The organism is Streptomyces sp. NPDC015220 (assembly GCF_043079345.1).
Classification (GTDB): Bacteria; Actinomycetota; Actinomycetes; order Streptomycetales; family Streptomycetaceae; genus Streptomyces.
Window position 1 is genome coordinate 1 of sequence record NZ_JBIBUK010000035.1, and the last position, 56,721, is coordinate 56,721.

A 56,721-nucleotide genomic window follows, 5' to 3' on the forward strand; every position below is an offset into this window, starting at 1 on the left:
CGCCGTCATGTCAGTGCACCTCGCTGCGCTGTCCGGAGCGCCAGCGCGGATCGTAGCCGCTGGTCAGCTCGTCCCGGTTGTGCCGCCACTTGGGTTCCTTGTTGACGGCCATGCTGGTGATGCCGCGCATCCGCCGGATGAAGGCGCCGTACGGCCGGATGATGACCGAGGAGAGGCTGCCTCCGGTGGGCTCGTCCATGAACGGCATGAAGGTGTCCGGGAAGCCGGGCATGGTGCAGCCGATGCAGATGCCGCCCACGTTCGGGCAGCCGCCGATGCCGGCCATCCAGCCGCGCTTGGGCACGTTGCAGTTGACCACCGGTCCCCAACAGCCCACCTTGACCTGGCACTTCGGCGAGTTGTAGTCCCTGGCGAAGTCGCCCTGCTCGTAGTACGCGGCCCGGTCGCAGCCCTCGTGCACCGTCTTCCCGAACAGCCACTGCGGGCGGAGCATGTGGTCCAGCGGCGGGGGCGGCGCCGAGCCCGCGGCGTGGTAGAGCACCCAGATCAGGGTCTCCATGAAGTTCTCGGGCTGGATCGGGCAACCGGGCACGTTGACGATGGGCAGGGCGCCCTGCGACTTGAAGTCCCAGCCCAGGTAGTCCGCGAGGCCCATTGAACCGGTCGGGTTGCCGGCCATCGCGTGGATGCCGCCGTACGTCGCGCAGGTGCCGACCGCGACGACCGCCCACGCCTTGGGCGCGAGCTGGTCGATCCACCAGTTGAGGGTGAGCGGCTCGCCGGTCTCCGGGTCGTTGCCGAACGAGGTCCAGTAGCCGTCGCCCTCGATGATGTTCTGATTGGGGACCGACCCCTCGATGACCAGGATGAACGGGGTCATCTCACCGCGGGCCGCCGCGCGGAACGGCGCGAGGTAGTCCTCTCCGCCCAGGCTCGGCGAGAGCACCTTGTTGTACAGGTTCACCTTCGGCAGCCCGGGGATGAGCCCGAGCACGACGTCCTCGATCGCCGGCTGGCCCGCAGCGGTCATCGAGACGGTGTCGCCGTCGCAGCTCATGCCCTCGGAGATCCAGAGGATGGAGATCTCGTCGAAGCCGTTGCTCTCCGGGGCCGGTTCGGGCATCCGGCTGACGCGAGTGGTACCGCTGTCGGTGGTCATGTGCTCGGCCTCCCCTGGAGACGGTCGCGGAATCGGTCGTAGGCGGCGGCCACCGGGCCGATCACCGTGAGCGCCGGCGGCTGGTCCGGCGCGTTCGGGTGCGGTCTGGTCGGGGCGCTGCGCTTGGCCTCGTCGATCAGCCGGCCCAGCTCGTCCAGGTCCTGCTGGGACACGTGCTCGCGCAGTTCGGGCATCAGCTCGCCCTCCTCCTCGCGCACGTGCTCCTCGATCTCCCGCTTGAGCTGGGTCATGAGGTCGCCCTCGCGATCGTCGCCTGCGGGCAGCTTGTCGAGGGCGAGCAGCAGCTTCTTGACGGCCAGGTGCTCGCTCAGGTGCTCGTCGATCTTCCGCGCGCCGTCCGGGAGGACCTTCCTGGCCATCGGATAGAACATCATCTCCTCGAGCGCCGCGTGCTTGGACAGCTCGCGGACGGCCAGCTCGATCACCCCGCGCCGCTGGGTCTCGGAGGCCGCGGCATGGTAGTCGCGGAACAGTTGCTCCACCATGCGGTGGTCGTGCTTCAACAGTTCGATGGCGTCCATCGCACCTTTCCTCGTCCGGGGCAGCGGCCCGCGGCCGCGGCTCGTCGGGGCGGACGTGACGAAGAGCCGGCGGCCCCGCGGGGCGGTGCCATGGCGCCGGAGGGTCGTCGACGGGACCGGCGGCATGCGGGCGCCCGCGGCGGACGCCGCCCGGCGCCGGGGCGGGCCGTCCGTCCCTGGACCAGGCTCGCACCGGCCGTCCGGGGCCGCGCGTTCTGCTGGGGCAGCGGAGTGACGAGCGGGCGCCGGCGCCGAGCCCCCGCGGGCCGCACCGGGCGGCACCCGAACCGGGCGGATCGCGCGGACGGTGCCGGCGGGTGTTTTCCTGTTCGCCGCGGGTGGCACCCGGGCTCCGGCGAGTGCGCGCGGGCGGTGCGTGAAACGGACGCCGGCGGCGCTCCCCACCGGACGGCCGGGGGCCGGACGAGGACCGGAACGGCGACGAGAGCAGGAGGCGACGATGCGTACACCGCGCGAGGACGGATCGTCGAGCGCTGCCCGGGTGAGCGAGGCCGCCGCCCGGCTGGGCCAGGACGCCGCGGAGCTGGCGCGCCGCGAGGTCAGGGCGATGCAGGGCGACCTCATGGCCGGGCTGCGCAGGTTCGAGGAGGGCGGAGCGCTGTTCGCGGGCGCCGGAGTGTGCGGCATCCTGGCGCTGTGGACGGCCCACGAGACCGTGCTGCGGGCACTGGAGTCGGTCATGCCGCGCGGCAGGGCCGCGGCGGTCCTGACATGTGTCTACGGCTCCGGCGCCGCGGTCCTCGCCCTGGCCGCGCGCGACCGGGTGAGCTCCGCCGCCGAGGCGGCCGCCGACGCCCTCGACAGGGAGGCGGACGACCTCCGCTCCGGGCCGCCGACGCCGGGCCCCCAACCGCCCGAGCCCGGCGCCTGAGCCGCGCGCCCGCGTCCCGGACGCGTTTCACACCGCACGCTCACACCTCGAAGCGACTGTCACACCTCGATGCCTTCGTCGCCTCCCTGCCCGGGTCACACCTCCTTCTCGGGCCAGCCGAGGAGCCTGGCGCCGATCACCGCGGTCTGCAACGTGTAGCGGTGCACGGGGTCGGACGGATCGGCGCCGGTCAGTTTGTGGATGCGCTCCAGGCGGTAGGTGAAGGCGCGGACGCTGAGACTGAGGCGACGCGCCGCCTCGGCCGCCGTGCACCCGGCATCGAAGTACGCGCTGAGCGTGTCCACCAGCGGCTGGGCGCCGCCGCGGGCGGTCCGCAGCGGGCCGAGGGTGTCCCGCACCAGATCGGCCATGGCCTGCCGGTCGCGGGTCAGCACGGGGTAGACCAGAAGGTCCGCGGCGCGCAGCACGGGCTCCTGGAGGTCGAGGCGTTCGGCCAGTTCGAGGGAGTTGAGGGCTTCCTCGTAGGAGTAGACCACTCCCCCGGCGCCCGGGTGGGGGCGTCCGATGGCGACCCGGCCGCCGTCGGTGGCGGTGCGGGCGTGGTTCGCGAAGAAGGCGAGGACGTCGTCCTGGTCGCCCGGGGCGACGCAGACCAGCCGGCCGTCCTTGGTGGTGAGCAGGATGCGGCGGTCACCGAACCGGCCGAGCAGCGCGGTCTGGACGTGCCGGGTCGCCGGGTGGGTGTCGTCGACCGGCCGCGCCCCCTGGGCGACCGCCACCGCGTGGGCGCGGGAGAAGAGCAGTCCGTAGCGCTCCGCCCGTTCCGCCAGCCGGCCGAGGTCGCTGCGCCCGTAGAGCAGGTCGTCGATGAACTCCCGGCGGTCGGCCTCCTCCTGGCGCATGGCGAACCGCTGGGCGCGCTCGTGTCCCTCGGCGAAGGCGTCGAGGGCCTGTTCGACGACGGCGAGGACCCGGTCGACCCCGGCGGCGGCCAGGGCGGGCGCGAACGCCCGGGTCTCGGACAGGTGCCGCCCCACGAGCCTGCGCAGTCCGTGACCCGCCTCCGCCGCCCGCTCCCCCTGGGCCCGAAGGGACTCCACTTCGTCACGGGTGAGCCGGCGGCCGGTGCCGCACACGTCGGCCAGGATCCGGGTGTACTCCGTCAGATACTCCTCGGGCGCCTCTGTCCGTGCCACAGACCCTCCCCAAGTCCTGATCGGTCACTGGCGTTTTCTTAACCCACGCCGGAGGGCAGTGCCAAACCCCGGGCCGAAATGAGCCGTTCCGTGCCGGTCCGCCCCCACCCGGAGTGATGCGGCGCACGCGCAGGAAGGGGGGTGCTCCGACGGCGCCGGACGGTTCGGCGAGGGATCCCGCCGCGCGGGTCGGGCATCGCCCGCCCGCCCCCTTCCGGCGCCCTGGAGCGGCTCCGGGGGCACCGCTTGATCGATCAACATGCCATGGGGTTAGCATATGAGCGCCACCTAGCTCGAAAGAGAGTTCAGTGACTGTCAACGACGACTCGTTCACCAACTGGAAGAACCGCGAGGAGATCGCGGAGTCGATGATCCCGATGATCGGGAAGCTGCACCGGGAGCGGGACGTCACCGTCCTGCTGCACAGCCGCTCCCTGGTGAACAAGTCGGTGGTGAGCATCCTCAAGACCCACCGGTTCGCCCGGCAGATCGCCGGCGCGGAGCTCTCGGTCACCGAGACGCTGCCCTTCCTGCGGACCCTCACCACGCTCGACCTCGGCCCGTCCCAGATCGACATCGGCATGCTGGCCGCGACCTACCGGGCCGACGACCGCGGTCTGTCGGTCGAGGAGTTCACCGCCGAGGCCGTCGCCGGCGCCACCGGCGCGAACAAGATCGAGCGACGTCAGGGGCGCGACGTCGTCCTCTACGGCTTCGGCCGCATCGGCCGTCTCGTCGCCCGGCTGCTGATCGAGAAGTCCGGCTCGGGCAACGGTCTGCGGCTGCGCGCGATCGTCGTCCGCGGCGGCGGCGAGCAGGACATCGTCAAGCGCGCCTCGCTGCTGCGCCGCGACTCCATCCACGGCCAGTTCCAGGGCACGATCACCGTCGACGAGGCGAACAGCACCATCGTCGCCAACGGCAACGAGATCAAGGTGATCTACGCCGACGACCCGACGTCGGTGGACTACACGGCGTACGGCATCAAGGACGCCATCCTCGTCGACAACACCGGCAAGTGGCGCGACCGCGAGGGCCTGTCGAAGCACCTGCGCCCGGGCATCGACAAGGTCGTCCTGACCGCTCCCGGCAAGGGCGACGTCCCCAACATCGTGCACGGCGTCAACCACGACACGGTCAAGCCGGACGAGCGGATCCTGTCCTGCGCCTCCTGCACCACCAACGCGATCGTGCCGCCGCTGAAGGCGATGGACGACGAGTTCGGGGTGAAGCGCGGCCACGTGGAGACGGTCCACTCGTTCACCAACGACCAGAACCTGCTGGACAACTACCACAAGTCCGAGCGTCGCGGCCGCTCCGCGCCGCTCAACATGGTCATCACCGAGACCGGCGCCGCCTCCGCCGTCGCCAAGGCGCTGCCGGACCTCAAGGCCCGGATCACCGGCAGCTCCATCCGCGTTCCGGTGCCCGACGTCTCGATCGCGATCCTCAACCTCCAGCTCGCCCGCGAGACCACCCGCGAGGAGGTCCTCGACCACCTGCGCGAGGTCTCGCTGACCTCGCCGCTCAAGCGCCAGATCGACTTCATCAGCGCGCCCGACGCGGTCTCCAGCGACTTCATCGGCTCGCGCCACGCCTCGATCGTCGACGCCGGCGCCACCAAGGTCGAGGGCGACAACGCGATCCTCTACCTGTGGTACGACAACGAGTTCGGCTACTCCTGCCAGGTGATCCGCGTCGTCCAGCACGTCTCCGGGGTGGAGTACCCGACCTACCCGGCGCCGGCCGTCTGATCCCGGCGCCCGGCCCGCCCACCGGCCCGGTTCCCCCGCGAGGGGGTGCCGGGCCGGTCCCGCGCCGGGCCGGGCCGGAGCGGGGCCCCGCGGGCCGGGTGTGTGAGACTGCGCGCATGATCCGTAGCGCGACCCCCGCCGACGTCCCCGTCATCCACACCCTGATCCGCGAACTCGCCGAGTACGAGAAGGCGCTCGACGAGGCCAGGGCGACCGAGGAGCAGCTCGGCGAGGCACTGTTCGGCGAGCGCCCGGCCGCCTACGCGCATGTGGCCGAGGACGCCGGCGGCGAGGTCGTGGGCTTCGCGCTGTGGTTCCTCAACTTCTCCACCTGGCGGGGGGTGCACGGCATCCACCTGGAGGACCTCTACGTCCGCCCCGAGGCCCGCGGCGGCGGCCACGGCAAGGCCCTGCTCACGGAGCTGGCCCGCATCTGCGCCGCACGTGGCTACGAACGCCTGGAGTGGTCCGTCCTGGACTGGAACCGCCCGGCGATCGACTTCTACGACGCCCTGGGCGCGCGCCCGCAGGCGGGGTGGACGGTGTACCGGCTGACCGACGGGGCGCTGGCCGCGCTGGGCCGGCGCGGCTGAGACCCACGGCCCGCGGCGGGGCGGCCCGGGCCGCCCCGCCGCGGGCTGTCCCGCACATGCCCCCCGACACCGTGCCCACGCACCGCGCCGGGTCCCTTCCCGGGCGGCGGGGCAGGGCCCCCGATGCGAAGATGTGCCGTGGGGGGTCCTGCCCGTTGATGGGGATGAAGGCATGGGCGTCAGCGGCGCGCCGAGCGGCGCACAACCGGTTGATCCGTTCGACACCACCTCCCCGGCCGTGGCGGTCGTCGACGCCGACGGACTGATCGCCCACTGGAGCCGGGGAGCGCGGGACCTGCTCGGCCACCGGGCCCGCGACGTGCTGCGGCGTCCGGCCGGCTCCCTGCTGGCGGACGGTGACGACGACGCCGTACTGGCCCGGCTGCGCTCGATCGAGCGGGGCTGGGACGGAGTGGTCACCGTGCGCCACCGTGCGGGCCACGCCGTCCGGCTGGCCGTCCGGGTGTGCCCGCTGGTCGCCGCCGACGGGGAGCGGGACTGGCTCGTCGTCGGGTGCCACGCGGCGGACCGGCGTCGGCGCGAGGGATACGAGGCGGTCGCGCGCGCCCTGCTGGAGCAGTCGCCGATCGGTGTGGGAGTCCTGGACCGGAGGCTGCGGTACCGGTGGATGAACCGGGCGCTGGCCACCATGGAGGGGTGCTCCGCGGGGGGCGAGGGGGCCCCTGCGGACGGGAGTCCGGCCGCCGCGGGCGATCGCTGCGGGACGGGCCCGGTGTCCCCCGTGGTGACCCGGCAGGCCAGGCAGGTGCTGGCCTCCGGACGGTCGCAGGTCACCCTCGAGCACACCCCGCCCCGCCGCGGGACGCCCCGCCGGGGACGGGCCGGGCACTCGAGACTGCGTTCCTTCTTCCCGCTGCGGGACCGCGCGGGACGGACGCTGGGCATCTGCTACGCCGCCCTGGACCTGACCGGCAGGGACCCGGCACGCGAACGGCTGGCGCTGCTGAACGCCGCCGGTGAGCACATCGGGACCACGCTGGATCTCGGCCGGACCGTGCGGGAACTGGCCGAGGTCCTGGTGCCGCAGGTGGCCGACTTCGTGACCGTCGACCTGCTGGACGTCGTACGGACGGATGAGTTTCGCACGGGCGAGCCGGCGGACGGCACGGCGATGCTGCGCCGCGCGGTCCGCCTGTCGATCCAGGAGGGCCGGCCCGAGACGATCGTCGCGGTCGGGGAACCCGCCCACTACCCGGCGCGCTATCCCCAGTACCGCTGCCTGACCACCGGGAGACCACTGTGCGAGGCCATCGGGGCCGGCACGCCCTGGCTCGCCGACGACCCCCGGCGCCGGCAGCAGCTGATCCAGCTCGGCGTGCACGCGCATCTGGTCGTCCCGCTGCGGGCCCGGGGCATCACCATGGGCGTGGTGACCCTGCTGCGCTGGAGGAATCCCGATCCGTTCGACGAGGACGACCTGCTGCTGGTCGAGGAGCTGGTGGCGCGGGCCGCGGTGTGCGTGGACAACGCCCGGCGCTTCGACCGCGAGCACCAGGCGGCGCTGACCCTCCAGACCAGCCTGCTGCCGCCGGCCCTGCCCGGGCACACCGCCGTCGAGGTCGCCCACCGCTATCTGCCGGCCGACGCCGAGGCGGGAGTGGGCGGTGACTGGTTCGACGTCATCCCGCTCTCCGGGGCCAGGGTCGCGCTGGTGGTCGGCGACGTGGTGGGCCACGGCCTGCACGCCGCGGCCAGCATGGGCAGACTGCGGGCCGCCGTGCACACCCTGGCCGATCTGGACCTGCCGCCGGACGAGTTGCTGGCGCACGTCGACGACCTCGTCCTACGGCTGTCGGACGAGGCGGAGGCGGCCGACCGGGGCACGGTGATCGGCGCCACCTGCGTGTACGCCGTCTACGACCCGATCGCGCGAAAGATCGTCGTGTCGCGGGCCGGGCACCCCGCCCCCGTGATCGCCCGTCTGAGCGAGCCCGTGGAGTTCCCCGACATCCCCGCGGGGCCGCCGCTCGGGCTGGGCGGGCTGCCGTTCGAGTCGGCCGAGGTGACGGTGGAGGAGGGCAGCGTCATCGCCCTCTACACGGACGGGCTGATCGAGGCCTCCGACCGGGACGTCGACGTCGGCATGGAACGGCTGTGCTTCACACTGGCCCACCCCGACCGGCCGCTGGAGGAGATCTGCGACGTCATGGTCCGCACCCTGCTGCCGGTCCGGCCGCGCGACGACGTGGCCTTCCTCGTCGCCCGGACCCATGTCCTCGGCTCCGGCCTGGTGGCGTCCTGGGATGTGGCCACCGAACCGTCGGCCGTGCACGTGGCCCGGGAGAACGTCACCGAGCAGCTGTCCCGGTGGGGCATGGAGGAGTCCGCGTTCACCACGGAACTGATCGTCAGCGAGCTGCTGACCAACGCCATCCGGCACGCGTGCGGCCCGATCGGGCTGCGCCTCATCCATGAGCACGCCCTGATCTGCGAGGTCTCCGACGCGAGCAACACCTCCCCGCACCTGAGGCGGGCGGGCAGCACGGACGAGGGCGGACGGGGGCTGTTCCTGGTCGCCCAGATAGCCCAGCGCTGGGGCACCCGGTACACCGGTTCGGGCAAGGTGATCTGGGCGGAGCTCCAGCTGCCCGGGGCCTGAGGGCCCGTGCGCGGCGGCGCGGGCGGCCCGGCCCCGCGGTGCGGGGCGCGGGCCGCCCGGGCGCTCAGCCGTCCGTCAGCCCTGACGCGCCTTGAGACGGGGATTCTTCTTGTTGACGACGAAGACCGTGCCCCGGCGGCGCACCACCTGCGCGCCCGGCTTGGACTTCAGCGACCGCAGCGACTTGCGTACCTTCATGTTCAGCGCTCCTCACGGAACAGGACGTGCCGGCCCGCCGCCGGGTCGTACTTGCGCAGGACGAGGCGGTCGGGGTCGTTGAGACGGTTCTTGCGGGTCACGTAGGTGACGCCCGTTCCGGCCGTGGACCTCAGCCGGACGACGGGACGCACGGTGCTGCGTGCCATGGGGTCCTCCTTTCGGCCGCTCCCGGGTTTGACCCGAGCATGCCGACCACTGGGGTCAACAGCGGTGGCGGGGGGCGCATTCCCGGGGCGTCCGGCGACCGGGAAGGGGGATCAGGCGGACATACCGGTCGCCCGTCGGTCGAGCCCGGTGCTAGAACTGGGAACATGGTCGGACGTTCCCGCCGGTCCCGTTCCCGGGCGGCACCGCCGTCCAACGGCCGGCGGGCCGGTGACGCGTCGCGTCCTCCGGGGCCGCGGCGCTCCGCGGGGCGCCGTCTCACGCCGTCCTCCTGGAACCTCGGCACGGTGGCCGCGCAGGTGTTCCTGCTCCAGGTGGTCGTCGTCCTGGTGCTCGTCGCGGCGGCTGCCACCGCCCTGGTCCTCCAGGGGCGCTACGACGGCGAGAACAGCGCCCGGGTGCGGTCGCTGGCCGCGGCGGAGGCGTTCGCGCACGCGCCCGGGACGATGCGCGCGCTCCAGTCGCCGCACCCCACGCCACTGTTGCAGCCGGCGACGGTGGAGGCGCAGGTGGGTTCCGGGGTCGACTTCATCACGGTGCTGAACAAGGACGGCGTGCGGCTCAGCGACACTCAGCCGCGGCTGATCGGCACCAAGTCCCAGGGTGTCGAGCGGGCCGCCGCGGGCGAGACGTTCACCGAGCGGTTCCACGGCGCGCCGTCCGACGCCGTGCGCGCGGTGGTGCCGGTGCTGGATCCGAGCCGGCGCGTGATCGGCATCGTCTCCGCGGGGATCCAGGTCGAGAACCTGGGGCGCCTGGTGGACAAGCAGGTGCCCATGGTGCTGGGTTCGGCGGCGCTGGCCCTCACGCTCGCCACGGGGGGCACCGCGCTGGTCACCCGGCGGCTGCGCCGCCAGACCCACGGTCTCGGCCCGGCCGAGATGACCCGGATGTACGAACACCACGACGCGGTGCTGCACGCGGTGCGCGAGGGAGTCCTGATCCTGGACGGCGACGGCCGGCTGCTGCTCGCCAACGACGAGGCGCGCCGGCTGCTGAGCCTCCCCGAGGACGCCGACCGGCGACACGTCAACGAACTCGGACTGGCCCCGGGGCTGGCCCGGGTGCTGGAGTCGGGCGAGGCCACCTCCGACGAGGTGTTCCCGGCCGGGGACCGGCTGCTGGCGGTCAACACCCGGCGGACCGCGCCCTACGGCGGCACACCGGGCCTGGTGGCCAGCTTCCGGGACACCACGGAGCTGCGGGCCCTGTCCGGCCGGGCCGAGGTGGCGCGGGGGCGCCTGACGCTCCTGTACGAGGCGGGCGTGCGGATCGGCACGACCCTGGACGTACGGCGTACCGCGCAGGAGCTCGCCGACGTGGCGGTCCCCGAGCTCGCGGACGTGGTCACGGTGGAACTGCTGGACACCGTGCTGCACGGCGAGGAGCCCACCGGAGCGATGAACCGGATGCGCCGGATCGCGCTGCGCTCCTCGCAGGAGACGCATCCGCTCCAGCCGGTGGGGGACCTCATCCAGTTCGTCGTCGCCGACACTCCCATGGTGGCGGCGCTGCGCCGGGGCAAGGCCGTGCTGGTACCGGATCTGCACACCGCCGAGGACTGGCGGGCCCAGGATCCGGACGGGGCACGCCGGGTGCTGGATTCCGGTGTGCATTCGCTGATCACGGTGCCGCTCAGGGCGCGCGAAGTGGTGCTCGGCATGGTCAACTTCTGGCGGGTGGCCGGCACCCCGCGGTTCGAGGAGGAGGACGTCGCGGTCGCCGAGGAGCTGGGGGCCCGGGCGGCGGTGGCGATCGACAACGCGCGCCGCTACTCCCGGGAGCACGCGATGGCCGTGACGTTGCAGCGCAGTCTGCTGCCCCGGGACCTTCCGGACCAGGACGCGCTGGAGATGGCGTGGCGCTATCTGCCGGCGCAGTCGGGCGTGGGCGGCGACTGGTTCGACGTGATCCCGCTCCCCGGGTTCCGGGTGGCGCTGGTGGTCGGCGACGTCGTGGGTCACGGACTGCACGCGGCGGTGACCATGGGCCGGCTGCGGACGGCGGTGCTGAACTTCTCCTCGCTGGACCTGCCGCCGGACGAACTGCTCGGACACCTCGACGAGATGGTGACGCGGCTGGACACCCAGACGGAGGACTCGGACGGGGAGGGCTCCCTGGTCACCGGGGCCACCTGTCTGTACGCCATCTACGACCCGGTGAGCGGGCACTGCGCCCTCTCCCGCGCCGGGCACGGCGTGCCGGCCGTGGTCGATCCGCTGGGCCGGGTCACCTACCCCGACCTGCCCCTCTCCCCGCCCCTGGGCGTGGGCGGACATCCGTTCGAGTCGGGCGAGCTGGACCTGCCGGAGGGCAGCCGGCTGATCCTTTTCACCGACGGCCTGGTCGAGGACCGCAGGCGGGACATCGACGAGGGGCTGGAGCGGCTCGCGTCGGCCGTCGCGCACCCGGACCAGACCCCGGAGGAGACCTGCCGGGCGCTGATGGAGACGATGCTGCCGGAGCACCCGAGCGACGACGTCGCCCTGCTGGTCGCCCGGACCCGGCTGTTCGACCCGTCCTGCGTGGGGGCGTGGGACGTGCCGTTCGACGTCATGGCGGTCCCCCGGGTGCGCACGGAGGTGAGCCGGCAACTGCGGGAGTGGGGGCTGGAGGAGTCGTCGTTCGCCACGGAGCTGATCCTCAGCGAGCTGCTCACCAACGCGATCCGCTACGGCGCGCCGCCGGTCCGGGTCAGGGTCCTGCTGGGCCGCACCCTGGTGTGCGAGGTCTCCGACGGCAGCAACACCTCGCCCCGGCTGCGGCGCGCGGCCACCACCGACGAGGGTGGGCGCGGCCTGTTCCTGGTCTCGCAGTTCGCGGAGCGGTGGGGCACCCGCTACGTGGCCAACGGCAAGGTGATCTGGGCGGAGCAGTCCCTGGGCCGCGCCCCCGAGCCGGACCCGAGCCTGCTGCTGGACGAGATGGCCTGGTGAGGGGCGGGCGGGCGGTCCGGCTGACGGCCTGGTGAGGGGCGGGCGTGGGCGGGCGGTCCGGCTGACTCCCGGCGGTCCGCACCGGCCCGCGTCGGCTCGCCATCAGACGTCGAGTCATATTACCGAACCGTAACCCAACGCGGGCTACCGCCGGTAACTGACTGCCGGGTAACTTCATGGAAGCCCACCCCCGCACCGTAAGGAAGCCGGTGGCCGACCGCGCCGCTTCTTCTTGACATGCACCCGTCATCATGCGGACCCGGGCCGCCGTTCCGGAGCGATGCCGTCTCCCCTGCCCGCCGCAGTCCCAGGAGGTTCCCCATGCCCCCACGCAGTTACCTGCTCGCCGCGGCCGTCACCGCGGTCTCCTGCCTCGGTCTGACGGCCCTGCCGGCCGCCGCGGCCACGGACGCCGCTCCGGTGGTGTCCCGGGGCGTCACGATCCCCGCGTTCTACGACCCGCCCGCCGAACTGCCGGCGGCCAACGGCGCGCTGGTCCGCAGCGAGCCGCTCCCGCTCGCCCTCAGCCTGTCCGGCACCGACGGACCGCTGCCCGGCCGGGCCACCCGGGTGATGTACAAGTCCACGGACACGGGCGGCCTGCCGGTCGCGGTCACCGGCGCCTACATCGAGCCGACGGCGCGCTGGAAGGGCGCCGGAGCACGCCCCCTGGTCGTCGTCGCGCCGGGCACCATGGGCCAGGGCGACCAGTGCGCGGCCTCCCTGGGACTGGAGCACCCGATCATCCTCAACGGTCAGACGATGTCGGTCGGTTACGAGGACCTGTCGATCTACCGGCTGCTGGCCGCGGGCACCGCGGTCATGGTCACCGACTACGTCGGCCTGGGCGCCACGGACAGGCTGCACACCTACGTCAACCGGGTCGACGAGGCGCACGCCGTGCTCGACGCGGCCCGCGCCGCCCACGCCGTCGAGGGCGCGTCCGTCACCCCGGACTCGCGCATCGGCCTGTACGGCTACAGCCAGGGCGGCGGCGCCACCGCGGCCGCCGCCGAACTGCAGCCGAGCTACGCCCCCGACGTCGCCCTGGCCGGCACCTACGCCGGCGCGCCGCCCGCCGACCTGACCGAGGTCACCAAGGGCATCGACGGCAGCGAACTGGCCGGCGCCCTGGGCTGGTCCCTCAACGGCTTCCTGCAGACCGACCCGGCGCTCAGGCCGATCGCCGAGGCGCACCTCAACGCCGCCGGCAAGGCCGCCCTGGCCGACCTGTCGACCATGTGCGTGGGCGACGCGCTCCTGAGCTACGGCTACGCCAGGAGCACCAAGTGGACGACCGACGGGAAGTCCCTCGGCGACATCATCGCCGCCACCCCCGCCCTGCGGGACTTCCTCGCCACCCAGCGGATCGGCACGCTGAAGCCGGCCGGCCCGGTGCGCGTGGCCACCGGCACCAGCGACAACCTGGTCCCGCACGGCCAGGCGCGGCAGCTCGCCGTCGACTGGTGCCGCAAGGGCGCCGACGTCACCTACAAGCCGGTCGTGCTGCCGAACGTGATCAGCCCCCTGCTCAACCACTTCGGGCCGCTGCTCTCCGACCAGGGCGCGGCCGTCTCCTGGCTGACCGACCGCCTCGCCGGCGAGCCGGCGCAGTCCGAGTGCGCGACGCTGCCGCTGCGGCTCTGACCGCCGGCGGCCGGCACCGGCGCCCGGGGGCCGCCCCGTCACGCGACGGGGCGGCCCCCGGGTGTCCCGGGCCCGTCAGACCGCGTCGCGGCTCCTGCGGCGCAGGGTCAGGTACGTGCCCGTGACGCCCGCGGCCAGCAGGGCGCAGGCCACCACCGTGACCGGGACTTCCGGGAAGGAGGAGGCGTCGGTGGCCGCGGCCGTGTTCTCCAGGCCCGGACCGGGCGTGATGCCGGTGGCGACCGGTGCCACGTGCCGGATCGGTCCCACGGACCTCACCGAGCCGTCGGCGTTCAGCAGGACCTGCTTGCCGTTGGGGTGACGGAAGTCGAACATCCCGTCGAGCGAGCCCGCCCCGGCGTCGAAGGAGTGGTCGCCGATGCGCCCGGTGCGCCAGTTGTCCTCGATGAAGCGGATGATCGACGTCTGGTCGGTCGGCGTGTGGTCGACCTCGTTGACCTTGCTGTACGGGGAGACGACCAGCAGCGGCTGGCGGGGCCCGGGGCCGCAGCGGTCCTGGTAGCCGCCGGACGCCCGGGGGCCGGCCTGGCAGGCGGGGCTGTCGGTGGCCTTGCCGTTGGAGCCCGCGGCGGTGTCGGTGGAGCCGTTGCGCACCTCGGCGTAGGCGTGGTCGTACCAGCCGTCGGAGTCGTCGTAGGCGATGACGACGGCGGTCGACCGCCACTGGGGCGAGCTCTGGATCTCGTTGATCCGGTCGACGAGGAAGTGCTGCTCGTCCAGCGGGTCGGAGTATCCGGCGTGGCCGTCCTGGTAGGCGGCCGCCTTGACGAAGCTGACCGCCGGGAGCCGGCCCGCCCTCAGCGCTGCGGAGAAGTCGGTCAGGTCGTAGTTGTGGTTGGCCTGCCCGGCGTGGCCGATCTCGGCGACGTCCTCGGGCGGCAGGTGGTGCGGATTGGCCGTGGACCTGTAGTACGCGAACGGGTTGTGGTGCGGGCTGTAGTCGACGACCGCGGCGCCGCCCACGTTGGTGTGCGTGGTGTCGCACTCGGCGTACTCGCCCCGCTCGCCGGTCCACGCGGCGGACGGCCGGAAGCCGCCCTGGAACCAGCCCCAGCTGACGTTCCGGGCGTTGAGCAGGTCGCCGATGTTGCGGCCCTTCATCACCGCGAGCGCGGCGGAGCTGGTGTGGTCCTTGCCCGAGCAGTCGTCGAAGGCCGGGTCCGGGTCGTTGATCATCGTGCCGACGCCGTCGGCGTCGGGCGACTTGACGGTGTACGGGTCGGGTGTCGCGGTCTGCTCGGGGTCCTCGGTGCCGGAGGCCGGGTCGACTGAGACGATCCCGTGCGTCTGCCCCGAGACCAGGTTGATGGCGCCGGGGGTGGACGGGCCGTAGGTCGAGCTGAAGGAGCGGTCGCCGAGGGCGTAGTGCTGGGCGTAGTTCCACAGACCGGTGACGGTGTTGCCGTCGTAGTAGTCCATGACCAGGCCCGGCTCGCCGAACAGGCCGCCGCTGCACCTGCCGACCTCGGTGTTCTCCACGTACTTGTCGGCCCTGCCGCCGTCGGCGGCGTACTGCTCGGGCCCGTAGGAGTGGTTCTGGTCGCAGGTCATGGCCTGTGCCGGGGTGAGCCGCTTGGGCGCGTACTGGTTGGGGTTCCTCGTCAGCAGCCCGGCGTGCGCCAGGGTGTCGATGTCCTTCGGCGTCTTCTTCGACGCGGTGAACCTCGTGCCGTCGGTGTTGGCGGCCTCCGGGTAGGTGGCGAAGTAGTGGTCGAAGGAGATGTTCTCGTCGAAGAGGACGACCACGTGCTCGATGGGCGTGGCCGTGCGGGTGTGGCCGGGCCGGCCGGCGGGCGCGGCCGCCTGCCCGGGGGCCGCGCCGCCCAGGACGGTGAGCGCCGCGGCGCCGGCCAGGGCCACAAGGCCCCGTATCACTGCTCGTCTTCCCCTGCGGGCCATGCTGCCTCACCCTCCGGACGGGATCGTGTGTGCCGCGTACGGCCTGGGACGCTCCGCCGGGCGGGCGGCGCGGTGGCGGAGCCATGATGGCGCGGAAGTGAACACCGGGGCAGGGCGGTCGAGCCGAATATTGACCGTGAATTGACCGAATGGCGCAGTGAGCCGTCCGTCACCGACCGGGACGACCGGGTCAGGTGAGCAGTCCGCGACCGTACCAGTCCGTGTCGTCCCGGACGCCGGGCAGGACGAAGAAGTAGCCGCCGCCGAACGGCTTGACGTAGTCGGCCAGGGGCTCGCCCGCGAGGCGACGCTGGATCGTCTCGAACTGGCGGGCGAGGTCCTGCTGGTAACAGCAGAAGAGCAGGCCCATGTCGAGGTTGCCGTTGCCGTCCATGCCCCGGTCGTAGTTGTAGGCCCGCCGGAGGATCCGCTGGTCCGCGGTGGTGGCGGTACGCGGGTTGGCGCGCCGGATGTGGGCGTCCAGCGGGACGACGTCGCCCTTGGGGTCCTCGGCGTAGTCCGGGACGTCGTGCTCGGCGTCGCCGTCCAGGGGGGCTCCGGACTCCTTGACCCTGCCGACCATCCGTTCCTGCTCGCCGAGCGAGACCCGGTCCCAGAACTCCACCAGCATGCGGATCAGCCGGACGGCCTGATAGCTGCCGCCGACGGCCCAGCCGGGCTCGCCGCTCCCCCGGCCCACCCACACCAGCCGGTCCATCTCCCGGGCGTCGCCGGCGTCCGGGCCGGCCGTGCCGTCCTTGAAGCCCAGCAGGTTGCGCGGGGTGCCGGACGGGCGGGGCGGGCTGGTGAAGCCGTCCATGCGCCAGCGGACCTGGAGTCCGCCGCGGGTGTGCCGGGCGATGTCCCGCAGCGCGTGCAGGACCGTGTCCGGGTCGTCGGCGTGCAGGTGCAGGCCGAGGTCGCCGTGGCACCAGTCCGGCCGCAGGTCGTCGTCGGGGAACGGGGGCATCGTCGTCAGACGGCGGGGGCGCAGTCGGCTCAGTCCGAACCGGTCGTCGAAGAGCGCGGCACCCACTCCCACGGTCACCGCCAGCGCGCCGGAGGGCAGCCGTCCGCCCAGCAGACCGGAGTCGGCGGGCGGACCGGTGACGCCCACCGGATCGGGCGTGCCGCCGGAGGTGAGGAACCGGGCGCGGGCGGTGAGGGTGCGCAGCAGCTCGGTGAGTCCGGCCCGGTCGCCCGCGGTGACGTCGAAGGCGACGAAGGCGCTGGACCGGCGCGGGGCGCCGAGCACCGACAACTGGTGCGGGCCGTGGAACGGCGCGAGGGCGGGCCCGGCCGGGCCGCAGCCGCCGCCCGCGCCGCTCTCGTCGCCCGCCGCCGGGCCACCGCTCGCCGCCGCGCCCGCGAGTGAGGCGCCGGCCAGAGCGGCACCGCTCAGGAACCGGCGCCGTCCCACTCCCGCGGCCCGGCCCCCGCGCTCCGCTCGCCCGGCCCGCCGCGCCTCGCGCTCCCCACCGGCTCCGTCCGGCCCCTCGGCCGCGCTCACGCCGTCCTCCGCGGGTCGCACAGGGTGGCCACCGGGGCCAGCCGCTCCACCAGGTCGCCGAGCGCCGCGTCGGTCCGCTCCCGCTGGGCCCGGCTCAGGCTGTCCAGTGCGTCCCAGCGGTCCCCGTGACGGAAGCCGTCGAGGAGGGCCCCGGCACGCCGCAGGCCCCGGTCCAGGCCCGGCAGATCTGCGTGGCGGGTGGCCAGCAGGGGACGCAGCCGGGACAGCACGGCCCGGGTGCCGTCGAGGTTGGCGCGGGCGGTGGCCAGGTTGCTGCCGCTGCCGTAGTCGGTGCGCCCGGTCAGCTCGAACTGCACCGTGTTCTCCAGGATCTCGTGGGCCCGCAGGCCGAGCTGGGCGGGGTCCATCCGGGTCCGCGACCACTCGTCGCGCAGCGCGGTGACGGCCCCGGTCAGGGCGGCGGCCGGGGCGCGCAGCGAAGGGGCGGACGCACCGTGCCACAGCCCGTACTCGATCCGGTGGAAGCCCGCGAACGAGGGGTCGCGGGCCCCTGCGGGCAGGCCGGCGTCGGTGCCGTTGATCCGGGCGTCGACGGCGCCGAAGGCGTCGTAGGCCGCCCCGAGCCGTTCGTACCCGAGATGCGCCGGCAGCCAGGCCGCACGGGCCCCGGCGAGGTCGCCGCGGTCGACCGCGGCGCGCAGCCGCCCGGTCAGTCGCACCACTTCGTCCAGGCCCTGGGCGACCCACTTCTGGTAGGCGATCGCCGGCGGGATCAGGTCGTGCTCGGTGACGGCCGCCGCGGCCGGCCCGGCCCGGCCCCGGCCGATGCGGACCGTGGGCCCGGTGACCGCGTCGGCGTCCTCGGGCACGCACCGGAACGCGTACGCGCCCTTGCCGAGACGGACGGTCAGCGACCGGGTGGCGCCCGGACCGATGCCCTCGGCCTCCGCGTACACGGCGCGGCTGCCGGGGTCCTCCAGGTACACCTCGGCGGCCCCGCCGGAGGTGTTGTGCAGCTCGAAGACCTGCGTGCCGGGCACCGCCCGGTCCCAGCCGCGGCCGCAGCGGCCGGGCGACACCTCGACGGTGGTACGGGGCGGTCCGTCCGGCGCGGCGCCCGCCTCGTCGAAGGCGTGCACGAGGGCCGGCAGGCAGGCCAGGCCGACCGCCAGCGACAGAGCGGCCGCGGCCCACGTCCGCGGCGACCGCACGCCTGGGCCGGACACCCGCATCGCGGACCTCCCCGGGTCGGGCCGTTGGTGAACGCCTCATGCTAGGCAACCGAGCGCGCTCGAACGGGCGTCCTGAGGAAAACGGCGGCCGGGAGTTCGCCGTCAGCTCACCGCCCCGCACGGCCTCCTGGCGCCCTGCCGCCGCTTCCGGGCCCTCCGACTCGGTGGCACCGCCCGCGGCGGCGGGAAGGACACCGGGGGCCGCTCCGACGTACGCCACCCCGGGGCGCGGGGCACGCGCCGTATGCCGCCGCCTCCGTGATGCGCGGTGCGGTCACCGCGGTGCACTGTGGAATGCGTGGGTTCCTGGCAGGGACGCTCCGCCGATCGCGCGTGGCCGTGGCAGTCGGGCCATGTGCCGATGCTGATCGCGGTCGCGCTCATCGTCCTCATCACCGTCTTCGATGTCGTGACCCCGGCCGACATCGTCCTCGGCCCGCTGCTGGTGATCGCGCCCGCGATCACCGCGTGGTACGAGGGCCCCTGGACGACGGGCTGCGTGGGGGCCGTGGCGGTGGCGGCGCAGGCGTTCATCGGCTGGCACTCCGGCCTGCTGTCCTCCCGCAACGTGATCGTCCAGTTGATCGCCCTGGCGCTGCTGTCCCTGCTGATCGTGGCGCTGTGCCTGGTCCGCGACCGGCGCCGGCGGGAGCTGGCGCGGGTGCGGACGGTCGCCGAGGCCGCCCAGCGGGTGCTGCTGTGGCCGCTGCCGGACCGGCTGGGCCCGCTGCAACTGGCCTGCCTGTACCTGGCGGCCGAGGACGAGGCGTCGATCGGGGGCGATCTGTACGCCGCGGCCCGCACGGACAGCGGGGCGCGTGTGCTGATCGGGGACGTGCGGGGCAAGGGGCTGCCCGCCGTCGGAGAGGCCGCCCTGCTGCTCGGCGCGTTCCGCGAGGCCGCCCACCACCACACCGCGCTGCCGGCGCTCGCCGCCTCCCTGGAGCGCAGCGTCACCCGTTACCTCGCCGACTTCGAGCCGGCGGAGGAGGCGGGGGAACGCTTCGTCACCGCGCTGCTGCTGGAGATCCCGGACGACGATCCGGTCATCCGGATGACGAGCTGCGGTCATGTGGCGCCCCTGCTGCTCGGTCCGGACCACCGGGTGACGGTGCCGGACCTGAGCCCCGCCCCGCCCCTCGGGATCGGGCTGACGGACCCGCGGGGCTCCGCCGTGGACGTGCTGCCCTTCGCTTCCGGTCAGACGCTGCTCCTCTACACCGACGGCGTCGTCGAGGCCCGCGATCACCACGGCGTCTTCTACCCGTTCGCGGAGCGGACCGCGCGGTGGACCGGCTGTCCGCCGGGCGCCCTGCTCGACCACGTCCAGCGCGATCTGCTCGCGCACACCGGTGGCCGCCTCGGCGACGACGTCGCCCTGGTCGCGATCCGCCGGGCCCCGGCCGGGCACGACGGGCACCGGACCGCGCACCGCGGCGACGGCCCGCCCTAGCCGGTACCGCGACAGGCGACGCGACGCCCGGCACGCCTCACCCCGGCGCTTCGAGCGGGGCCCCGGCGCACGCACCGGACGCGCTCCTCGACGGGCGGACGTCACCCTCCGCGGCACCAGTGGGCCGCCGCCGCTCAGGAGGCACGGCGCACGGCGACCACTCCGGTGGCGGTGCCCTGCCAGAACGTGCCGTCGGCCGTCGTGGTGCCGGTCATCTGCAACGGGTTGTAGAGGAGTCCCAGGCCCAGGTACCGGGTGGTGAGCGTCTCGCCCGTGGCGGGGTCCAGGACGGCGTAGTGGTACGCGGCGAAGGTGTTCGTGCCGGCCGAGGTGTCGGTCGGGCCGGTGACGGTGACCGTGTAGATCCGGCCGTCGGCCACCGACAGGCGGGGCAGGGCGGCGCTCTTGGTCCCGTTGCTCCAGACGAGGTGGCAGCCCTTGCCGTCCGCGTCGACGTCGACACGGGACAGACCGCCGGCGAAGGGCGCGGACGCGGGCCGGGAGGTTCCGGCGTCGTCGGGCAGCGCCGGGTACGGGTAGCCGTAGGTGGAGGTGACGAAGACGCTCCGGCCACTGCCGATCACGGCGTCCTCGGTGCCGTCGACGACCGGCAGCGTGCACACCTCCGATCCGTCGCGCCGGCGGATGACCAGGTTCTCCCGGCCGTCGGCGTTGTCAGTGATCGCGATGTAGTCGGTGCCGTCGCCGGGGCCGAAGTAGACCGCAGTGGCCCCCGTCCCCCAGGAGAGCTGGCCCGGCTTGCGGGCGGTGCCCCGGTCGTAGGCGCGGCGCCACTGGATGCGCGGGGCGCCGTCCGCGTCGGTGTCCAGCGCGTACAGGGCGTGGCTGGTGGTCACCGCCGTCTGGCCGGGAACGGTGGACAGGGAGTTCGCGACCGTCTCACCGGACGGCAGGGCGAGGGTGCGCACGCCGCCCGACGGGGTGAGGACGCCGACCGTGCCGCCGGGCGTGGCGAACCAGACGTTCCCCCGCCAGTCCGGGGCCAGGCCCACGACTCCGCCCCGGGCGGCCGCCCCCAGCGCGGCGGTGGAGTCGGCGCGAAGTTCCCAGGTTCCGGAGGAGGTGCGGTGGTGGCCGATGCGCAGCAGGTTGCCGTCGGGGTCGACGGTGACGAGCCGGTCCTCGTGGTCGAGGTAGGCGTAGACGCCGCCGAAGAGGCTGCCCTGCGGCAGGTCGAACGTGGCCAGCCGCTCGCCGTCGGCGGGATCGAGGAGGTACACGACCGGGTTGCGGCCGAAGATGCGGGTGCACAGGGCCACGAGGAGTCCGTCGCCGCCGGCCGTGACGGTCGGGCACGCCGACTGCAGGGCGGTGCGTTCGGCGGTGACCGGTGCGGTGCCCGTGCCCGCGTACGGCGTGGTGTCGGAGTTGGCGGTGTCACCGTGCATGGTGGCGGTGCCGGTGCCGGCGGTGTACGGGTTCGCCGGCGGCAGCGGCCCGTAGTCTCCGGCTCGGGCGGATGGCACGGTCGCGGCGAGCGCCGTCAGCACGAGGGCGGCGAGGGTGGTCCGGCTACGCATCACAGCGCCTTCCGAGTCGGGGGTCGGGGGTCGAGGTTCGGGAATCGGGGGTTTGGGATTCGGGAACACTGTGACCGTAGTGATCGAGCGTTGCGGTGTTGTTGCGGCAACGTGGCGGGCGTACCGGGTGTCCTGCCCCGGGGCGGCGGGCGTACCGGGTGTCCTGCCCCGAGGTGACGGACGCGCGCGTGCCGGGGCCCGGCGTGAACGGACACGCGAATGCCCGGGCCCGGCGTGACCCGCACGGGTGCCCGATCGAGCAAGTGCCCGACGGTCCAGGAGAGCCGATGGCCGGCGGCCCGGAAGAGTCAGGGCCCCACGGCCCCGGTGGGCCCGTTCGCGGCCCCGTCCGGGAGCCCGCCGGCGGCGGCCGCGCACCGAAGTGACGGCCCTGGTCGGGGAATACCACCAGACCCTTTCCAATATGATCACCAAAACTCGTATAGTGACCGTCAGTTGAGCACCACGTGTCACCTGTCACCAGCCAGGCCCTGCCCAAGGACCAGACCGAGGGCCGCCCTCGACCGAGCGGCGGCCGCCCGAGGATCCGATTGATGACCGCGCCCACGCCTCGCGGCGAGCGACCCACCGTCCGCACTCTCGCGCCCCTTCCCGCGCTCACCGCCGTCGTGTCCGTCGCCGCGGTGGCGTCGGCGGTCTCCGCGGCGCCCGCCTCGGTACGCGCCCCGCTCGCCTGGGGCACGGGCCTGGCGGCCGTCGTCCTGGTGGCCGCCGTGTTCCTCGCCGTCCGTGCCGCACAGACCGCCCGGATCGCCCGGCGTGAACTGCAGACGGCGCGGCAGGACGCAGAACGTCTCCGTGCCGAGCGCGGCCGGGTGTTCGAGGAGGCGCAGCGCGAGCGACAGCACCTGATCGACGAACTGGCCCGGCAGCGGGCGGAGTTCGCGGAGTCCTTCGCCCGGGAGCAGGCCCGCCTGGAAGGCGCCGGCGCCGACGAGCTCCACCGCCTCACGCGGGAGAACGCCCGCCTCACCGGTGAGCTGGAGCGCGCGGCCAAGGCGCGTGACGCCGCGGTCTCGGCGACGTCGAACGCGGCCGGCCGGATGCAGGCGCTGACCACCGCCATGCTCGCCGACCTGCGCGCGATGGAGGAGCGGCACACCGACGAGGAGGTCCTCGCCGACCTGCTCCATCTGGACCACCGCACCGCGCAGGCAGGCCGGCTCGCCGACTCGGTCGCCGTCCTCACCGGCTCGCGTTCGGGCCGCCGTTGGGCGCGTCCCATCGCGATGGAGTCCATCCTGCGCGGCGCGATGGGCCGCATCAGCGCCTACCGCCGGGTCCGGGTGCACGCGGCCAGCGAGACCGCCGTCGCCGGGCACGCGGCCGAGGGCGTGATGCACGCGCTGGCCGAACTCCTCGACAACGCCGCCAACTTCTCGCCGCCCACCTCCGAGGTGCACGTCTACGTCGAGGAGGTGCCGGCCGGGATCATCGTGTCCGTGGAGGACAGCGGGCTGGTCATGGGAGAGGTCCAGCTGCGCCGGGCCGAGCAGGCCGTCTCCGGCGACATCTCCGAACTCGGCGGGCTCACCGGCACCCGGCTCGGGCTGGCCGTCGTCGGCCGCCTGGCCCGCAAGTACGGTCTGAAGGTGTCCTTCCGGCCGTCCGCGCGGGGCGGCACGGGTGTGCTGATGCTGGTCCCGCAGGAGATCCTCACCAGCCCGGCCGACTCCCCGGCGCAGCCCGCGTCCCCGCCCGCCGGGACCGGCGGCGGGAGCGGACGGCAGGAGCGGCCCGCCCGGGCGGTGGCCGCGCCGCCCGCCGCCGTCCCCGACGCCGGTCCGGCGCCCGTGCACGGGAGCGCGCCGGACGGCAAGGAGGGCGACACCGCCGAGCACCCGGCCGGCCTGCCCAAGCGGCGTCGCGGCCGCACCCTCGCCGAGGCCGAACGCGCCCGGGCCGCGGCCCGCACGTCCGCGCCGCGCGACGCGGCCGCGGGCACGGACGCCAAGACCCGCGCCGCCCGCTTCGGCAGCTTCCGCCAGGCCGTGCGCGCCGCCGGCCCCGACCCCGCGACCCCGCCCGACCCGACCACCCGGCAGCACCCGGCCGAAGGCGACGCCGCCTCCCCGGCCGCGCCGACCGACCCCCAGCCCCACCCGTACGCGCACCCGGAAGGCGACACCACTTCATGACCGGCCAGACCACCGCCGACGACAAGCTCACCTGGCTCCTGGAGGGCCTGTTGGAGCGGACCCCGGGCGCGCGGCACGCGCTCGTGCTGTCCCGGGACGGACTGAAGCTGTGCCGCACCCCGGAGCTGACCGTCGACCAGGCCGACCAGCTCGCCGCGATAGCCGCCGGCATCCAGTCGCTCTCGCACGGAGCGTCCGCCGAGTTCGGCGACGGCAGCGGCGGCGTGCGCTCGGCGATGGCGGAGTTCTACGGCGGTGTGCTGTTCATCGTCGAGGCCGGCGAGGGCGCGCACCTGGCCGTCGTCACCACCGAGGACGCGGACGCCGGGCTCGTCGGGCACAACATGAGCGAGCTCGTGGAGCAGCTCGGCGAATACCTGACCGCCCAGCCCCGTACGTCATGAGCCGGCCCGGCAGGGACGACGCCCCGGACCGTCTCTACACCATCACCGGCGGACGCACCGGCACCGGCCCCGACAACCCCTTCGACCTGGTCACCCTGGTCGTCGCGGAGTCGGAGCCGGCTACGGGGATGCAGTCGGAGCACGCCGCGATCCTCAAGCTGGCCGAGTTCCCCACGGCCGTGGTGGAGATCGCCGCCGAGCTGCGGCTGCCCGTCAGCATCACCAAGGTGCTGCTGTGCGACCTCCTGGCGGCGGGCCGGGTCAGTGCCCGCCACCCGCGCAAGGCAGCCGTTTTCGACCCCGACATCCTGGAGCAGGTGCTCGTTGGACTCCGCAACCTCTGACGCGCGCACCCCCTTGGGTGCCTCCGCCGACAACGGTCTGAAGATCGTGGTCGTGGGCGGCTTCGGCGTCGGCAAGACCACGCTGGTCCGTTCGGTCAGCGAGATACGTCCCCTCAACACCGAGGAGACCATGACCCAGGCGGGCGAGACCGTCGACGACCTGCGCGGCGTGCGCGGCAAGTCCGCCACGACCGTCGCCTTCGACTTCGGCCGGATCACGCTGGACGCGCACAACGTGCTGTACCTGTTCGGCGCCCCCGGCCAGGAGCGGTTCTGGTTCCTGTGGGACCGGCTGTTCTCCGGCACGCTCGGCGCGGTCGTCCTCGTCGACACCCGCCGCATCGGGGACTCCTGGTACGCCATCGACCGTCTCGAGCACCACGGCACGCCGTTCATCGTGGCCTGCAACGACTTCGGCGGGCCGGCCCACTCGCACGCCGAGATCCGCGACGCCCTGGACCTCGACCCGCGGGTGCCGCTGGTGGACTGCGACGCCCGCTCCCGGGAGTCCAGCAAGCAGGTCCTGATCACGCTCGTGCAGCACCTGCAGAACCAGTACGCCGGCCAGGCCGCCGAAGCGGCCGTGCCCCGACAGGAGTTCGTGTGACCACCGACGCGGTGCCGCTCAGCGGCCCCCGGTTCCAGACCGAACCCGCCGACCTGTACCGGGAGATGCGGCGTGAGCACGGGGCCGTCACCCCGGTGCTGCTCGACGGCGACGTACCGGCCTGGCTGGTGCTCGGCTACCGGGAGCTGCACCAGGTCACCGGCGATCCGGTGCTGTTCAGCCGCGACTCCGACCTGTGGAACCAGTGGGAGAACATCCCCGACGACTGGCCGCTGCTGCCCATGATCGGCCGCAAGCAGCCGTCCATCCTCTACACGGTCGGCGAACGGCACCGTGAGCGCGCCGCGATGCTCTCGGGCGCGCTGGAGGCGGTCGAGGCGTCGGAACTGCGCCGTCACTCCGAGCGGTTCGCCGACGAGCTGATCGACGCGGTCTGCGCCGAGGGCCGTGCCGACCTGATCGCCGACTACGCGATGCTGCTGCCGGTGCGGGTCCTGGCCCGGCTGTACGGGTTCGCCGACGAGGAGGGGCCGGCGCTGGTCACCGCCCTCAACGACATGATCGACGGCCGGGAGCGGGCGATCGCGGGCCAGACGCATCTGGCCGTCTCCATGGCGCAGTTGCTCGCCGACCGCGGCGCACGCCCCGCCGACGACGTGGCCTCCCGGATGCTGGCCGACCCCAGCGGGTTCAGCGACGAGGAGATCGCCCAGGACCTGATGGTGATGATGGCGGCCGGGCACCAGCCGACCGCCGACTGGATCGGCAACTCGCTGCGGCTGATGCTGACCGACGAGCGGTTCGCCGCGTCCCTGTTCGGCGGCCGCAACAGCGTCGCCGACGCCATGAACGAGGTGCTGTGGGAGGACACCCCCTCGCAGAACATCGCCGGGCGCTGGGCGTCCCGCGACACCCAGCTCGGCGGCCGCCGCATCCGGGCCGGCGATCTGGTGCTGCTCGGTCTGCAGGGGGCCAACTCCGACCCGCAGGTGCGCACCCACGGCTCCGCACTGACCGGCGGCAACAACGCGCACTTCTCCTTCGGTCACGGCGAGCACCGCTGCCCGTTCCCCGCGCAGGAGATCGCCGAGGTGATCGCGCGGACCGGCATCGAGGTGGTGCTCGACCGGCTTCCGGACATCGACCTGGAGGTGCCCGCGGCCTCCCTCACCCGGCGTCCCTCGCCCTGGCTGAGGGGACTGACCGCACTGCCCGTCCGGTTCACCCCGGTACCCGTGCTCTGACCCTTCGCCGCCCCGGCCGGCCAGTTCCGTGCCGGGGCCGGGGGTCGCTCCCCCGGACCGGCGCCGTACCCCCGACCCCAGCCCTGGGAGGCATGTCACGATGACGACCGGCACCGAAGAAACGACCGGCACCGGCAGCGCCCGTATCGCCCTCGATCCGTTCGTCACCGACCTGGACGGCGAGAGCGCCCTGCTGCGCGCGGCCGGGCCGCTGGCGGCCGTGGAGCTGCCCGGTGGCGTCCCGGTGTGGGCCGTCACCCGCCACGCCGAGGCCCGGGCCCTGCTCACCGACCCGCGGCTGGTCAAAGACATCGATGTCTGGGGGGCCTGGCAGCGCGGCGAGATCCCCGCCGACTGGCCGCTGATCGGCCTGGCCAACCCGGGCCGCTCGATGCTCACCGTGGACGGGACCGAGCACCGCCGGCTGCGCACGCTGGTCGCGCAGGCGCTCACGCCGCGCCGGGTGGAGCGGATGCGCGAGCGGATCGAGAAGCTCGCCCAGGACCTGCTCGACGCCCTGCCCACCGACGGCGTCGTCGACCTCAAGGCCGCCTTCGCCTATCCGCTGCCCATGTACGTGATCGCCGACCTCATGGGCCTGGACACCGCGCTGCTGCCCCGGCTGAAGGTGCTGTTCGAGAAGTTCTTCTCCACCCAGACGCCGCCCGACGAGGTCGTCGCCACGCTGACCGAGCTGGCGGGGATCATGGCCGAGACGGTGGCCGCCAAGCGTGCCGAGCCGGGCGACGACCTGACCAGCGCGCTGGTCCTGGCGTCCGAGGACGCCGATCACCTCACCGACCAGGAGATCGTCTCCACGCTGCAGCTGATGATCGCGGCCGGGCACGAGACGACGATCTCGCTGATCGTCAACGCGGTGGTCAACCTGTCCACGCACCCCGACCAGCTCGCCCTGGTGCTGTCCGGCGCCGCCGACTGGTCGGCGGTGGTCGAGGAGACCCTGCGCTTCTCCACCCCGACCTCGCACGTCCTGATCCGTTTCGCCACCGAGGACGTCCCGGTCGGCGACAAGGTGATCCCGGCGGGCGACGCGCTGATCGTCTCCTACGGCGCGATCGGACGGGACGAGGCGGCGCACGGGCCGACCGCGGGCGACTTCGACATCACACGTGAGTCGGGCAACCGGCACATCTCCTTCGGGCACGGCCCGCACGTGTGCCCGGGCGCGGCGCTTTCCCGGCTGGAGGCCGGGGTGGCGCTGCCGGCCCTGTACGCCCGCTTCCCCCGCCTGGATCTGGCGGTGCCGGCCGGCGAACTGCGCAACAAGCCGGTGGTGACCCAGAACGACCTCTTCGAGCTGCCGGTCCGGCTGGAGCCGTAGGAACCCGGGCCGATTCAGAAGCGACGCCGCTCAATGCGATGGGGAACGGCGGTTGGACTTCCGGATCACGCAGGAGCAAGGTGGGGGGCGTCCCGTCGAACCGGGCGGGACGCCCCCGCACCGCACCACCCGGAGAACACCCGATGACCTACGTCGCGGACCCCGAGCGCTATGACGGCGCCATGCGCTACCGGCGCACGGGACGCTCGGGACTCGACCTGCCCGTCCTGTCCCTGGGCTACTGGCACAACTTCGGCGACGACCGTCCGTTCGAGACCCAGCGCGAGATCGCGCTGCGCGCCTTCGACCTCGGCATCACCCACCACGACCTGGCGAACAACTACGGCCCGCCCTACGGCTCCGCGGAGACCAACTTCGGTCGCCTGATGCGGCAGGACCTCGCTCCGTACCGGGACGAGCTGGTGATCTCCACCAAGGCGGGCTGGGACATGTGGCCCGGCCCCTACGGCCAGGGCGGCGGCTCCCGCAAGTACCTGCTCGCCTCGCTCGACCAGTCGCTGAAGCGGATGGGGCTGGAGTACGTCGACATCTTCTACTCCCACCGGCTGGACGCGAGCACGCCGCTGGAGGAGACGATGGGCGCGCTGGACACGGCCGTCCGCCAGGGCAAGGCGCTGTACGTCGGCATCTCCTCCTACGACGCCGAGCGGAGTCGGCGGGCCGCCGCGATCCTGCGGGACCTCGGTACGCCGCTGCTGATCCACCAGCCGTCGTACAGCATGGTCAACCGCTGGATCGAGACCGAGGGCCTGCTGGACGCCGCCGGGCAGGAGGGGTTCGGCGTCATCGGCTTCACCGCCCTGGCCCAGGGGCTGCTGACCGGACGGTACCTCGACGGCATCCCGCGGGACTCGCGGGCCGCGCGGGGCACTTCCTTCGACGCCGGCTGGCTTTCGGAGGACATGCTGGAGAGGCTGCGCGCGCTCGACGGCATCGCCGCCCGCCGCGGGCAGACCCTCGCCCAGATGGCGCTCGCCTGGGCCCTGCGCGACGAGCGCGTCACCTCGCTCGTCGTCGGCGCCTCGCGCGTGGAGCAGCTCGAGCAGAACGTGGCCGCGCTGGAGAACATGGAGTTCAGCGGCGAGGAGCTGGCCGAGATCGACAAGTACGCCACCGACGGCGGCGTCGACCTGTGGCGCGGGGCCCGCACCGGAAACCTGGGCTGACCGGCAGCCGACGACGCGCAGGGCCCCCACTCGTTCTTCCGTGCGAGTGGGGGCCCTGCGCGTCATGAGCGTTGGGCAGGCCTTGCACCTGCATCTCCCCGCGGGAAGCGGGGTGTCTTTCCTTGGACCACCAACGCGGGGCCGCGGACCGGGAGTTCCGGGGCGTCCTGCTGCCGTTCCCACCGTAACCCGGGTGCGCCGACCGTGCCGCACGGAACGCGCGCGGCCTCATCCGAACGCCTCGGCGGCGCTGGTCAGGGGTGTCGCCGGGGCCTCGCACCGTTCAGCGCGAGCTCGACCAGCCGCTCCACATAGGTTCTGTCGAACGGGGCCTGGCTGAGCAGGACGCGGGTGAACAGCGGCCCGCTGACGGCCTCCACGAGCAGGCCCGGCTCGGCGCCCGCGGCCAGCTCGCCCCGCTCGACGCCCCGCCGGACCATGGCCGCGGCGCGCTCCAGGCGCTCGCTCCAGTAGGGGCCCCGGCGGTCGTCGAGCGTGTCGTCGCACTCCACGCTCAGCCGGAGCAGGGCCCGGCCCTGGGCGGTGCCGAGCAGTTCCGCCAGGCAGGCGAAGAAGCTCACCAGGTCCTCGCGCACGTCGCCGGTGTCCGGGATCGGCAGCGCGTCGTCCAGCTGCGCGGTCAGCGCGTCGAGGATCAGGTTCTCGCGGGTCCCCCAGCGCCGGTAGACCGAGGTCTCGTGCACGCCCGCCGCACGGGCGACGGCCGCGACGGTCGCGCCCGCCAGTCCTTCGGCGGACAGCAGGTCCACCGTGGCGTCGAGGACGGCCCGTCGCATGCGCTCGCCCCGGCGGCGCAGGGGCGCGGCGGCGGGGCCGCCCGGGGTCGCGCGGGAGGTCATGTCCTCATACTAACGCAGGTCGGGTTGCGTTGTGCGGGACACCGTCGTACGGTGCAAAGCAAGGTGGCTTGCGATAGGACGTCAGGGTCACCGCCGTACTCAGGAGGTCGCCATGGACCGGATGCTCGCCGCCCGTCTGCACGTGCCGAGCCGCACCCTGCGCCTGGAGGAGGTGCCGCGGCCCCAGCCCGGGCCCGGACAGGTGCTGGTCAAGGTGGCGGCGGCCGGGGTGTGCCTGTCCGACGTGCACCTGATCGACGGCACCCTCACGCCGCTGCTCCTCCAGGGCGACACGGTCACCCTCGGCCACGAGGTGTCGGGCACGATCGCGGAGGTCGGAGCGGGCGTCACCGCCTGGACGGTGGGCCGGCGGGTGGTGCTGTACGCGGGTGAGGTGCGCGACGGCGTCACGTACACCCGCGGGGTCGACTACGACGGCGGCTGGGCGGAGTACGCCCTGTCCTCGGCCGACGCGCTGACCGAGCTGCCGGACACCATTCCCTTCGAGCAGGGCGCGATCATCCCGGACGCCGTGTCGACGCCCTGGGGCGCCATCACCGCCACCGGGGCCGTCCGGCCCGCCGAGGCGGTCGGCGTGTGGGGCGCCGGCGGGCTGGGCGTGCACGCCGTGCAGTTGCTGCGTGCGGTGGGCGCCTGCCCGGTCGTGGCGGTCGACCCGAACCCGGTGGCCCGCGAACGCGCCCTGGCCGCCGGGGTCGACCTCGCCTTGGACCCGGCCGATCCCGAACTGCGCGCCCGGATCGGCGCGCTCACCGCGGGGGCCGGGCTGGCGGCGGCCTTCGACTTCGCGGGTGTGCCGGCCGTACGGGCGCAGGCCCTGTCGGTGCTGGCGCCCAAGGGGAGGCTCGTCCTGGTCGGGCTGACCGACCAGCCGCTCAGCGTCGCGGACGGCACCCGCTTCAGCTACCTCCAGCAGCGGATCCTCGGCCACTACGGGTCCGACATGCCGGTGGCGCTGCCGCAGTTGCTGCGGCTGATCCAGGGCGGACGCGTGGACTTCTCCGCCTCCGTCAGCGGGGTACTGCCACTGGCGGAGGCCGCGCTGGCGGTCGAGCGTCTGGAGAAGAAGGAAGGCGATCCGGTCCGCCTGATCCTCCGCCCCTGACCGCCCGCCGGGCGGCCTCACCGACGGGCGGTCCCTAGTCCTTGCCCGCGCGCTCCTTCCCCTCGGACTTGCCCTCGGACTTGCCTTCGCCCTTGCCCTCGGACTTGCCCTCGCCCTTCCCGTGCTCGCGGGAGTCGTCGCTCCCGAGGAAGGGGACCACCAGCTCGCGGACCACGCCCATGGCGATCGGCATGGGCCCGCTGTCGGCCAGTCCCCACGCGTCGTCCGCGACCGTGGCCGCTTGGGCCGCCGGCACCACCGGGCCGAGCAGAAGACCGCCCGCCAGCGCCAGAACCGCAACTGCCCGCCGCCCGCCGGGGCGTCCGATGCGACCGGACACAGCACCCACCTCCTTGTGCCGGCCGCACCGTGCGCCCGGCCCGGACAGATTGGCAGATACTGGGACATAAGTGGCGACATGCGCACTCCGGCTCCCACGGAAGGAGGACACCCGGGCGGGGGACGGACCCGGGCCCGGCATCCGCGGGTCGGCGCCTGCGGCCGCTCAACCGGACTGACAGAGGCGGCCGTTGAGGCTGAAGGTCAACCCGTCTGACAGCCGACGCCGTTGAGGCCGAAGGAGGTGGGCGCCGAGGTGTCGCCGGTGTGGGTGGCCTGGAACCCGAGGGTGGTGGAGGCGCCGGGCGCCAGGGTGCCGTTGTAGGCGGCGTTCCGCGCGGTGACGGTGCCGCCGGACGGCGAGAACGCGGCGTTCCAGCCGGAGGTGATGGTCTGTCCGGCGGGCAGGGTGAACGTCAGCGCCCACCCGTCGACCGGGGCGGCGCCGGTGTTGGTGACGGTGATCGACGCGGTCAGACCGGTGTTCCAGGCGCTGGTCGTGTACGCCACCCGGCAGGCGCCCACCGGTGTGGTGGGCGGATCGGTCGGCGGGTCGGTGGACGGTGGAGCGGTGGCGGAGTCCAGTCCGAAGAAGGCGATGGCGCGGGCGGCCATGCCCGAGGTCGGCAGGGTGTGTCCGGCGCCCTGGACGCTGACGGCCTCGACGGGCGCCCGGTCACCGGTGCCGCCGTACCGCGTACGGGTCCAGGTGGACTGGGGGTGATCGGTGAGCGCCGGCGTCGGGCTCACCCCCAGGACGTCCGTCCACTGCTTGACCTCCTCGGCGAGGTTCGGGTAGCGCAGCGTGGCGTCCTCGGTGCCGTGCCACACCTGCATCCGGGGCCGGGGCCCGCTGTACCCGGGGTACGCCGCGCGTGCCAGGTCCCCCCACTGCTGCGGCGTCCGGGTCACGGTGCCGTTGGCGCAGGCGCTGTTCCAGCTCGAGCCGTCGGTCGTGGCGAAGCACCCGAAGGGCACGCCCATGAAGGCGGCGCCGGCCTTGAAGACGTCGGGGTAGTCGCCGAGCAGGACGTTGGTCATCATCGCCCCGGAGGAGGCGCCGGTGACGAAGACCCGGTCGGGGTCGGCGCCGTAGTGCTGTTCCGCGTAGGCGACCATCGACATGATGCCCACCGGGTCGCTGCCACCGCCCCGCTTGAGCGCCTGCGGCGAGGAGACGTCGAAGCAGCCGCCGCTACGGGTGGCCGAGGGATAGACGACGATGAAGCCGTACCGGTCGGCGAGGGAGGCGAACTCGGTGCCCGAGTACAAGGCGGGACCGGAGCCGGTGCAGTAGTGGACGGCCACCAGGACCGCCGGCCGGGCCGGCGCGCTGTCGGGGCGGTACACGTACATGCGCAGGCCGCTCGGGTTGGCGCCGAATCCGGTCACCTCCGTCAGGGAGGCCGCCCGGGCGCCGGGCGCCGCCAGTGTCAGAGCCGCGAGGAGGGGTACGACGCCGGCGAGCAGAACGGTCAGCAGGGGCCGGAGTACCGGCTTTCTTCGGATCACGACACCACCCTGAGTTCGAAAGTTTCGGATGTATTTCGGGAAGGCGTCGGGTCACGGTAGGGGCACCGAACGGTCGCGTCAACCACCTGCCCGCACCTCAACTCCCGATTCATCAGACGGAAGTCGACCTTTCGGCCATCCACCCCGAGAGCATGCGCGGACCGTTGACCGCCGTCTCTTCTGTTCGTAATCTGCGCGTCGCATTCGATCGTTCAGCCGAAAGTTTCGAGACAAGGAATGACATGCTCACATCCAAAGCGACCGGACGGGCGGTGCGGGCGCTGACGTCCGCGCTGCTCGCCACGGCCACGGTCACGGCCCTGGCGCACAGCGCCTCGGCCGCCGACTCACTGGCCTCCGCCGCGGCCGCGAAGGGCCGCTACTTCGGTACGGCGGTGGCCGCGAACCACCTCGGGGAATCGGCCTACGCCGGCACGCTCGACCAGGAGTTCGGCGCGGTGACGCCGGAGAACGAGATGAAGTGGGACGCCACCGAGGGCACCCGCAACACCTTCACGTTCACCGCCGCCGACCAGATCGTCGGCCATGCGCAGGGCAAGGGGATGAAGATCCGCGGGCACACGCTGGTGTGGCACTCCCAGCTGCCCTCCTGGGTGTCCGGGCTGGGCGCCACCGACCTGCGCGCGGCGATGAACAACCACATCACCCAGCTCATGCAGCACTACAAGGGCAAGATCTACGCCTGGGACGTGGTCAACGAGGCGTTCCAGGACGGCTCCAGCGGCGCCCGGCGCAGCTCGCCCTTCCAGGACAAGCTCGGCGACGGCTACATCGAGGAGGCCTTCCGCACCGCCCGGTCCGTCGACCCGGCCGCCAAGCTCTGCTACAACGACTACAACACCGACGGCGTCAACGCGAAGAGCAACGCCGTCTACAACATGGTCAAGGACTTCAAGTCCCGTGGCGTGCCGATCGACTGCGTGGGCTTCCAGTCCCACTTCAACAGCGCCTCCCCGGTCCCCTCGGACTACCAGGCGAACCTCCAGCGCTTCGCCGACCTGGGCGTCGACGTGCAGATCACCGAGCTGGACATCGAGGGCTCCGGCACCGCCCAGGCGAACAACTACGCCAACGTCGTCAAGGCATGTCTGGGTGTCACCCGCTGCACCGGCATGACCGTCTGGGGCATCACCGACAAGTACTCCTGGCGCAGCAGCGGCACCCCGCTGCTGTTCGACTCCAACTACGCCAAGAAGCCCGCGTACGACGCCGTCCTCACCGCCCTCGGCGGCTCGGCGGGCGGCGGTGGCGGCGGTGACGACGGCGGTGGCGGCGGCACCGCGGCGACGTGCACCGTCTCCTTCACCAGGACCGCGGACTGGAACGACGGCTACAACGGTCAGGTCACCGTGACGGCGGGCTCCTCCCCCATCACCGGCTGGAGCGTGCCGGTCACCTTCGCCTCGCCGCAGAAGGTGACCGCCCTGTGGAACGGCAGCCCGAGCTGGGACGGCGGCGGTACCGTCGCGACGGTGCGGCCGACGTACAACGGGAACCTGGCGGCCGGCGCGTCGACCAGCTTCGGGTTCACCGTGGCGAAGAACGGCAGCTCCGCCGTCCCGACGCTCGGGGCCTGCACGGCCTCCTGACCGGCGCCTCGACCACGCCGGTCGGCGGCCCGCGCCGAGGCCCCCTGCCGCGGGCGCGGTCGGCGCCCGGGGGCCGTTGCGCGGCGGCGGGGATCGCCGGAACGGTCCCCGCCGCCGTGGGTGCGCACGGGTGTCAGGGCGCGCCCACCAGGGGTGGCCGCCCCCAGTCGGCGGTGAGTCCCAGGCGCAGGGACCGGACGTCCGCCGCGCCGATGCGCTCGGCGAGCACCGACTCGATGACCGCGATGGTGGCCTGGGCGCGCTCGTGGACGCGCCGTCCCTCGGCCGTCGTACGGATCAGCCGGCGGCGTGCGGAGCCCGGGTCGGGAACCTGTTCGAGCAGTTCCATGCCGATGAGTCCGTGCACCGCCTGATGGGCCGTCTGCCGGGTCACGCCCATGCGGCGGGCGAGTTCGGACACCGTCGTGCCGTCGGTGTCGAGCATCGCGAAGACGGACGCCTGCGCGGTCGTCACCGGTTGCTCGCCCGCCGCCTCCATGCTCGCGAACAGCGCGTCCTCGAACCAGCGTCTGGCCTCGGAGAACAGTTGGGGCAGGTTGGCGGCGGGGTGGCTCATGGGTTCAGCGTACGCACCCGGCGGCGAAGTCGAGCGTGGCGGTGAAACACCGTTCCACCTCGGCGTCCTCGACGCCCACCCACAGGTGGTCGCCGCCCGGCACGGGCCGGAAGTCCACCGGGGCGCCGGCCCGGCCCAGGGCGGCTGCCAGCCGCTCGCTCTGCGCGAAGGGCACGACGGAGTCCTCGGTGCCGTGCAGGACCAGGAACGGCGGCGCCTGCGCGGTCACATGGGCGACCGGGCTGGCGTCGCGGGCGCGGCCGGGCGCGTCCGCGGGCGCCGCGCCGAGCAGCAGCGCCTCGAAGGTGGTGGGGTCGGCCGGGTCGCCGCCTCCTCGCGGGTGGTCCGCGAAGATCCGGGTGAGGTCGGTGGGCGCGTACCAGACGGCGCAGCCGCGGACGGTCGCGGTGTCCGGCCGGCCGGCGGTCGCCGGCGCGGTCAGCGCGGCCAGCGCGGCGAGGTGACCGCCGGCGGACTCGCCCCACAGGACGGTGCGGCCGGTGTCCAGACCGAGTTCGGCGGCCCGCCCGTGCAGCCAGTCCAGAGCGCTGCGCAGGTCGTCCAGCTGTGCGGGGTGGGCGGCCTCCCCGCTGAGCCGGTAGTCGGGGCAGACCACGGCGAACCCGGCGCGCGCCAGCCGGGCGAACGGGCCGGGCGTCCAGTGCCGGAAGCGGGGCCCGAGGTCGTCGCGCAGGCCGGTGCGCCAGGCTCCGCCGTGCACGAACACGACGACCGGCACGGGCCCGGAGGTCTCCTCGGGCAGCCACAGGTCCGCTTCCAGCGGCCGGGTGCCCTCGGGGACGGAGTGGACGGCGCCGCGCAGCAGTCGTACGCCCGGAGCGGGTCGCGCGGCCGGCGGCAGGGGCAGGCGGGCCGGGTCCGGCGGTGCGAGCAGTTCCAGCGGGAACGCCTGGCGGGGCGGCGGAGAAGGGGCCGTGGGTCCGGCGGGTCCGGACGGCCGGGGGGCGTCGGGGCGTTCGGGGACGGGCATGGTGTGCGGGCTCCTGGGGGCGGGGGTCAGCGGGCGAGGCGGGGCAGCAGGGTCCGCGCGTTGGAGGTGGTCAGGGACCGCCAGGTGGTGCCGTCCACGGGGGGCGCGGCGGTGTCGAAGGACGCCGCGTGCGCCTCGGCGGCGGCGGCCGGGGTCCAGCAGTAGTCGCTGCCGTAGAGCAGCCGTCCGGGGTCGGCGAGGCTCAGCAGGGCGGGCACCTGGCGGGGGAAGGCGGGTCCGGCCAGGTCGTAGTGGAGGCGGCGCAGCTGGGCGACCGCGTCCGGCGCCCCGGCGTCCGTAGGCATGAACAGTTTCATGAAGCCGTTGACCCGGTCGGCCAGGACGGGCAGCGCGCCACCGCAGTGCGGCACGACGACCTTCAGGTCCGGATGGCGTTCCAGGGTGCCGGCGAAGAGCAGGTCGGTGACGGTGCGGGCGGTGTCGAAGATGAACTCGACCATGGGGCGGGGCCGGCCGAGCGCGGACCGTTCCCAGCACACCGGCGAGGTGGGGTGCAGGAAGACCACGGCCTGCCGCCGGCCCAGCTCGGCGAAGACCGGCTCCAGGCTCGGGTCGCCGAGGTAGACGCCGTGGGTGTTGGTCTCCAGGACCACGCCGTCCGCGCCGAGCCCGTCGAAGGCGTACGCGATCTCGGCGAGGGCGCCGTCGACGTCGGGCAGCGGCAGGGAGGCGAACAGCCCGAAGCGCCCGGGATGGTCCCGTACGATCCGCGCGCCGTCCTCGTTGACCTCGCGGGCCAGCTCCCGGGCGGCCACCGGATCGCCGAAGAACACGCCCGGCGAGGACACGGAGAGCACGGCCGTGTCGATGCCGCTGCGGTCCATCAGCTCCAGGTGCGCCTCGGCCGACCAGCTCGGCCAGGCCGGCACGCCGTCGGGCAGCTCGTGGCCGGCGGCCCTGGCGCGGCGGACGTAGGAGTCGGTGACGAAGTGGGCGTGGACGTCGACGAGTCCGGGTCGGTCGGGGGTGCTGCTCGTGGAAGTCATGGCTCAGTCCTCATCTTCACGGCCCCCGTGGGACGGGGTCCCCGTCGGGTTCCCGCCCTCTTCGCGGGGCGGTTCCTCGTCGGGCGCGGTCTCGTGGACCGGGGGCGGGGTGGACGGTTCGCGGGCGGGGGACGGCGCGGTGGCGGACGGGCCGGTCCGGGGGGCGGGGCGGCGGCCGCGCAGCCACGTGCGCAGCGCGGCCGCGCCCCGCTCCCCCATGACGATGCCGAGGAGCCCGGTCAGACCGAGCAGGGGCGGTGCGGGCGAGACGATGCCCAGTGCCCAGTAGACGGCGCCCATCAGCAGACCCGCGGCGAAGGACACCGCGGCCGCCCGCCGGACGGCGGCGGCCCGGGCCGGCCGCCGGGGTCCGGGCGCCGGTGCGCTCACAGCGCTCCCAGCAGGGCCTGCCCGAGCAGCATGCCGAGCAGTCCGCACAGGGCGACCGGCGGTGGCGCGGGCGACCTCACCCGCGCCACCGTGTACAGCGCCCCGACCAGCGCGCCCGCCAGCAGTGCCTTGAGGTAGGGCATGGTGTCAGCTCCCGGTGCGCCACTTGTGACCGGGCAGGAAGTCGACGTCGAACCGCTGCGGCACCGTGCCGAACTTCTCCGGCGCGGGCACGAACGGCTGAGCGGGCAGGGTGAGCTCGTCGGTGGGGGTGCCCAGGTTCTCGAAGAAGCGCTCGAAGGTGCCGCCCGGACCGGCGGCGACGCCGACGATCTGGGTGTGGTGCCGCTCCATGCGGTAGGCGTGCGGGCAGTTCTTCGGCACGAAGCCGAAGTCGCCGGAGGTCAGCAGCTTCTCGTGCTGCTCGCCCTCCAGGTCCTCGACGAACAGCCGCACCGCGCCCTGGGTGACGTAGAAGACCTCGTGGGTTTCCGGGTGCGAGTGGGCCGGGATGATGTCCCCCTTCGGCCCCTCGCAGGTGAAGAAGTTGAAGGTGTTCTCCGTCTGCTCCCCGCCCGCGTAGATCGTGACCAGGTCCCCGAAGAGGTGGGCCCGGTCCCCCATGCCCTTCTCGATGAAGTACGGCTTGCCCGGCTCGGGCGGGATGAGCGAGCGGGTCCGGTACTTGGTGGCGTACTCGATGGTCATGCGGCACCTGCCTTCGGCGACCCGGCCGACCCTCGGCCGAGTTATGTCAGGCTACCTGACACAACTCGGCGGCGGGAGCCGTCGGCGGGGTTCGGGCGCCGAGGGGGACGCGACCGCCGCTCGGGGCCGGCCGACCGCGCGACGCACCGCGAAGGCGGCCGTCCATGCGTGGGAGTGATGGATGCCCGCGCGGCGGTCGCGGCCTCCGCCACAGTCACCCTTCGGTCAGGCGGCCCACCTCCGGTACGGCCCGGGACCCGCGCCATACATGCGCATACAGCATGAATGAATGCTGCGACAGGCATTTGACGCATACATCCTGAAAACCGACCCTGGAGGAACCTGCTGTCCCCGCCGAAGGCACCCGAGGAGTCGATCAGTCCATGAAGGCATCGCGCGGCGCCACCCTCACCCCGGTGCCTCTCGCGGCGGCCCTGCGGGGAGCCGTCGCGCTCGCCGTGCCGCTGCTCGTCGGCGTGTGGACCGGGAGCGTGATCCCGGCCGTGATCGCGGGGATCGGCGCCCTGTGGGGAGTGAGCCAGGACGGTTCGGACCCCTACCGGCTGCGGGTCCGGCGGCTCGGCTGCATGGGCCTGTCGGCCGCCCTCGGTCTGCTCGCCGGGGAACTCGCGCTGCGCGGCGGGCACCCGGCCGCGGTGACCGGCTGCCTGGTCGTCGCGGCCCTGCTGGCCGGCTCCGTCAGCCTGCGCGGCCGCCTGGCCTCCGTCTGCGGCATGCACCTGCTGCTCGGTGTCACCATCGGCGGCGGCATCCCGGTGCCGGGGCCGTGGTGGCAGCCGCCGCTCGCACTGCTCGCCGGGGTGGCCCTGGTGATCCTGCTGTCCGCGACGCCCTGGCTGTGGCGCCGTCACACCATCGAGCGGGCCGCCGTCCTCGCGGTGTACCGGGCCGCCTCCGAGGCCCTGTCGGCGGCCGGCTCACCGGCGGCCGAGGCCGCGCGCCGGCGGCTGACCGCCGCACTCGACCACGCCCACCATGTGATGGGCCGCCACCTGGCACGCCCGGACCGGCCCGGAACCGGGCTGAGCGCGCTGCGCGCCGCCTTCGACACCGCGGTGCGGCTCGGCGAGGTGGCGTCCGCGCTGGTGTGGGAGGGACGCACGCTCCCCGGGCCCGTGGCGGACGTGCCGCTGCTGATGGCCGCGCGCCTGTTGCCGGAGGCGGGTCGCGCCACCGCGTCCGCCGGCCGCCCGGCCCCCGCGCCCACCCGGTCCGCGCTCCCCGCCGACGCGGACTCCCCGGCGCTGCGCGCGCTGGCCGCGCTGGCCGCGGAGCCCGTCCGGGCCCGCCCGGACGGGACGGCGTCGCGCCTGCCGGCGTACCCCTGGCACGGGCGGGCGGCGCGGGTGCGGTACGCCGTGCTGCTGGCGGGCTGTGTGCTCGCCGCCCAGCTCTGCGCCGAACTGCTGCACGGCCCGCGCGGATACTGGCTGCCCATGACGGTGGCCTTCGTCTACAAGCCCGACTTCGGACCCGTGCTGCGCCGGTCCCTGCACCGGTGCGCGGGCACCGTCCTCGGGGTCGCCGCCATCGGCGCGGTGACCGTGCTGACGACCGACACCTACGTCCTGATCGGCGCCATAGCGCTCTTCGGCGCGGTGATGGCCGTGGGCGTGCGCCACCACTACGCGCTCGCCACGACGGGGCTGACGGCGGTCGTGTTCGTCCTCGTCGACATGCTGGGCGACCACCGTTCCCTGTACTCCGCCCGCATCCTCGACACCGCGCTGGCGGCGGTGATCGTGCTCGTCGCGCACTTCGCGCTGTGGCCGGACTCGGCGGCCGGCCGGGCCGCCGCGCAGACCGAGGCCGCGCTGGCCGCCGCCCACCGGTACCGGGACCTCGCCGCCGGGGCCGCCCCGGCCCAGCGGCACGCGCTGCGCCGGACCGCCTACCACCGGCTCGCGGAGGCCCGGCGGGCCGTCGCGCACGCCCGGCGCGAGTTCGCCCGCCCCGGTCGTGCCCGTCCCGCCTGGGAGGACGCCATCGCCTCGGCGGAACGGCTCTGCGACGAGGTCAGCGCGCGGAACCTGGGCGGCACGGCGGACTCCCTCGGCCGGACGCGGGGTCCGGGAGAGCCCGACCCGCCGTCCTCGGGCCCGGCCTTCCCTGATTCCACCTCCGCCGCCTCCGCCGCCCCGGGCCCGGCTCCCACGGGGGCGGCCTCCCCGGTCCCCGCGCCCGCCGACCCGGCCTCCCCCGGCGCCGCCTCCCCGGGAACGGACTCCTCCGCGCCGGGGTCTCGATGCGCCGCCTCCTGCCGGGTGGGAGGATGAGCGCGATGGATCTCCAGGTGCTGCGTTCCTTCCAGGCGGTGGCCGAGGGCCTGACGGTGACGGAGGCCGCCGCGGAGGCCCGGATCACCCAGCCCGCCCTGTCACGGGCACTGCGCCGGCTCGAGGAGGAGGTGGGCGCGGAGCTCCTCCAGCGGGTCGGCCGCGGGTTGCGCCCCACCCCGGCGGGGCGGGTGTTCAAGGAGTACGTCGACGCCGCCCTCGACAGCTACGACCGGGGGCGCCGGGCGGTGGCCGAGGTGGTCGACCCAGACGCGGGCGTGGTGTCGCTGGCCTTCCTGCACACCCTCGGCACCTGGCTGGTGCCCAGGCTCGTCACCGGGTTCCGAAAGGCCCTCCCGCAGGTGCGGTTCGAGCTGCACCAGCACGAGGAGAACGGCCTGGTGCAGCACCTGCTCGACGCCACCGCGGACCTGATGATCACCAGCGGGGACCCGGGGCACCCGCTGATCACCTGGCGCCGGCTCCTGGTGGAACCGCTCTGGCTGGCCGTCCCCACCGGGCACCGTCTGGCCCAGCGTCGCCGGGTCCGGCTCGCCGAGGTCGCCGAGGAGCCGTTCATCCTGCTCAAGCCCGGCTACGGGCTGCGCAGCGTCACCGAGACGCTGTGCCGGCAGGCCGGGTTCGCCCCGCTCGTGGGGTTCGAGGGCGAGGAGGTGCACACCCTGCGCGGCCTCGTCGCGGCCGGCCTCGGCGTTTCCCTGATCCCGTCGTCGCCGGACGCGGCGGCCACGCCCGACTTCCCGATCCGCTACCTGGAGATCACCGATGTGCACGGCGCCCGTGACATCGGCATCGCCTGGCTCACCGGACGCACGCTGCCCCCGGTCTCCCGGCGCTTCATCGACCACGCCCTGAAGGAGACGACGGCGGCCGGTGACCGGTGGTGAGGCAGGCCCACGGCTCCGGGGCCGTGCCGTCGCTCCACGCCCGCAGGGCCTGCCCGTCCACGCAGACGATCCCGCACTGCTCGGCGTACTCGACGGCCGGCGCGGTGAAGTCGCTGGTCGTCACGAAGACCGCGACATCGGCCTCGTGCACGGTGTAGCAGGTGCCGCCGAAGCGCTGAAGTTCCTCGGAACCGACCCGGTTGGTGGCGCAGTAGCGCTTGCACTGGACGACCACACGCCGCCCGTCCGGAGCGACGGCCAGCACATCGGCGCCGAGGTCCCCGGCCCCGCCCGCCACCTCCACCGCGGAGCATCCGTCCCGCTCGCACAGCGCCGCCACCGCCTGTTCGAACTCGTCCGGCCCGAGGGCGTCGTAGTCCACCACCGGACCGGTCACCACCAGACCGCCGGCCACCGCCTCGTCCACCACCACCGTCTCGTCGAGCACCACCTCGCCCACCACCGCCTCACGGGCGGGCACGGCGGGCCCGGGTATGCCCGGGGACGGGGTCTCCAGCGCGCCGAGCGCCGTTCTCGTCCCCTCCCGCAGCGCGGCGGCCGCCCGGCGCGCGACCCGTCGCGCCGCGTGCCGGCGCCGACGGCGCCACAGCGCGAGGGCCGCGGCCGTGCCGAAGAGGCAGAGGACGGCGGCCCAGACCGGGCGCCGCTCGGCGGCGGAGACGGCCGCGCGGGCGGTGAGGCCCAGGACGACCAGGGCGACGGCGAGCAGCGCGAAGAAGAGAGTGGTCGCGCGGAGGTCGAAGCTCCGTCGGCTTCCGGTCCGGCGGATGCGGCGTGCGGGCGTGGTCACGGCGACGGGGTCCCCTCCTCGGTGGCGGTGAAGATCACCCCCGCCGTATGCCCGGGATCACCCGGTTCACCGGAACCCCGTGGCCGGCCCGCCCCTGCCGGGAGTGGCTGACATGCCCGTGCGTGGAGCAATGGAGCGGTCGGGACGGTGGGCCCGAGCAGGCTGGTGGTCTTGATCAAGCCCGCCGGGAGTTCCTGTGAACAGGCCGCCTGAGTGTTTCCCCGAGGACCGTCGTCCGGGACCGGGACGCCCGCCCCCGCACTCGTCCGGCCCGCCGACGCCTTGGGCGCCACCGTCCGGACGCCGCCGGAGCGGGCGGTGAGGCGGCCGGGCCGGCGCCGGACCACGAACGAGCGCGCGGTGGCGGCCGGTACCGAGCGGCCGCGGGCGCCCGCTCCCCCGAGGTGGCTGCGCTGGCTTCCGTTCGGGTACCTCGCGGTGGTCCTGGCCATCGAGCCGGTCACCCCGGTCGACTGGCCCGTCAGTTTCCTGCTCATCGCACTGCCCCTGGCCGCGGCCTACGCCTACGGCCCGGTCGCGGTGGCCGCCTTCACGGTGTGCGCGATCGTGTTCGAGGGCGTGCTGGCGGGCACCCCGTGCTGCGCGGGGCGTCCCGTGGGATACCTCTGGGACCGCCACTACGTGGCCAACTACATGTGCACCACCCTGGTCGGCATCCTCGGCACGATCCTGGCGGTGCACCGCATCCGCCGGGAACGCACGCTGGCCACCGTGCGTTCGGTGGCCGAGACGGCGCAGCGGGTGCTGCTGCGGCCGGTGCCGCGCCGGCTCGGTCAGGTCTCCGTGGAGACGCTCTACCTGTCCGCCGCCGCGGAGGCCCGGATCGGCGGCGACCTGTACGAGGCGGTGCCGACGGCGTACGGCGTACGGCTGCTCGTCGGTGACGTGCGCGGCAAGGGCCTGGTCGCGGTGGAGACGGCGGCCGCGGTGCTGGGCGCGTTCCGGGAGGCCGCCCACGACGAGCCCGACCTGGCCGGCGTGGCGCACCGCATGGAGCGGAGCATGAGCCGCCATGCCGCGCAGTTGCCCGGCGGGGAGGCGGCGGAGCGTTTCGTCACGGCGGTGTTCGCGGAGATCCCCGACGACGATCCCGTCGTCCGCATCGTCAACTGCGGCCATCCGCCACCGGTGCTCATCCACGCCGGCCGGGTCACCGAGCTGCACGCCACCTCCCCCTCGCCGCCGATCAACCTGGCCCTGCTGGCCGGCAACGGCTACCAGGTGGACGTGCGTTCCTTCCGTCCCGGTGACCAGTTGCTGCTCTACACCGACGGCGTCACCGAGACCCGCGACCCCGACGGGGCCTTCTACCCGCTTGCCGAACGGGTCGGGCCGTGGGCGGGTCTGCCGCCGCGCGAACTCCTCGACCAGTTGCACGAGGACCTGCTCGACTACAGCGGCGGCCGCCTCGACGACGACATCGCCGCACTCGCCGCGTACCGCCTGCCCGACGAGGCCGGTACCTGACGGCGCCGGGGGGCCGGTCGCCCGCCGGTCACCCGTGCCGGTCGCCGTCGTGGACCCGCGGGCTCACCCTGTCCGGTCACCCGCCCGGTCACGGCGGGCCAGCACGCGCTGCGCCCGGGCCAGTCCGGGCGGCAGGCGGCGGCGGAGCGCGGCGCGGGCGGCGTTGGCGCCCGGCGCGCCGTGCACGCCCCCGCCGGGGTGGGCGCCCGCGGAGGCCAGGAACAGTCCGGCCACCGGGGTCTCCGGTCGCCCGGTGCCGGGCACCGGGCGGAACACGAGCTGCTGGTGGACGGCCGTGGTCCCGCCGTTGATGGATCCGGTGTCGAGGTTGCGGTCGAGCGACTGCAGCGTGGGCGGGGCCAGGACCCGGCGGGCGCGGATCCTGGAGCGGAACCCGGGGGCGAATCGTTCGACCTGGCGTTCCATCCGGTCGGCCATGATCTCCTGCTCCCCGGTGTCCCAGGCGCCGGTCAGGCCCTCGTCCCCCGCGTCCCCGGTGACCTCCCGGGGGATGTGGGTGTAGGCCCAGGCCGACTCGGTGCCCAGCGGTGAGCGGGAGGAGTCCGCCGTCGTCATCTGGCCGAAGACGGCGAAGGGCCGGTCGGGCACCTGGCGCATGGCGATCTGGGAGGTGAACCGGGTGAGTTCGTCGAATCCGTCGGCCAGGTGGACTGTGCCGGCCCCCACGGCGCCTTCGGTCCGCCAGGGCACCGGCCCGTCCAGCGCCCAGTCGACCTTGAAGGTGGCGAAGTCCCACTGGAAGCGCCGTAGATCCGCCAGCAGCTGGTCGGGCAGGTGCGCGGGGTCGACGAGCCGGCCGTACAGGTCGGGGGCGGACACGTCCGCGAGTACGGCGCGGCGCGCGGCCACCGCTTCGCCGCCCGCCGTGCGGACGCCGACGGCCCGGCCGCCGCGCACCACGACGTGGTCGACCCGCTCGCCGCAGCGCAGGGTGCCGCCGCGGGTGCGCAGCCGCCGGGCCAGGGCCGCGGTGAAGGCGCCGGATCCGCCGACCGGGACGGGGAAGCCGTGGCTCTGGCCGAGCATCGACATCAGCCAGCCGAATCCGCCGCTGCCGGCCGACTCCGGGGCGAGGTCGGCGTGCAGGGCGTTGCCGGCCAGGAGCAGTCTGCCGCCCTCGCCGCGGAACTCCTCCTCGCCCATGCGACGGACGGGCAGCAGCATCGTGCGGGCCAGGCGCAGCCCGCCCGCGCCGCGGACCCGGGCGAGCAGCCTGACGCCGGCCCGCACCGGCGGGAACGGGGCGAACAGGGCGTCCATGAGATCCCCGCCGAGGCGTTCCCACAGTTCGTGCAGCCGGCGCCAGGCCGCCCCGTCGCCGGGGGAGAAGGCGTCGAGCGAGGCCGCGGTCACGTCGATCCCGCGGTCGAGGACGGCGCACCGGCCGTCGGTCAGGGGGTGGGCCAGCACATGGGGGGCGTGGCTCCACCGCAGGCCGTGGTCGTGCAGCCGGAGCCCGGCCACTACCGGGGAGGCGACGGCGAGGGGGTAGAACGAGCTGAACAGGTCGTTGACGAAGTCCGGGTCCACGCCCCGGTCGTGGCGCACCGCGCCGCCGGGTTCGGGCTGCTCCTCCAGGACCTCCACGCTCCAGCCCGCGTCGGCGAGCAGGTTGGCGGCCACCAGGCCGTTCGGGCCGGCGCCGATCACCACGGCGTCAGGCATGCCCGCCCCCCGTTCGCGGCACGCCCGCGGCCCGGCGGGCCGCCCGGCGCCGGCGTTCGCCCTCGGCGTCGGCCTCGCAGACCTTGGCGAGCCGGGCGAGCATGGCGCGGTGGCGGAGCTGGATGAACGTTTCGACCGCCATGTTGTGCAGCATGCCGCCCGCCCCCTGGAGCGGGTGTTCGTCCACGATGACCAGGCAGTGCTCGCCCCAGGGGCGCAGTTCGATGGCGATCCGGGCGGTGCCGAGGAAGCCGGCGTGGGCCTCGAGTTCGAGGAGCGATCCCTCTTCGCGGTTCCGCACGATCGTCTGGTTGGTGAGCCGTGCCGGTCCGAGGCGCACCTGGTACTTCAGGGCCGCGTCCACCTGCGGCCACTGTCCGCGCACGGGCCGGGAGTCCACTGTGCCGACCACCCACTCCCCGTACCGGGTGCCGTCCGCGAGGACGGCCCATACCGTCTCCGGGCTGGTCTTGATCAGACGGTGCCGTACTGCCACGCGTGCCTCCGCGAGTCGGTGTCCTCCCGGTCGGTGCCGGCCGGGTGCCCTCGGTGACGGCCGGGTGCCCTGGGTCTCGCCGGCCAACCGGCCTCCGGCGGGACGCACCGTGCGGAGGAACCGGCCGAATCCCAGATTCCCCGGACGCCGCGGGCCCCGCAATTCGTGCGCCCGCCGCCCCGGCGCACGCCCGCGGGCCCGCGGGCCCGGAATGATCCGGGCGACGAGGCCCCGGGCTCACCCCGGCGCGTTCTCGGGGCGCGGCGGCAGCGCGAGATGGGCCAGGTCGCCGGGGCGCGGGCTGGTCACCGGCCACAGCGGCGGCGGGGTTCCGTCGGCGACCGCGGCGGGCGCGTCGGTGAGGTTCATGCGGTCGCGCAGGCGGCCGTAGAAGTCCATCGGGCCGAGCCGCACGGCCCGCAGCCGGCGCGGGGCGGCGTACACGCCGATCCAGTCGCCGGGGTCGAGCACCCCGCGCAGCTGGCCGTCGACGCTGACGACGGCCTGGCCCGAGCGCTCCAGCACGCGCAGGGCGACGGGTTCGTCCGGAGCGGCCACGACCGAACGGTCGAACGCCATGTGCGGGGCCACGGGAGTGAAGACCAGGGCGTCGGCGCGCGGGGAGACGACCGGGCCGCCGGCGGCGAAGCTGTACGCCGTCGAGCCGGTCGGCGTGGCGACCAGCAGCGCGTCGGCCGAGTAGGAGGCGAGGAGCCGGCCGGCGAGGTAGACGCCGGCGGAGACCTGCCGGTCCCGGGCCAGTTTCTCCACGACGACGTCGTTCAGGGCGGTGATGTTCAAGGCGACGCCCCAGTCGCTGCCGGACTCGCAGTCGGTGCGCACCCGGGGCGGGGGCAGCATCGGGCGGCGGCCGTAGCGCATCAGTTCCTCGATGCCCGCGGGCACCTCCAGGCGGCGCGAGGCGCGCACGGTGAGCAGCATGCGGCTCTCGACGGTCAGCCGCCCCTCGACGACGGCGTCCAGCGCGGAGCGCACGACGGTGGCGGGCACCTCGGTGAGGAAGCCGACCCGTCCCAGGTCGACACCGAGGACGAGGGCGTCGTGCTCGGCGGCGAGCCGGGCGCCGCGCAGGAACGTGCCGTCCCCGCCCAGGGTGACGATGAGGTCCGGATCGCCCGCCGCCTCGACCTCTTCCTCGGCGTTGCGCCGCCCGCCGTCGTGCCACACGTCGATGTCCGCGCAGCCGACGTCGCGCTCCTCGCACCAGGCGTGCACGGTCCGCTCGGCGGCCATGGCCTCCGGGCGGCCGCCGTGCACCACCAGGCCGATGCGACGCACCGTCATAGCACCCCCGGGTTCCCCCACTCAGGGCATGGAAACGCCGAAACGTGTGACGCGTTTTCCTGGGAATGCGGGGCATACGGTCGTGCGGAGGTTGATAACCATGGTTCCTTTGCTGCTCGTCCTTCTGCTCGCCCTGGTCCTCTTCGGCGCCGGCTTCGCCCTGAAGGCCCTGTGGTGGATCGCCATCGTCGTCCTCGTGCTGTGGTTGCTCGGCTTCGTCGTGCGACCCGCGGGCAGCGGCGGCCGCAGGGGGCGCTGGTACCGCTGGTGACGGCGGTCGGCTCCACGACGGCCGTCCCCCAGCAGCGCGGACGTACGCCCGGCCCGGTGCCGGGCGTTCGTCGTCTCCGGGGGCCAAAAAGGTAAAGGGATCGTATGGTCTAGTCCAAAGAATCATCTGGTCCAGACCAATCCATTGACGTGCTCTCAACAGGGTCAGGAAGCTGGGGCCCACTTCCCCACCCCACCCTGGAGGCAGTCAGTGAGACGTCTTCGCGCATGTCTGGGCGCGGCCGCCGCCGTCGGGCTCGCCGCCGTCGGCACCACCGCGCTGGTCGCGGGCAACGCCTCGGGCGCGACCAGCGCGGCGAGCGCGCTGAGCAACCGCTGGTACGCCGCGGCGCCGTACCTGATGCCGCTCGACAACGACCCGCCGGACGCGGGCGCCATCATGGACGCCAGCGGCCTGAAGGCGTTCCAGCTCGCCTTCATCCTGGCGCCCAACGGCGGCGGCTGCTCCCCCACCTGGGACGGCACGGCCGCGGTCTCCTCCGACACCGCCGTGAAGTCGGTGATCGACGGCATCCGCGCCAAGGGCGGCGACGTCTCCGTCTCCATCGGCGGCTACGGCGGCACCAAGCTCGGCCAGGCGTGCTCGGACGCGGCGGCCACGGCGGCGGCGTACCAGCAGGTCATCACCAAGTACGGCCTGCACGCCATCGACTTCGACCTGGAGGAGCCGGAGTACGAGAACACGGCCGCCATCAGGAACGAGATCGGCGCCGCCAAGATCCTCCAGCAGAACAACCCCGGCCTGTACGTCTCCGTCACCACGGCGGGGACGGCCGACGGCACCGGCTGGTTCGGCAAGCAGATGCTGCTGGAGGCGAAGGCGCAGGGGTTCACCCCGAACAACTTCTCCATCATGCCGTTCGACGGCGGTTTCAACGGCGCGGCCTCGCAGACCAGCGCGCTGACCAAGTTCAACCAGGTGCTGCAGTCCACGTTCGGCTGGGACGAGGCGACCGCCTACGCCCACGAGGGCTTCAGCGGGATGAACGGCCGCAGCGACACCGGCGAGATGTTCAGCCAGGCCGACTTCCAGACCGTGCTGGACTACGCCACCAGCCACAACATGGACCGCTTCACGTTCTGGTCGCTCAACCGCGACCGCCAGTGCACCCCGGCCGACAACGGCGGCCGTACGTCCGGCACCTGCTCCAGCGTCCCGCAGAGCTCCTGGGACTTCGCCAAGTACTCGGTGAAGTTCGCCGGGGTCACGCCGCCCACCACACCGCCCACCACACCGCCGACCACGCCGCCCACCACTCCGCCGCCGAGCCCGGGCACCCAGTGCAAGGCGGCCTGGAGCGCGAGCACGGCGTACACCGGGGGCAGCGAGGTCTCGTACAACAAGCACAACTGGAAGGCCAAGTGGTGGACCCAGAACGAGACCCCCGGGGCCTCCCAGTGGGGCGCCTGGCAGGACGAGGGCGCCTGCTGACGTCCGTCCGGAGCACCCGAGCGGGCTCCCGTCAGCCCTGAGGACCGTCCGGGCCGGGCCGGGCCACCACCGTGAGGAGGTCGTCCTGCCCGGCCAGGGTCTCCAGGGACAGGGTGCGGTAGCCGGCCTGGTCGAACAGGACGGTGATGCGGTCGCCGTCCTCGCTGAGCACGGTGCCCTCACCCCACCTGCCGTGCCGCACCTGGGCTCCGACCGGGTAGCGGGCGGCGGCGGGGTGGGCGGGCCGCGCGGCCCCGGCGGTTCCTCCCGCGCCGTCCCGGCACCGGTCGCAGTTCCCGCACGGCGGTTCGCAGCTCTCGCCGAAGTAGCCGAGCAGGAAGTGCCGGCGGCAGCCGGTCGTCTCGGCGTACGCCCGGGCCATGTCGACCCGGGACCGGTCGGTCACGCGATGCGCCTCGGCCGTCCGCGCCGCCTCGTCCACCGCCTCGTCCGGTGGTGTGTCCGGGTCGGGACGCACCTCGCCCCGCTCGCCCGTGGTGACGCCGCCGGCCTCCTCCAGCAGGTTCACGGCCGCGGTCACCCGGGGCCGGGACAGACCGGTGTCCTCGCGCAGTTCCGCCAGGTCGGCGGGGTCGTCCCGGTGCTCGTGAACGGCGTCCGCGACCTCGCTCAGTGTGTCCCGGCCGGCCGTGCGGGAGGCGAAGTACGCCCGCATTCCGGTGTCCTCGGGCCGGTAGTGCAGGACCGCCAGCGCGGGCCGTCCGTCCCGGCCGCAGCGGCCGATCTCCTGGTAGTAGGCGTCGAGCGAACCGGGCAGCGCGGCGTGCAGCACGAACCGCACGTCCTCCTTGTCGATGCCCATGCCGAAGGCCGAGGTGGCCACCACGACGTCCGCACGCCCGGACTGGAAGGCGTCGTGGATCCGTCTGCGGTCGGCGGCGCGCAGTCCCGCGTGGTAGGCCTCGGCGGCGAACCCGAGTGCGGCGAGCTCCGCCGCGTAGTGCTCGGTGTCCTTCCGGGTCGACGCGTAGACCAGGCCGGGTTTCGGCTCGGCGGCGGCCCGCTCGACCAGGGCGCGGCGCCGGTCGTCCTCGTCCTGGAAGCGCCGCACCTCCAGGGTGATGTTGGGCCGGTCGAACCCGGTCACCAGCACCTTCGGCCGCCGCATGCCGAGCCGTTCGGTGATCTCCCGGCGCACCGGAGGGGCCGCGGTGGCCGTCAGCGCCAGCAGCGGCGGGCGGCCCAGACGGCGCACGGCCTGTTCAAGGCGCAGGTAGTCGGGCCGGAAGTCGTGGCCCCAGGAGGAGACGCACTGCGCCTCGTCCACCACGAACAGGGCGGGCCGTGCCTCGGCCAGCCGCTCCACGACCTCGTCCTTGGCCAGTTGCTCGGGGGCGAGGTACAGGAAGCGGACGGAGCCCTGGGCCACCTCCTGCCAGGCGGCCTGTTCCTCGGCCGAGGTGAGCGCGGAGTTCAGCGCCACGGCGCCCGGCGCCCGCTCGCCCGTCGGCAGCCCGCCGATCTGGTCGCGCTGGAGGGCCAGCAGCGGCGAGACCACCACGACCGGCCCGGTCAGCAGCAGCGCGGGAACCTGGAAGACGGCCGACTTCCCGGACCCGGTCGGCATCACCACCAAGGCGTCGCTGCCGTCCAGCACCCACTCCATGGCCGTGAGCTGCTCGGGCCGCAGGGTGTCCCAGCCGAACACCTCGGCGGCCGTCTCGCGCAGCCGCTCGGCGCGCGTCCGCGGCCGGTCCGGTGTTCCCGTGCTGTCCATGCCCGGCTCCTCACGGGTTCCCGGGGCGGGTACCTCAGGGTTTTCTGGCGACGGTGAGCAGGGCCGCAGGGTCCTCGACGGCCTCCAGGCCGTGCCTGGCCCGCTCCACGACGAGCAGGTCCCCCGCCACGCCCTCCCGAAACGTCCCGCCGCTGTGCAGCCGGACCCGGCCGCGCGGCACCAGCACCGTGGCCTCACCGGGATGATCGTGCTCGGCGAGCGAGGCGCCGGCCCGCAGGGTGATGAGGGTCTGCCGCGGGACGTGTTCGTGACCGCCGTAGACGGTCTCCGCCCTGCGGCCGGTCGGGGCCGACGTCGCGCGTTCCAGGTGCTCGCGGACGCGCGCGTCGAGGGAGGTCTTCCGGATGGCTTCGCTCCTGTCGGCGGACGGGGACGGGCGGCGGCGGGCGTCGCGGGGGGCGCTGTCCGGGGCCGGACGGGTACCGGTCGACGCGGGACGGGCGGCGGCGTCCGGGCCGGCCCGCGTCAGTAGCGGACGCCGATGCGGCGCCAGCGGCGTCCGCTGGTGCCCGGCTCGGTGGGATGGGCGGCGACGCGGCGGCGGTAGAGGACGTAGGGCCGCCACAGGTACCACAGCGGAACGCTCCAGGCGTGCACGAGCCGGGTGAAGGGCCACACGGCGAGGATGGCCCAGGCGGCGGTGGCGTGGACCCGGTAGATCAGCGGTGCGTGGGAGATCGCCGCGACGTCGGGGTTCCCGGCGAACAGGCCGCGGAACCAGAGGGACACGCTCTGCCGGTAGTCGTAGCCCGTGCCGAACAGGTTGATGCCCATGGTCGGGATGATGCCCAGCACGATCACGATCGCCAGCAGGATCAGCGCGAGCCAGTCGACGGGGCTGGTGGTGGCGCGCACGCGGGGCACCGTCGTGCGCCGGAAGGCCAGTACGGCGACTCCGGCGATCACGGCGAGCGCGGCGACGGTGCCGCCGACGGAGGAGAACCAGCGGTAGGTGTTCTCGGGGATGCCGAGCCACCGGGTGAACGACGCGGGGATCAGGATGCCCAGCACATGTCCGGCGATGGCCGCGAAGGTGCCGTAGTGGAACAGCGGCCCGCCCCACTTGAGCAGGCGTCTCTCCTGCAGTTGCGTGGAGCGGCTGGTCCAGCCGAACTGGTCGTAGCGCCAGCGCCAGACGTGGCCGACGGCGAAGGCGGCGAGGGCGAGGTAGGGCAGGATGACCCACCACCACAGGTCCCAGGAGTTCATCGGTCCTCTTCGGTCGACGTCGCTGCCGGCGCCATGTGGGCGGACGCCATGGACGCGGGCGGGGCGAAGGGATCCAGGCCCACCTGTTCGCGCGGGGGCCCGTCGGCGGCCAGGCGCTGCCAGGCGTCGCGTTCCCGGTGGCCGGGCCGGGGCAGGCGTCCGCACACCGCCTCCAGCACCGGCGTGTACGGGTCGGAGCGCTCGGCGAGCGCCCGCCGCAGCAGTTCGAGCCCCGCCCGGCACTGCATCAGGGCGCGCCGGCCGGGCTCCGGGGCGAGCGCGGCGAACTCCAGCATCAGCGGCAGGAAGTCCGGCAGCTCCCCGTCCGGCGGTTCCTGCCCGGCCCGTCGGTAGAGGTGCTTCAGGGCGAGCAGCGCCATGCCGCGGGCCCGGGTGTCGCCGTGCCGGTAGTAGGTCAGGTGCAGACAGCGGCGGCGGCTGTGGTCGAAGGTGGCCACGTACCGCTCGGCGGCCTCGGCCGCGGTCAGCCCGCGCAGGTGCTCGGTGACGGCGGCGAGCCGGGCCCGGTCACGGGCGTCGGTGACGGCCGGGAGCACCGCGACCACGTCGTCGAGGCAGCCGAGCGTCTCGGGGTCCGGATAGCGCAGCAGGACGGCTGCGACGCGGTGCAGGAGGGGGGTGTCGGCGGACCGGCGCGGGCTCACCGGGCCTCTCCGTCCGCTCCGAAGAGACCCGGAGCCGGGCCGCTGCCGTTCCAGCCGAGGAGGTTGAAGCGGACTCGTCCGTCGCCGTCGCGGAACTGGCTGCCGCCGCCCGGCGCCGTCAGACCGGGCAGCGCGGGCGGCGGCAGCGGGCCGAGCCGTTCCTCGTCATGGGCGCCGGGGTCGCCGGCCCCGCCCGGGTGGTCCAGGGAGCAGTGCTGGGCCTGGAGGGCGCCGGATCCCTCGGCGTGCACCTTGGGGATGACATAGCGTTCGTCGTACTTGGCGACGGCGAGCAGCCGGTAGAGGTCCTCGACGCCGGCGGCGGTGGTGCCGGCGTCGCGCAGCAGGTCCTCGTCGGCCGGGTCGCCGAGCTGCTTGGCCCGCATGTGGGCGCGCATCGCGGTCAGTTTCCGCAGCACCCCCTCCACCACGGCGGTGTCCCCGGCGGTGAACAGGTTCGCCAGGTACTCCATGGGGATGCGCAGCGCGTCGATGGCGGCGAAGATCCGGTCGGGGTCGTCGTCGTGGTAGCCGGTGGCGTGCACGGCGTCGGCGACCGGGGAGAGCGGCGGCACGTACCAGACCATGGGCATGGTGCGGTACTCCGGGTGCAGGGGCAGCGCCACCCGGTGCCGCTTGACGAGGGCGTACACGGGCGAGCGCCGGGCGGCCTCGATCCAGTCGTGGGCGACGCCGTCGCGTTCGGCCGCCTCCCGCACCGCCGGGTCCTCCGGGTCGAGGAAGACCGACAGCTGGGCCTCGTAGAGGTCCTTGTCGTCCCTGACGGAGGCGGCTTGGAGGACGGCGTCGGCGTCGTAGAGCATCACGCCCAGGTGGCGGAGCCGGCCGACGCAGGTCTCGGAGCAGATGGTGGGCTGTCCGGCCTCGATGCGGGGGTAGCAGAAGGTGCACTTCTCGGCCTTGCCGGTGCGGTGGTTGAAGTAGACCTTCTTGTAGGGGCAGCCGGAGACGCAGAACCGCCAGCCGCGGCAGCGGTCCTGGTCCACCAGGACGATGCCGTCCTCCACGCGCTTGTACATCGCGCCCGACGGGCAGGAGGCCACGCACGACGGGTTGAGGCAGTGCTCGCAGATGCGCGGCAGATAGAACATGAACGTGTGCTCGAACTCCATCCGCACCCGTTCGGCCATGCCCTTGAGGTTCGGGTCGGCGGCGGCGTACCCGGCGGCGCCGGCGAGGTCGTCGTCCCAGTTGGGGCCGTGGACCGGCCGCATGTCCCGGCCGGTCAGCTGCGACTTGGGGCGGGTGCTGGCGAAGGAGTCCGACAGCGGCGCGGTGGTCAGGCTCCGGTAGTCGTACGTCCACGGCTCGTAGAAGTCGTCGAGCGAGGGCAGTTCGGGGTTGTAGAAGAGGGTGAGCAGCTTGCGCGCCCGGCCGCCCGCTTTGAGCTTCAGCCTGCCCCGGCGGTCCAGGGTCCAGCCGCCCTTCCACTTCTCCTGGTCCTCGTAGCGGCGCGGGTACCCGGCGCCGGGTTTGGTCTCGACGTTGTTGAACCAGACGTACTCGGCTCCCGGCCGGTTGGTCCAGGTCTGTTTGCAGGTGACCGAGCAGGTGTGGCAGCCGATGCACTTGTCGAGGTTCATCACCATGGCCACCTGGGCCATCACCCGTCCGACGGCGGGTTCGCCGCGGGGCCGGGCAGTGGGTCCGCCAGTCATCTGAAGTCGACCTCCTGTGCGCGGCGGCGGATGACGGTGATCTCGTCCCGCTGGTTCCCGGTGGGACCGATGTAGTTGAAGCCGTAGGTGAACTGGGCGTAGCCGCCGATCAGATGGGTGGGCTTGATGAACAGCCGGGTCAGGGAGTTGTCCCCGCCGCCGTGCAGTCCGGAGGTCTCGGTGCGCGGCACGTTCAGGTGCCGGTCCATGGTGTGGTACATGAACACGGTGCCCTCGGGCATGCGGTGGGTGACCACGGCCCGGCAGGCGACCACGCCGTTGCGGTTGTACGCCTCGATCCAGTCGTTGTCGGCGACCCCGATCCGCTCGGCGTCCAGGGGGCTCATCCAGATGCCCGGACCGCCGCGGAAGAGGGTGAGCATGTGCAGGTTCTCCTGGTACTCGGAGTGGATGGACCACTTCGAGTGCGGGGTCAGGTAGCGCACCACGAGCTCCGGGTGTCCCGTCGGGCCGCGGGTGGGGTCGCCGACGTGGGCGAGCATGTTCAACGGAGGCCGGTAGACGGGCAGTTGCTCGCCGAACTCGGCCATCCAGTCGTGGTCGAGGAAGAAGTGCTGGCGGCCGGTGAGGGTGTGCCAGGGTTTGAGCCGCTCCACGTTGACCGTGAACGGCGAGTAACGGCGGCCGCCGGACTCGGTGCCGGACCACTCGGCCGAGGTGATCACGGCGCGCGGCTGGGTGCGGGTGTCCTCGAAGGTGATGCGGTCGCCGGAGCGTTCCTCGGCGAGGTCGGCGAGCGGGACCCCGGTGCGCTCCTCCAGCGCGCGCAGCGACCGCACGGCCAGCCGCCCGTTGGTGGTGCCGGACAGTGCGAGGATCGCCTCGCAGAACTGGTCGTCGCGGGCGATGGAGGGCCGCCCGTCGGCGACGCCGCCGCGCACCGTGCCGTTGCGGGAGCGCAGGTAGGCGATCTCCTCGTCCGGTTTCCAGGTGACTCCCTTGGTGGAGGTGCCCAGGGTCTCCAGCAGGGGTCCCACGGCGGCCATCTTCTCGGCGACCTTGGTGTAGTCGCGCTCGATCACGGTCAGCCGGGGCATGGTGGCGCCGGGGACGGGTTCGCACTCGCCGGCCCTCCAGTCCCGTACCCGGCCGTGCGGCTGGGCCAGTTCGTCCGGGGTGTCGTGGGCGAGCGGGGCCGCGACGACGTCCCGGCGCACTCCGAGGTGGGTCTCGGCCAGGCGGGAGAACTCGGCGGCGACGGTGTGGAAGATGTCGAAGTCGCTGCGGGTCTGCCAGGGCGGTGCGATGGCCGGGCTGAAGGCGTGCACGAAGGGGTGCATGTCGGTGGAGGACAGGTCGTGCTTCTCGTACCAGGTGGCGGCGGGCAGCACCACGTCGGAGAACAGGCAGGTGCTGGTCATCCGGAAGTCGACGGCCACCGACAGGTCGAGTTTGCCGACCGGCGCCCGCTCGCGCCAGGTGACGTCCCTGGGGCGCAGCCCGGGCGGGGTCTCCTCGGCCGTCATCGCGTCGTCGGTGCCCAGCAGGTGCCGGAGCATGTACTCGTGGCCCTTCATCGAGGACGCGAAGAGGTTCGCGCGCCAGATGAGCAGCACCCGGGGGAAGTTGGCCGGGTCGTCGGGGTCCTCGGCGGCGAACCGCAGCCGGCCGGCCTTGAGTTCGTCGACGACGTGGTCGGCGACCTCCTTGCCGGCCCGCTGGGCGTCGTCGCACACGTCCAGCGGGTTGCGGTCGAACGCCGGGTGGGAGGGCATCCAGCCCAGGCGCGCGGCGAGCGCGTTGCAGTCCGGCAGGGTGCGGCCCGCCGGCCGGCCCCGGCCGACCGGGCTGGTGAGCACGTCGGCGGGGAACGCCTCGTAGCGCCACTGGTCGGTGGCCAGCCAGAACAGCGGGGTGCCCACCATGTGCCGGGTGGGGCGCTGCCAGTCCATGCCGAAGGCGAGGTGGAACCAGCCGGTGAGCGGGCGCACCTTCTCCTGGCCGACGTAGTGCGCCCAGCCGCCGCCGTTGACGCCCTGGCTGCCGGTCAGCATCACCAGCGACAGGAACGCCCGGTAGATCTGGTCGGAGTGGAACCAGTGGTTGGTGCCGGCGCCCATCGCGATCATGGACCGGCCGCCGGTGCGCTCGGCGTTGCGCGCGAACTCCCGGGCCACCCGGGCGGCGGCCTCGGCCGGCACCGAGGTCAGGGCCTCCTGCCAGGCCGGGGTGCAGGGCACGCTCGCGTCGTCGTACCCGGTGGGCCACTCGCCGGGCAGGCCCTCGCGCGCCACCGCGTACTGGGCGAGGACCAGGTCGTACACCGTCGTCACCAGGTGGCGGCCGATCCGGGTCGCCGGCACCCCGCGCCGCACCACGCCGCCGGACTCCCCAGGCCCGGTGTCGAAGCGCGGCAGGTCCACCGCCACCGCCTCGCCGCCCGGCCGGGCGTGCAGGGAGAGCAGCGGGTCGACGCCGTCGAGCCGCAGGTTCCAGCGGGGCTCGCCCTCCCGGGACGTCCAGCGGAAGCCGAGCGAGCCGTTGGGCACGACCGGTTCGCCGGTGTCCGCGTCCAGCAGCACGGTCTTGAACTCGGCCGCCTCCTCGTCGCCCCGGCCGGGCAGGTCGGCGGCGGTGAGGAACTTGTCGGGCACGTACGCCCCGGCCGCCCCCTCGCGCTCGCGCAGCCGGACCAGGAACGGCAGGTCGGTGTAGGTCTTGGCGTACTCGGTGAAGCGGGGCACCGGCCGGTCGCGGTGGAACTCGGTGAGGATCACGTGCCCCATGGCCATGGCGAGCGCGCCGTCGGTGCCGGGGGCCGCCGCGAGCCAGTCGTCGGCGAACTTGGTGTGGTCCCCGTAGTCCGGGGAGACCACCACGACCTTCTGCCCCCGGTAGCGGGCCTCGGTCATGAAGTGGGCGTCGGGGGTGCGGGTGATCGGCAGGTTGGTGCCCCACACGATCAGGTAGCCGGCGTTCCACCAGTCGCCGGACTCCGGTACGTCGGTCTGGTCGCCGAACACCTGCGGCGAGGCCATCGGCAGGTCGGCGTACCAGTCGTAGAACGAGGAGATCGTCCCGCCGATCATCGACAGGTAGCGGGT

49 protein-coding genes (1 of these 49 only partly in view) are annotated in these 56,721 nt (G+C 73.7%); 21 read left to right on the plus strand and 28 right to left on the minus strand.

The window, feature by feature from the left end:
- Positions 1-10: 10 nt before the first annotated feature.
- Together ACF061_RS36770 and ACF061_RS36775 are read right to left on the minus strand one after the other, a co-directional pair.
- A complete protein-coding gene (locus tag ACF061_RS36770; RefSeq protein WP_392271368.1) occupies positions 11-1,120 on the minus strand; it encodes a hydrogenase expression protein HypE in 1,110 nt (369 codons plus the stop codon).
- Positions 1,117-1,662: a hemerythrin domain-containing protein gene (locus ACF061_RS36775; RefSeq protein WP_392271369.1), complete on the minus strand. Its 546-nt coding sequence runs from the start codon at positions 1,660-1,662 to the stop codon at positions 1,117-1,119. The genes ACF061_RS36770 and ACF061_RS36775 overlap by 4 nt, the downstream gene beginning before the upstream one ends.
- 460 nt (positions 1,663-2,122) lie before the next feature.
- On the opposite strand from ACF061_RS36775, the gene ACF061_RS36780 reads away from it, so the two are divergent.
- Positions 2,123-2,554, plus strand: a complete 432-nt coding sequence (locus tag ACF061_RS36780) for a phage holin family protein (protein ID WP_392271370.1) — start codon at positions 2,123-2,125, stop codon at positions 2,552-2,554.
- Between the two features lie 95 nt (positions 2,555-2,649).
- On the opposite strand, the gene ACF061_RS36785 is transcribed toward ACF061_RS36780, so the two are convergent.
- Positions 2,650-3,711 (minus strand): PucR family transcriptional regulator, encoded by a 1,062-nt coding sequence (locus tag ACF061_RS36785; RefSeq protein WP_392271371.1) that lies wholly within the window; start codon positions 3,709-3,711, stop codon positions 2,650-2,652.
- A gap of 308 nt (positions 3,712-4,019) precedes the next feature.
- Here ACF061_RS36785 and ACF061_RS36790 point away from each other — a divergent pair, with 308 nt between their 5' ends.
- From ACF061_RS36790 to ACF061_RS36800, 3 genes are all read left to right on the plus strand, one after another.
- Positions 4,020-5,465 (plus strand): glyceraldehyde-3-phosphate dehydrogenase, encoded by a 1,446-nt coding sequence (locus ACF061_RS36790; protein WP_392271372.1) that lies wholly within the window; start codon positions 4,020-4,022, stop codon positions 5,463-5,465.
- A 116-nt stretch (positions 5,466-5,581) separates the two neighbouring features.
- A complete protein-coding gene (locus ACF061_RS36795; protein WP_392271373.1) occupies positions 5,582-6,058 on the plus strand; it encodes a GNAT family N-acetyltransferase in 477 nt (158 codons plus the stop codon).
- A 172-nt stretch (positions 6,059-6,230) separates the two neighbouring features.
- Positions 6,231-8,678: a SpoIIE family protein phosphatase gene (locus tag ACF061_RS36800; RefSeq protein ID WP_392271374.1), complete on the plus strand. Its 2,448-nt coding sequence runs from the start codon at positions 6,231-6,233 to the stop codon at positions 8,676-8,678.
- 75 nt (positions 8,679-8,753) lie between these two features.
- Here ACF061_RS36800 and ykgO read toward each other — a convergent pair whose 3' ends face one another.
- Positions 8,754-8,876, minus strand: a complete 123-nt coding sequence (gene ykgO / locus ACF061_RS36805) for a type B 50S ribosomal protein L36 (protein ID WP_392271375.1) — start codon at positions 8,874-8,876, stop codon at positions 8,754-8,756.
- 2 nt (positions 8,877-8,878) lie between these two features.
- Positions 8,879-9,043: a 50S ribosomal protein L33 gene (rpmG, locus tag ACF061_RS36810; RefSeq protein WP_392271376.1), complete on the minus strand. Its 165-nt coding sequence runs from the start codon at positions 9,041-9,043 to the stop codon at positions 8,879-8,881.
- A 165-nt stretch (positions 9,044-9,208) separates the two neighbouring features.
- On the opposite strand from rpmG, the gene ACF061_RS36815 reads away from it, so the two are divergent.
- Positions 9,209-11,998, plus strand: coding sequence for a SpoIIE family protein phosphatase (locus ACF061_RS36815; RefSeq protein ID WP_392271377.1), 2,790 nt, complete (start codon positions 9,209-9,211; stop codon positions 11,996-11,998).
- 321 nt (positions 11,999-12,319) lie between these two features.
- Complete coding sequence (locus tag ACF061_RS36820; RefSeq protein ID WP_392271378.1) at positions 12,320-13,645, plus strand: lipase family protein; 1,326 nt, start codon at positions 12,320-12,322, stop codon at positions 13,643-13,645.
- Between the two features lie 75 nt (positions 13,646-13,720).
- Here the strand turns inward: ACF061_RS36820 and ACF061_RS36825 are convergent, their stop codons facing one another.
- From ACF061_RS36825 to ACF061_RS36835, 3 genes are all read right to left on the minus strand, one after another.
- Entirely contained in the window at positions 13,721-15,565 is a 1,845-nt protein-coding gene (locus ACF061_RS36825) for a phospholipase C (RefSeq protein WP_392271379.1), read from the minus strand.
- Positions 15,566-15,755: 190 nt separating this feature from the next.
- Positions 15,756-16,985, minus strand: coding sequence for an iron uptake transporter deferrochelatase/peroxidase subunit (gene efeB / locus ACF061_RS36830; protein WP_392271420.1), 1,230 nt, complete (start codon positions 16,983-16,985; stop codon positions 15,756-15,758).
- Between the two features lie 86 nt (positions 16,986-17,071).
- A complete protein-coding gene (locus ACF061_RS36835; RefSeq protein WP_392271380.1) occupies positions 17,072-18,268 on the minus strand; it encodes an EfeM/EfeO family lipoprotein in 1,197 nt (398 codons plus the stop codon).
- Between the two features lie 298 nt (positions 18,269-18,566).
- On the opposite strand from ACF061_RS36835, the gene ACF061_RS36840 reads away from it, so the two are divergent.
- A complete protein-coding gene (locus ACF061_RS36840; RefSeq protein WP_392271381.1) occupies positions 18,567-19,721 on the plus strand; it encodes a PP2C family protein-serine/threonine phosphatase in 1,155 nt (384 codons plus the stop codon).
- 134 nt (positions 19,722-19,855) lie between these two features.
- Here ACF061_RS36840 and ACF061_RS36845 read toward each other — a convergent pair whose 3' ends face one another.
- Positions 19,856-21,262 (minus strand): hypothetical protein, encoded by a 1,407-nt coding sequence (locus ACF061_RS36845; RefSeq protein WP_392271382.1) that lies wholly within the window; start codon positions 21,260-21,262, stop codon positions 19,856-19,858.
- 554 nt (positions 21,263-21,816) lie between these two features.
- Between ACF061_RS36845 and ACF061_RS36850 the strand changes: the two genes are divergently transcribed.
- The 7 genes from ACF061_RS36850 (at position 21,817) to mgrA (ending at position 28,510) form a co-directional block, all read left to right on the plus strand.
- Positions 21,817-23,421 carry an ATP-binding protein gene (locus tag ACF061_RS36850; RefSeq protein ID WP_392271383.1) on the plus strand — a complete coding sequence of 535 codons (1,605 nt, stop codon included), beginning with the start codon at positions 21,817-21,819 and terminating at the stop codon, positions 23,419-23,421.
- Positions 23,418-23,825 carry a roadblock/LC7 domain-containing protein gene (locus ACF061_RS36855; protein WP_392271384.1) on the plus strand — a complete coding sequence of 136 codons (408 nt, stop codon included), beginning with the start codon at positions 23,418-23,420 and terminating at the stop codon, positions 23,823-23,825. The genes ACF061_RS36850 and ACF061_RS36855 overlap by 4 nt, the downstream gene beginning before the upstream one ends.
- Complete coding sequence (locus tag ACF061_RS36860) at positions 23,822-24,169, plus strand: DUF742 domain-containing protein (RefSeq protein ID WP_392271385.1); 348 nt, start codon at positions 23,822-23,824, stop codon at positions 24,167-24,169. The genes ACF061_RS36855 and ACF061_RS36860 overlap by 4 nt, the downstream gene beginning before the upstream one ends.
- The gene (locus ACF061_RS36865) at positions 24,150-24,776 is read left to right on the plus strand and encodes an ATP/GTP-binding protein (protein ID WP_392271386.1); all 627 of its coding nucleotides are present in this window, start codon (positions 24,150-24,152) and stop codon (positions 24,774-24,776) included. The genes ACF061_RS36860 and ACF061_RS36865 overlap by 20 nt, the downstream gene beginning before the upstream one ends.
- Positions 24,773-25,981, plus strand: a complete 1,209-nt coding sequence (locus ACF061_RS36870) for a cytochrome P450 (RefSeq protein WP_392271387.1) — start codon at positions 24,773-24,775, stop codon at positions 25,979-25,981. Before ACF061_RS36865 ends, ACF061_RS36870 begins: the two co-directional genes overlap by 4 nt.
- Positions 25,982-26,081: 100 nt before the next feature.
- Positions 26,082-27,323, plus strand: coding sequence for a cytochrome P450 (locus ACF061_RS36875; RefSeq protein ID WP_392271388.1), 1,242 nt, complete (start codon positions 26,082-26,084; stop codon positions 27,321-27,323).
- A gap of 143 nt (positions 27,324-27,466) precedes the next feature.
- Entirely contained in the window at positions 27,467-28,510 is a 1,044-nt protein-coding gene (mgrA, locus tag ACF061_RS36880) for an L-glyceraldehyde 3-phosphate reductase (RefSeq protein WP_392271389.1), read from the plus strand.
- A 254-nt stretch (positions 28,511-28,764) separates the two neighbouring features.
- Here the strand turns inward: mgrA and ACF061_RS36885 are convergent, their stop codons facing one another.
- On the minus strand, positions 28,765-29,370 hold the full coding sequence (locus ACF061_RS36885) for a TetR-like C-terminal domain-containing protein (protein WP_392271390.1): 606 nt from the start codon (positions 29,368-29,370) through the stop codon (positions 28,765-28,767).
- A gap of 112 nt (positions 29,371-29,482) precedes the next feature.
- Between ACF061_RS36885 and ACF061_RS36890 the strand changes: the two genes are divergently transcribed.
- Positions 29,483-30,496, plus strand: a complete 1,014-nt coding sequence (locus ACF061_RS36890) for a zinc-binding dehydrogenase (protein WP_392271391.1) — start codon at positions 29,483-29,485, stop codon at positions 30,494-30,496.
- Between the two features lie 34 nt (positions 30,497-30,530).
- Here ACF061_RS36890 and ACF061_RS36895 read toward each other — a convergent pair whose 3' ends face one another.
- Positions 30,531-30,836, minus strand: a complete 306-nt coding sequence (locus ACF061_RS36895; RefSeq protein ID WP_392271392.1) for a hypothetical protein — start codon at positions 30,834-30,836, stop codon at positions 30,531-30,533.
- Between the two features lie 203 nt (positions 30,837-31,039).
- Entirely contained in the window at positions 31,040-32,347 is a 1,308-nt protein-coding gene (locus ACF061_RS36900) for a PHB depolymerase family esterase (protein ID WP_392271393.1), read from the minus strand.
- 242 nt (positions 32,348-32,589) lie between these two features.
- On the opposite strand from ACF061_RS36900, the gene ACF061_RS36905 reads away from it, so the two are divergent.
- Entirely contained in the window at positions 32,590-33,957 is a 1,368-nt protein-coding gene (locus tag ACF061_RS36905) for an endo-1,4-beta-xylanase (RefSeq protein ID WP_392271394.1), read from the plus strand.
- 133 nt (positions 33,958-34,090) lie between these two features.
- Here the strand turns inward: ACF061_RS36905 and ACF061_RS36910 are convergent, their stop codons facing one another.
- The 6 genes from ACF061_RS36910 to ACF061_RS36935 are packed head-to-tail and all read right to left on the minus strand — an operon-like array spanning position 34,091 to position 37,630.
- On the minus strand, positions 34,091-34,534 hold the full coding sequence (locus ACF061_RS36910; protein ID WP_392271395.1) for a MarR family winged helix-turn-helix transcriptional regulator: 444 nt from the start codon (positions 34,532-34,534) through the stop codon (positions 34,091-34,093).
- A 4-nt stretch (positions 34,535-34,538) separates the two neighbouring features.
- Positions 34,539-35,525, minus strand: coding sequence for an alpha/beta fold hydrolase (locus tag ACF061_RS36915; protein WP_392271396.1), 987 nt, complete (start codon positions 35,523-35,525; stop codon positions 34,539-34,541).
- A 26-nt stretch (positions 35,526-35,551) separates the two neighbouring features.
- Positions 35,552-36,532: an amidohydrolase family protein gene (locus ACF061_RS36920; protein ID WP_392271397.1), complete on the minus strand. Its 981-nt coding sequence runs from the start codon at positions 36,530-36,532 to the stop codon at positions 35,552-35,554.
- A 3-nt stretch (positions 36,533-36,535) separates the two neighbouring features.
- A complete protein-coding gene (locus ACF061_RS36925; protein WP_392271398.1) occupies positions 36,536-36,922 on the minus strand; it encodes a DUF1427 family protein in 387 nt (128 codons plus the stop codon).
- Positions 36,919-37,065: a DUF1427 family protein gene (locus ACF061_RS36930; RefSeq protein ID WP_392271399.1), complete on the minus strand. Its 147-nt coding sequence runs from the start codon at positions 37,063-37,065 to the stop codon at positions 36,919-36,921. Before ACF061_RS36930 ends, ACF061_RS36925 begins: the two co-directional genes overlap by 4 nt.
- A 4-nt stretch (positions 37,066-37,069) precedes the next feature.
- Positions 37,070-37,630, minus strand: coding sequence for a quercetin 2,3-dioxygenase (locus ACF061_RS36935; RefSeq protein WP_392271400.1), 561 nt, complete (start codon positions 37,628-37,630; stop codon positions 37,070-37,072).
- A gap of 383 nt (positions 37,631-38,013) precedes the next feature.
- Here ACF061_RS36935 and ACF061_RS36940 point away from each other — a divergent pair, with 383 nt between their 5' ends.
- Entirely contained in the window at positions 38,014-39,927 is a 1,914-nt protein-coding gene (locus ACF061_RS36940) for an FUSC family protein (protein ID WP_392271401.1), read from the plus strand.
- Between the two features lie 5 nt (positions 39,928-39,932).
- A complete protein-coding gene (locus ACF061_RS36945) occupies positions 39,933-40,835 on the plus strand; it encodes a LysR family transcriptional regulator (RefSeq protein WP_392271402.1) in 903 nt (300 codons plus the stop codon).
- On the opposite strand, the gene ACF061_RS36950 is transcribed toward ACF061_RS36945, so the two are convergent.
- A complete protein-coding gene (locus ACF061_RS36950; RefSeq protein ID WP_392271403.1) occupies positions 40,786-41,646 on the minus strand; it encodes a restriction endonuclease in 861 nt (286 codons plus the stop codon). The genes ACF061_RS36945 and ACF061_RS36950 overlap by 50 nt on opposite strands.
- 360 nt (positions 41,647-42,006) lie before the next feature.
- Between ACF061_RS36950 and ACF061_RS36955 the strand changes: the two genes are divergently transcribed.
- Complete coding sequence (locus ACF061_RS36955) at positions 42,007-43,134, plus strand: PP2C family protein-serine/threonine phosphatase (RefSeq protein ID WP_392271404.1); 1,128 nt, start codon at positions 42,007-42,009, stop codon at positions 43,132-43,134.
- 63 nt (positions 43,135-43,197) lie between these two features.
- On the opposite strand, the gene ACF061_RS36960 is transcribed toward ACF061_RS36955, so the two are convergent.
- The 3 genes from ACF061_RS36960 to ACF061_RS36970 all read right to left on the minus strand — a co-directional run bounded on the left by ACF061_RS36960 (position 43,198) and on the right by ACF061_RS36970 (position 46,621).
- Positions 43,198-44,820 carry a phytoene desaturase family protein gene (locus ACF061_RS36960; RefSeq protein ID WP_392271405.1) on the minus strand — a complete coding sequence of 541 codons (1,623 nt, stop codon included), beginning with the start codon at positions 44,818-44,820 and terminating at the stop codon, positions 43,198-43,200.
- Positions 44,813-45,316 carry an SRPBCC family protein gene (locus ACF061_RS36965; protein WP_392271406.1) on the minus strand — a complete coding sequence of 168 codons (504 nt, stop codon included), beginning with the start codon at positions 45,314-45,316 and terminating at the stop codon, positions 44,813-44,815. Before ACF061_RS36965 ends, ACF061_RS36960 begins: the two co-directional genes overlap by 8 nt.
- Positions 45,317-45,553: 237 nt before the next feature.
- Complete coding sequence (locus ACF061_RS36970; RefSeq protein ID WP_392271407.1) at positions 45,554-46,621, minus strand: NAD(+)/NADH kinase; 1,068 nt, start codon at positions 46,619-46,621, stop codon at positions 45,554-45,556.
- A gap of 100 nt (positions 46,622-46,721) precedes the next feature.
- Here ACF061_RS36970 and ACF061_RS36975 point away from each other — a divergent pair, with 100 nt between their 5' ends.
- Together ACF061_RS36975 and ACF061_RS36980 are read left to right on the plus strand one after the other, a co-directional pair.
- Positions 46,722-46,892, plus strand: a complete 171-nt coding sequence (locus tag ACF061_RS36975; RefSeq protein ID WP_392271408.1) for a hydrophobic protein — start codon at positions 46,722-46,724, stop codon at positions 46,890-46,892.
- A gap of 210 nt (positions 46,893-47,102) precedes the next feature.
- Entirely contained in the window at positions 47,103-48,344 is a 1,242-nt protein-coding gene (locus ACF061_RS36980; RefSeq protein WP_392271409.1) for a carbohydrate-binding protein, read from the plus strand.
- 31 nt (positions 48,345-48,375) lie between these two features.
- Here the strand turns inward: ACF061_RS36980 and ACF061_RS36985 are convergent, their stop codons facing one another.
- From ACF061_RS36985 to ACF061_RS37010, 6 genes are all read right to left on the minus strand, one after another.
- Positions 48,376-50,082: a RecQ family ATP-dependent DNA helicase gene (locus tag ACF061_RS36985; RefSeq protein ID WP_392271410.1), complete on the minus strand. Its 1,707-nt coding sequence runs from the start codon at positions 50,080-50,082 to the stop codon at positions 48,376-48,378.
- 34 nt (positions 50,083-50,116) lie between these two features.
- Positions 50,117-50,449, minus strand: a complete 333-nt coding sequence (locus tag ACF061_RS36990) for a LuxR family transcriptional regulator (RefSeq protein WP_392271421.1) — start codon at positions 50,447-50,449, stop codon at positions 50,117-50,119.
- Positions 50,450-50,568: 119 nt separating this feature from the next.
- Complete coding sequence (narI, locus tag ACF061_RS36995) at positions 50,569-51,312, minus strand: respiratory nitrate reductase subunit gamma (RefSeq protein ID WP_392271411.1); 744 nt, start codon at positions 51,310-51,312, stop codon at positions 50,569-50,571.
- On the minus strand, positions 51,309-51,977 hold the full coding sequence (gene narJ / locus ACF061_RS37000) for a nitrate reductase molybdenum cofactor assembly chaperone (RefSeq protein WP_392271412.1): 669 nt from the start codon (positions 51,975-51,977) through the stop codon (positions 51,309-51,311). Before narJ ends, narI begins: the two co-directional genes overlap by 4 nt.
- Positions 51,974-53,656 (minus strand): nitrate reductase subunit beta, encoded by a 1,683-nt coding sequence (gene narH / locus ACF061_RS37005; RefSeq protein ID WP_392271413.1) that lies wholly within the window; start codon positions 53,654-53,656, stop codon positions 51,974-51,976. Before narH ends, narJ begins: the two co-directional genes overlap by 4 nt.
- Positions 53,653-56,721, minus strand: partial view of a nitrate reductase subunit alpha gene (locus ACF061_RS37010; RefSeq protein ID WP_392271422.1) — the 3' portion only. Its footprint extends 594 nt past the window's final position; only the last 3,069 of its 3,663 coding nucleotides appear in the window; its start codon lies beyond the right edge, outside the window; it ends in the stop codon at positions 53,653-53,655. Before ACF061_RS37010 ends, narH begins: the two co-directional genes overlap by 4 nt.

Excerpts from the sequence above, each read along its gene's own strand:
- ACF061_RS36860 (WP_392271385.1), top strand. The coding sequence starts at position 23,822 with ATGAGCCGGCCCGGCAGGGACGACGCCCCGGACCGTCTCTACACCATC.
- ACF061_RS36800 (WP_392271374.1), top strand. The coding sequence starts at position 6,231 with ATGGGCGTCAGCGGCGCGCCGAGCGGCGCACAACCGGTTGATCCGTTC.
- ACF061_RS36960 (WP_392271405.1), bottom strand. The coding sequence starts at position 44,820 with ATGCCTGACGCCGTGGTGATCGGCGCCGGCCCGAACGGCCTGGTGGCC.
- ACF061_RS36930 (WP_392271399.1), bottom strand. The coding sequence starts at position 37,065 with ATGCCCTACCTCAAGGCACTGCTGGCGGGCGCGCTGGTCGGGGCGCTG.
- ACF061_RS36985 (WP_392271410.1), bottom strand. The coding sequence starts at position 50,082 with ATGGACAGCACGGGAACACCGGACCGGCCGCGGACGCGCGCCGAGCGG.
- rpmG (WP_392271376.1), bottom strand. The coding sequence starts at position 9,043 with ATGGCACGCAGCACCGTGCGTCCCGTCGTCCGGCTGAGGTCCACGGCC.
- ACF061_RS36940 (WP_392271401.1), top strand. The coding sequence starts at position 38,014 with ATGAAGGCATCGCGCGGCGCCACCCTCACCCCGGTGCCTCTCGCGGCG.
- narI (WP_392271411.1), bottom strand. The coding sequence starts at position 51,312 with ATGAACTCCTGGGACCTGTGGTGGTGGGTCATCCTGCCCTACCTCGCC.
- ACF061_RS36915 (WP_392271396.1), bottom strand. The coding sequence starts at position 35,525 with ATGCCCGTCCCCGAACGCCCCGACGCCCCCCGGCCGTCCGGACCCGCC.
- ACF061_RS36905 (WP_392271394.1), top strand. The coding sequence starts at position 32,590 with ATGCTCACATCCAAAGCGACCGGACGGGCGGTGCGGGCGCTGACGTCC.
- narH (WP_392271413.1), bottom strand. The coding sequence starts at position 53,656 with ATGACTGGCGGACCCACTGCCCGGCCCCGCGGCGAACCCGCCGTCGGA.
- ACF061_RS36890 (WP_392271391.1), top strand. The coding sequence starts at position 29,483 with ATGGACCGGATGCTCGCCGCCCGTCTGCACGTGCCGAGCCGCACCCTG.
- ACF061_RS36850 (WP_392271383.1), top strand. The coding sequence starts at position 21,817 with ATGACCGCGCCCACGCCTCGCGGCGAGCGACCCACCGTCCGCACTCTC.
- ACF061_RS36885 (WP_392271390.1), bottom strand. The coding sequence starts at position 29,370 with ATGACCTCCCGCGCGACCCCGGGCGGCCCCGCCGCCGCGCCCCTGCGC.
- ACF061_RS36795 (WP_392271373.1), top strand. The coding sequence starts at position 5,582 with ATGATCCGTAGCGCGACCCCCGCCGACGTCCCCGTCATCCACACCCTG.
- ACF061_RS36820 (WP_392271378.1), top strand. The coding sequence starts at position 12,320 with ATGCCCCCACGCAGTTACCTGCTCGCCGCGGCCGTCACCGCGGTCTCC.
- ykgO (WP_392271375.1), bottom strand. The coding sequence starts at position 8,876 with ATGAAGGTACGCAAGTCGCTGCGGTCGCTGAAGTCCAAGCCGGGCGCG.
- ACF061_RS36935 (WP_392271400.1), bottom strand. The coding sequence starts at position 37,630 with ATGACCATCGAGTACGCCACCAAGTACCGGACCCGCTCGCTCATCCCG.
- ACF061_RS36825 (WP_392271379.1), bottom strand. The coding sequence starts at position 15,565 with ATGGCCCGCAGGGGAAGACGAGCAGTGATACGGGGCCTTGTGGCCCTG.
- ACF061_RS36770 (WP_392271368.1), bottom strand. The coding sequence starts at position 1,120 with ATGACCACCGACAGCGGTACCACTCGCGTCAGCCGGATGCCCGAACCG.
- ACF061_RS36845 (WP_392271382.1), bottom strand. The coding sequence starts at position 21,262 with ATGCGTAGCCGGACCACCCTCGCCGCCCTCGTGCTGACGGCGCTCGCC.
- ACF061_RS36775 (WP_392271369.1), bottom strand. The coding sequence starts at position 1,662 with ATGGACGCCATCGAACTGTTGAAGCACGACCACCGCATGGTGGAGCAA.
- ACF061_RS36920 (WP_392271397.1), bottom strand. The coding sequence starts at position 36,532 with ATGACTTCCACGAGCAGCACCCCCGACCGACCCGGACTCGTCGACGTC.
- ACF061_RS36855 (WP_392271384.1), top strand. The coding sequence starts at position 23,418 with ATGACCGGCCAGACCACCGCCGACGACAAGCTCACCTGGCTCCTGGAG.
- ACF061_RS36970 (WP_392271407.1), bottom strand. The coding sequence starts at position 46,621 with ATGACGGTGCGTCGCATCGGCCTGGTGGTGCACGGCGGCCGCCCGGAG.
- ACF061_RS36815 (WP_392271377.1), top strand. The coding sequence starts at position 9,209 with ATGGTCGGACGTTCCCGCCGGTCCCGTTCCCGGGCGGCACCGCCGTCC.
- ACF061_RS36835 (WP_392271380.1), bottom strand. The coding sequence starts at position 18,268 with ATGCGGGTGTCCGGCCCAGGCGTGCGGTCGCCGCGGACGTGGGCCGCG.
- ACF061_RS36875 (WP_392271388.1), top strand. The coding sequence starts at position 26,082 with ATGACGACCGGCACCGAAGAAACGACCGGCACCGGCAGCGCCCGTATC.
- mgrA (WP_392271389.1), top strand. The coding sequence starts at position 27,467 with ATGACCTACGTCGCGGACCCCGAGCGCTATGACGGCGCCATGCGCTAC.
- ACF061_RS36780 (WP_392271370.1), top strand. The coding sequence starts at position 2,123 with ATGCGTACACCGCGCGAGGACGGATCGTCGAGCGCTGCCCGGGTGAGC.
- ACF061_RS36910 (WP_392271395.1), bottom strand. The coding sequence starts at position 34,534 with ATGAGCCACCCCGCCGCCAACCTGCCCCAACTGTTCTCCGAGGCCAGA.
- ACF061_RS36975 (WP_392271408.1), top strand. The coding sequence starts at position 46,722 with ATGGTTCCTTTGCTGCTCGTCCTTCTGCTCGCCCTGGTCCTCTTCGGC.
- ACF061_RS36945 (WP_392271402.1), top strand. The coding sequence starts at position 39,933 with ATGGATCTCCAGGTGCTGCGTTCCTTCCAGGCGGTGGCCGAGGGCCTG.